The sequence below is a fragment of the Streptomyces sp. NPDC015032 genome (genome assembly GCF_043080425.1).
In the GTDB taxonomy this organism is placed as follows: domain Bacteria; phylum Actinomycetota; class Actinomycetes; order Streptomycetales; family Streptomycetaceae; genus Streptomyces.
In genome coordinates, this window is sequence record NZ_JBIBVN010000004.1 from 1 (window position 1) to 57,671 (window position 57,671).

Annotated in this window: 43 protein-coding genes and 1 riboswitch (1 of these 44 running past the window's edge); of the genes, 17 read left to right on the forward strand and 26 right to left on the reverse strand. The window is 71.6% G+C overall.

What is annotated here, in order from left to right; translation table 11 throughout:
• The first annotated feature begins 145 nt into the window (after window positions 1-145).
• Together ACF08M_RS08470 and ACF08M_RS08475 are read left to right on the forward strand one after the other, a co-directional pair.
• Window positions 146-511: a darcynin family protein gene (locus ACF08M_RS08470; protein ID WP_392184496.1), complete on the forward strand. Its 366-nt coding sequence runs from the start codon at window positions 146-148 to the stop codon at window positions 509-511.
• A gap of 38 nt (window positions 512-549) precedes the next feature.
• Window positions 550-831, forward strand: coding sequence for a hypothetical protein (locus ACF08M_RS08475; protein ID WP_392184497.1), 282 nt, complete (start codon window positions 550-552; stop codon window positions 829-831).
• A 10-nt stretch (window positions 832-841) separates the two neighbouring features.
• Here the strand turns inward: ACF08M_RS08475 and ACF08M_RS08480 are convergent, their stop codons facing one another.
• The 3 genes from ACF08M_RS08480 to ACF08M_RS08490 form a co-directional block, all read right to left on the reverse strand.
• The gene (locus tag ACF08M_RS08480; protein WP_392184498.1) at window positions 842-1,831 is read right to left on the reverse strand and encodes a malate dehydrogenase; all 990 of its coding nucleotides are present in this window, start codon (window positions 1,829-1,831) and stop codon (window positions 842-844) included.
• 670 nt (window positions 1,832-2,501) lie between these two features.
• Window positions 2,502-3,155 (reverse strand): DUF3017 domain-containing protein, encoded by a 654-nt coding sequence (locus ACF08M_RS08485; RefSeq protein ID WP_392184499.1) that lies wholly within the window; start codon window positions 3,153-3,155, stop codon window positions 2,502-2,504.
• A gap of 29 nt (window positions 3,156-3,184) precedes the next feature.
• A complete protein-coding gene (locus ACF08M_RS08490; protein WP_392184500.1) occupies window positions 3,185-4,048 on the reverse strand; it encodes a bifunctional methylenetetrahydrofolate dehydrogenase/methenyltetrahydrofolate cyclohydrolase in 864 nt (287 codons plus the stop codon).
• A 237-nt stretch (window positions 4,049-4,285) separates the two neighbouring features.
• Between ACF08M_RS08490 and ACF08M_RS08495 the strand changes: the two genes are divergently transcribed.
• Entirely contained in the window at window positions 4,286-4,873 is a 588-nt protein-coding gene (locus ACF08M_RS08495) for a hypothetical protein (protein ID WP_392184501.1), read from the forward strand.
• A gap of 92 nt (window positions 4,874-4,965) precedes the next feature.
• On the opposite strand, the gene purH is transcribed toward ACF08M_RS08495, so the two are convergent.
• On the reverse strand, window positions 4,966-6,519 hold the full coding sequence (gene purH, locus ACF08M_RS08500; RefSeq protein WP_392184502.1) for a bifunctional phosphoribosylaminoimidazolecarboxamide formyltransferase/IMP cyclohydrolase: 1,554 nt from the start codon (window positions 6,517-6,519) through the stop codon (window positions 4,966-4,968).
• Entirely contained in the window at window positions 6,506-7,162 is a 657-nt protein-coding gene (gene purN, locus ACF08M_RS08505; RefSeq protein ID WP_392184503.1) for a phosphoribosylglycinamide formyltransferase, read from the reverse strand. The genes purH and purN overlap by 14 nt, the downstream gene beginning before the upstream one ends.
• A 470-nt stretch (window positions 7,163-7,632) precedes the next feature.
• On the opposite strand from purN, the gene ACF08M_RS08510 reads away from it, so the two are divergent.
• Window positions 7,633-8,619: a hypothetical protein gene (locus tag ACF08M_RS08510; protein WP_392184504.1), complete on the forward strand. Its 987-nt coding sequence runs from the start codon at window positions 7,633-7,635 to the stop codon at window positions 8,617-8,619.
• Window positions 8,620-8,623: 4 nt separating this feature from the next.
• On the opposite strand, the gene ACF08M_RS08515 is transcribed toward ACF08M_RS08510, so the two are convergent.
• Window positions 8,624-10,249: a DUF6350 family protein gene (locus ACF08M_RS08515; protein WP_392184796.1), complete on the reverse strand. Its 1,626-nt coding sequence runs from the start codon at window positions 10,247-10,249 to the stop codon at window positions 8,624-8,626.
• 713 nt (window positions 10,250-10,962) lie between these two features.
• On the opposite strand from ACF08M_RS08515, the gene ACF08M_RS08520 reads away from it, so the two are divergent.
• On the forward strand, window positions 10,963-11,811 hold the full coding sequence (locus ACF08M_RS08520; protein ID WP_392184797.1) for an RNA polymerase sigma factor: 849 nt from the start codon (window positions 10,963-10,965) through the stop codon (window positions 11,809-11,811).
• A 270-nt stretch (window positions 11,812-12,081) separates the two neighbouring features.
• Here ACF08M_RS08520 and sucD read toward each other — a convergent pair whose 3' ends face one another.
• The 6 genes from sucD to ACF08M_RS08550 form a co-directional block, all read right to left on the reverse strand.
• Window positions 12,082-12,966: a succinate--CoA ligase subunit alpha gene (gene sucD, locus ACF08M_RS08525; RefSeq protein WP_392184505.1), complete on the reverse strand. Its 885-nt coding sequence runs from the start codon at window positions 12,964-12,966 to the stop codon at window positions 12,082-12,084.
• Window positions 12,967-12,987: 21 nt separating this feature from the next.
• On the reverse strand, window positions 12,988-14,169 hold the full coding sequence (gene sucC, locus ACF08M_RS08530; RefSeq protein ID WP_392184506.1) for an ADP-forming succinate--CoA ligase subunit beta: 1,182 nt from the start codon (window positions 14,167-14,169) through the stop codon (window positions 12,988-12,990).
• Window positions 14,170-14,482: 313 nt separating this feature from the next.
• The gene (locus ACF08M_RS08535; protein WP_392184507.1) at window positions 14,483-15,769 is read right to left on the reverse strand and encodes a vWA domain-containing protein; all 1,287 of its coding nucleotides are present in this window, start codon (window positions 15,767-15,769) and stop codon (window positions 14,483-14,485) included.
• Window positions 15,766-18,396, reverse strand: coding sequence for a DUF5682 family protein (locus ACF08M_RS08540; protein WP_392184508.1), 2,631 nt, complete (start codon window positions 18,394-18,396; stop codon window positions 15,766-15,768). The genes ACF08M_RS08535 and ACF08M_RS08540 overlap by 4 nt, the downstream gene beginning before the upstream one ends.
• Complete coding sequence (locus ACF08M_RS08545) at window positions 18,393-19,505, reverse strand: AAA family ATPase (protein ID WP_392184509.1); 1,113 nt, start codon at window positions 19,503-19,505, stop codon at window positions 18,393-18,395. Before ACF08M_RS08545 ends, ACF08M_RS08540 begins: the two co-directional genes overlap by 4 nt.
• A 111-nt stretch (window positions 19,506-19,616) precedes the next feature.
• Entirely contained in the window at window positions 19,617-19,973 is a 357-nt protein-coding gene (locus tag ACF08M_RS08550; protein ID WP_392184798.1) for an MmpS family transport accessory protein, read from the reverse strand.
• 277 nt (window positions 19,974-20,250) lie between these two features.
• Here ACF08M_RS08550 and ACF08M_RS08555 point away from each other — a divergent pair, with 277 nt between their 5' ends.
• Window positions 20,251-21,672, forward strand: coding sequence for an SWIM zinc finger family protein (locus ACF08M_RS08555; RefSeq protein WP_392184510.1), 1,422 nt, complete (start codon window positions 20,251-20,253; stop codon window positions 21,670-21,672).
• A gap of 92 nt (window positions 21,673-21,764) precedes the next feature.
• On the forward strand, window positions 21,765-23,378 hold the full coding sequence (locus ACF08M_RS08560) for a DUF5691 domain-containing protein (RefSeq protein WP_392184511.1): 1,614 nt from the start codon (window positions 21,765-21,767) through the stop codon (window positions 23,376-23,378).
• Window positions 23,379-23,814: 436 nt separating this feature from the next.
• Here the strand turns inward: ACF08M_RS08560 and ACF08M_RS08565 are convergent, their stop codons facing one another.
• Window positions 23,815-24,228 carry a cobalamin B12-binding domain-containing protein gene (locus tag ACF08M_RS08565; RefSeq protein ID WP_266415302.1) on the reverse strand — a complete coding sequence of 138 codons (414 nt, stop codon included), beginning with the start codon at window positions 24,226-24,228 and terminating at the stop codon, window positions 23,815-23,817.
• Between the two features lie 340 nt (window positions 24,229-24,568).
• Here ACF08M_RS08565 and ACF08M_RS08570 point away from each other — a divergent pair, with 340 nt between their 5' ends.
• Together ACF08M_RS08570 and ACF08M_RS08575 are read left to right on the forward strand one after the other, a co-directional pair.
• On the forward strand, window positions 24,569-25,465 hold the full coding sequence (locus ACF08M_RS08570) for an esterase/lipase family protein (RefSeq protein WP_392184512.1): 897 nt from the start codon (window positions 24,569-24,571) through the stop codon (window positions 25,463-25,465).
• Between the two features lie 233 nt (window positions 25,466-25,698).
• Window positions 25,699-27,198, forward strand: a complete 1,500-nt coding sequence (locus ACF08M_RS08575) for a M23 family metallopeptidase (protein WP_392184513.1) — start codon at window positions 25,699-25,701, stop codon at window positions 27,196-27,198.
• Window positions 27,199-27,355: 157 nt separating this feature from the next.
• On the opposite strand, the gene pcrA is transcribed toward ACF08M_RS08575, so the two are convergent.
• Window positions 27,356-29,800, reverse strand: coding sequence for a DNA helicase PcrA (gene pcrA, locus ACF08M_RS08580; protein ID WP_392184514.1), 2,445 nt, complete (start codon window positions 29,798-29,800; stop codon window positions 27,356-27,358).
• Between the two features lie 279 nt (window positions 29,801-30,079).
• Window positions 30,080-30,245, forward strand: a riboswitch (cyclic di-AMP (ydaO/yuaA leader).
• Here pcrA and ACF08M_RS08585 point away from each other — a divergent pair.
• Window positions 30,244-31,434 (forward strand): NlpC/P60 family protein, encoded by a 1,191-nt coding sequence (locus tag ACF08M_RS08585; protein ID WP_392184515.1) that lies wholly within the window; start codon window positions 30,244-30,246, stop codon window positions 31,432-31,434. It overlaps the preceding riboswitch by 2 nt.
• Window positions 31,435-31,657: 223 nt before the next feature.
• On the opposite strand, the gene ACF08M_RS08590 is transcribed toward ACF08M_RS08585, so the two are convergent.
• Window positions 31,658-32,011 carry a hypothetical protein gene (locus ACF08M_RS08590; RefSeq protein ID WP_392184516.1) on the reverse strand — a complete coding sequence of 118 codons (354 nt, stop codon included), beginning with the start codon at window positions 32,009-32,011 and terminating at the stop codon, window positions 31,658-31,660.
• Window positions 32,012-32,368: 357 nt separating this feature from the next.
• On the opposite strand from ACF08M_RS08590, the gene ACF08M_RS08595 reads away from it, so the two are divergent.
• Window positions 32,369-33,415: an NlpC/P60 family protein gene (locus ACF08M_RS08595; RefSeq protein WP_392184517.1), complete on the forward strand. Its 1,047-nt coding sequence runs from the start codon at window positions 32,369-32,371 to the stop codon at window positions 33,413-33,415.
• 68 nt (window positions 33,416-33,483) lie between these two features.
• On the forward strand, window positions 33,484-34,257 hold the full coding sequence (locus ACF08M_RS08600) for a GNAT family N-acetyltransferase (RefSeq protein WP_392184518.1): 774 nt from the start codon (window positions 33,484-33,486) through the stop codon (window positions 34,255-34,257).
• 84 nt (window positions 34,258-34,341) lie between these two features.
• Here the strand turns inward: ACF08M_RS08600 and ACF08M_RS08605 are convergent, their stop codons facing one another.
• Both ACF08M_RS08605 and ACF08M_RS08610 read right to left on the reverse strand, forming a co-directional pair.
• Window positions 34,342-35,037, reverse strand: coding sequence for a LuxR C-terminal-related transcriptional regulator (locus ACF08M_RS08605; protein WP_392184519.1), 696 nt, complete (start codon window positions 35,035-35,037; stop codon window positions 34,342-34,344).
• A complete protein-coding gene (locus ACF08M_RS08610; protein ID WP_392184520.1) occupies window positions 35,021-36,319 on the reverse strand; it encodes a PspC domain-containing protein in 1,299 nt (432 codons plus the stop codon). Before ACF08M_RS08610 ends, ACF08M_RS08605 begins: the two co-directional genes overlap by 17 nt.
• A 206-nt stretch (window positions 36,320-36,525) precedes the next feature.
• Here ACF08M_RS08610 and ACF08M_RS08615 point away from each other — a divergent pair, with 206 nt between their 5' ends.
• Window positions 36,526-37,863: a PspC domain-containing protein gene (locus ACF08M_RS08615; protein WP_392184521.1), complete on the forward strand. Its 1,338-nt coding sequence runs from the start codon at window positions 36,526-36,528 to the stop codon at window positions 37,861-37,863.
• Window positions 37,864-38,019: 156 nt separating this feature from the next.
• Here the strand turns inward: ACF08M_RS08615 and ACF08M_RS08620 are convergent, their stop codons facing one another.
• From ACF08M_RS08620 to guaA, 4 genes are all read right to left on the reverse strand, one after another.
• Entirely contained in the window at window positions 38,020-38,529 is a 510-nt protein-coding gene (locus tag ACF08M_RS08620; RefSeq protein WP_392184522.1) for a DoxX family protein, read from the reverse strand.
• A gap of 124 nt (window positions 38,530-38,653) precedes the next feature.
• Window positions 38,654-39,922: a hypothetical protein gene (locus tag ACF08M_RS08625; RefSeq protein ID WP_392184523.1), complete on the reverse strand. Its 1,269-nt coding sequence runs from the start codon at window positions 39,920-39,922 to the stop codon at window positions 38,654-38,656.
• Between the two features lie 113 nt (window positions 39,923-40,035).
• The gene (locus ACF08M_RS08630; RefSeq protein ID WP_392184524.1) at window positions 40,036-40,860 is read right to left on the reverse strand and encodes a class II aldolase/adducin family protein; all 825 of its coding nucleotides are present in this window, start codon (window positions 40,858-40,860) and stop codon (window positions 40,036-40,038) included.
• 193 nt (window positions 40,861-41,053) lie between these two features.
• Window positions 41,054-42,649, reverse strand: a complete 1,596-nt coding sequence (gene guaA, locus ACF08M_RS08635; protein WP_392184525.1) for a glutamine-hydrolyzing GMP synthase — start codon at window positions 42,647-42,649, stop codon at window positions 41,054-41,056.
• Window positions 42,650-43,011: 362 nt separating this feature from the next.
• Between guaA and ACF08M_RS08640 the strand changes: the two genes are divergently transcribed.
• Window positions 43,012-43,359, forward strand: a complete 348-nt coding sequence (locus ACF08M_RS08640; RefSeq protein WP_392184526.1) for a chorismate mutase — start codon at window positions 43,012-43,014, stop codon at window positions 43,357-43,359.
• 897 nt (window positions 43,360-44,256) lie between these two features.
• A complete protein-coding gene (locus tag ACF08M_RS08645; protein ID WP_392184799.1) occupies window positions 44,257-45,885 on the forward strand; it encodes an IS200/IS605 family accessory protein TnpB-related protein in 1,629 nt (542 codons plus the stop codon).
• 6 nt (window positions 45,886-45,891) lie between these two features.
• Here the strand turns inward: ACF08M_RS08645 and ACF08M_RS08650 are convergent, their stop codons facing one another.
• The 4 genes from ACF08M_RS08650 to ACF08M_RS08665 all read right to left on the reverse strand — a co-directional run bounded on the left by ACF08M_RS08650 (window position 45,892) and on the right by ACF08M_RS08665 (window position 54,646).
• The gene (locus ACF08M_RS08650; protein WP_392184527.1) at window positions 45,892-47,520 is read right to left on the reverse strand and encodes a succinic semialdehyde dehydrogenase; all 1,629 of its coding nucleotides are present in this window, start codon (window positions 47,518-47,520) and stop codon (window positions 45,892-45,894) included.
• Window positions 47,521-47,661: 141 nt separating this feature from the next.
• On the reverse strand, window positions 47,662-49,377 hold the full coding sequence (locus tag ACF08M_RS08655; protein ID WP_392184528.1) for a serine/threonine-protein kinase: 1,716 nt from the start codon (window positions 49,375-49,377) through the stop codon (window positions 47,662-47,664).
• A gap of 130 nt (window positions 49,378-49,507) precedes the next feature.
• Window positions 49,508-52,468: a serine/threonine protein kinase gene (locus ACF08M_RS08660; RefSeq protein ID WP_392184529.1), complete on the reverse strand. Its 2,961-nt coding sequence runs from the start codon at window positions 52,466-52,468 to the stop codon at window positions 49,508-49,510.
• A gap of 183 nt (window positions 52,469-52,651) precedes the next feature.
• Complete coding sequence (locus ACF08M_RS08665; RefSeq protein WP_392184530.1) at window positions 52,652-54,646, reverse strand: protein kinase; 1,995 nt, start codon at window positions 54,644-54,646, stop codon at window positions 52,652-52,654.
• Window positions 54,647-54,738: 92 nt separating this feature from the next.
• Here ACF08M_RS08665 and ACF08M_RS08670 point away from each other — a divergent pair, with 92 nt between their 5' ends.
• Window positions 54,739-55,422, forward strand: coding sequence for a serine hydrolase domain-containing protein (locus tag ACF08M_RS08670; protein ID WP_392184800.1), 684 nt, complete (start codon window positions 54,739-54,741; stop codon window positions 55,420-55,422).
• A gap of 124 nt (window positions 55,423-55,546) precedes the next feature.
• Here ACF08M_RS08670 and ACF08M_RS08675 read toward each other — a convergent pair whose 3' ends face one another.
• Complete coding sequence (locus tag ACF08M_RS08675; RefSeq protein ID WP_392184531.1) at window positions 55,547-57,253, reverse strand: glycerol-3-phosphate dehydrogenase/oxidase; 1,707 nt, start codon at window positions 57,251-57,253, stop codon at window positions 55,547-55,549.
• Window positions 57,254-57,554: 301 nt separating this feature from the next.
• On the opposite strand from ACF08M_RS08675, the gene ACF08M_RS08680 reads away from it, so the two are divergent.
• Window positions 57,555-57,671 carry the beginning of a nucleotide sugar dehydrogenase gene (locus ACF08M_RS08680; protein WP_392184532.1) on the forward strand. Its footprint extends 1,146 nt past the window's final position, so the window shows 117 of its 1,263 coding nt (coding positions 1-117); it begins with the start codon at window positions 57,555-57,557; the stop codon falls past the right edge of the window.

Below are 57,671 nucleotides of genomic sequence, written 5' to 3' on the forward strand. Positions count from 1 at the left end.
GTTGGCGTCAAGAGCCGAGTTCGGGCTGTTCACCAGCGTAATTCCATTTCAGGCAACTTCTCCTTGCTGAAGTTCCCATTGTGGCATCACCGTGGCGCTCCCCAGGATGGGGGCGTACCTACCCGACACTTGGGAGACACCCATCATGCCCGTTGAGAAAACCGAACCGCCGGTCACCGCGTTCATGCTCGTCAAGACCACGCCCGAGTGGCTCGCGCTGACCGTCCCGGAGCGGATGGACGCCTTCACCACCCAGATCGTCCCCACGATCGAGGCCAGGACCACCGGCGTCCGGTCACGCTTCTACGACACCGAGTTCTACTCCGCGCGCGTCACCGACGTCTGGGTCTGGGAAGCGGACGATCACCACGCCTATCAGCTCCTCATCGACGCACTGCGCGAAACCCCGTTCTGGGACCGCTACTTCGAGGTCGTCGACATCCTCGTCGGTGTCGAAAACGGCTATGCCCGCAACTACCACATCGACCCCGCTGCCACCATCAGCACCTGACACACCACCCCGTATCAGTGAACGCATGGCGGGCGAGCTTGAACATGGTCGGTCTGTCCGGGGAAGAAGCGTTCCACAAGCGGCGTGAAGTTGTTTCTGTGGTGCGCGGCCAGGGCTTCGAGCTGGTCGAGCTGGACGTCGAGCCCGCCCGCTTCCTCAACGATCCCGCGTACGCCAGGCGCCCGAGCCGCTCGCGCGGGCCCGGCCGGGCGGATGCGCCGCGCCGGAGCCGGTTCCCGGTCACGGCCGCGCACGCACACAGCCGCCCCCGGCAGCGACGGCTGCCGGGGGCGGTGAGGTACGCCTCGTACGTCTCGTAGGACGTACGGATCAGATCAGGCCGAGCTCGCGGACCGCGTCGCGCTCCTCGGTGAGCTCCTTCACCGACGCGTCGATGTGCTTGCGGGAGAACGCGTTGATGTCCAGGCCCTGGACGATCTCGTACGCGCCGTCCTTCGTGGTGACCGGGAAGGACGAGATGATGCCCTCGGGCACGCCGTAGGAGCCGTCCGACGGAATACCCATGGAGGTCCAGTCGCCGGCAGCGGTGCCGTTGACCCAGGTGTGGACGTGGTCGATGGCGGCGTTGGCGGCGGAGGCGGCCGAGGACGCGCCACGGGCCTCGATGATCGCGGCTCCGCGCTTGGCGACGGTCGGGATGAAGGTGTCGGCCAGCCACGCCTCGTCGTTGACGAGCTCGGCGGCGTTCTTGCCGGCGACCTCCGCGTGGAAGATGTCCGGGTACTGGGTCGCCGAGTGGTTGCCCCAGATCGTCAGCTTCTTGATGTCGGAGACGGCGGCACCGGTCTTGGCGGCCAGCTGCGAGACCGCGCGGTTGTGGTCGAGGCGGGTCATCGAGGTGAAGCGCTCGGCCGGTACGTCCGGGGCGGCGGCCTGCGCGATGAGCGCGTTGGTGTTGGCCGGGTTGCCGACGACCAGGACCTTGATGTCGTCCGCGGCGTGGTCGTTGATGGCCTTGCCCTGCGGCTTGAAGATGCCGCCGTTGGCGGAGAGCAGGTCGCCGCGCTCCATGCCCTTCGTACGCGGGCGGGCGCCGACCAGCAGGGCGACGTTGGCGCCGTCGAACGCCTTGTTGGCGTCGTCGGTGATCTCGATGCCGCGCAGCAGCGGGAAGGCGCAGTCGTCGAGCTCCATCGCGGTGCCCTCGGCGGCCTTCAGGCCCTGCGGGATCTCCAGGAGGCGCAGGTTGACCGGCACGTCCGGGCCGAGCAGGTGGCCGGAGGCGATGCGGAAGAGCAGCGCGTAGCCGATCTGGCCGGCTGCGCCGGTCACGGTGACATTCACGGGAGTGCGGGTCATGGCGATCTCCGTTAGACAGCTGGCGGTGGGGGTTCCTGGCCCCTGGAGCTGGACATCCCTGAATCTTGACGTGAAGAGATATCCGGCGTTCAGGCTATCCGACCCGGAACGTCCCGGCGGCCCGGCCCCCTGTGGCACCGCGCACAACCCGTCACACGGCGCTCACACGGCCCTGTCGGCTCACGCGGGAGTGCGGTCGCCCGGCGGCAGGGTGTTCTCTCGTAGCGGCCGGTGGTGAGGCGTTCCCATCGGGGCGCACAAGGGCGGGTGTTCGGGGCCTTGTACACGCCCGCGCACGCGTCTACGCACGTGTCCATGCCCCCGGCATCACCATGCGGGGACGCCCGCGCACGCGTCCTCGCACGCGTCTACGACACGTGTCCATGCCCCGGCGTCACCGTGCGGGCCCGAAGCACCATCACTGCGCGGTGATCACACCGTAGCGGGACGATCACACCGTGGCGGAATGGTCACTTCCGTGCCACAGGCCCCAGGGTTTCCTTGTACCAGTTCTCGCCGTCCACAAGGCTGCATCCAGGACGGGGCAAGGCCGCCCATGTCACCACGTTCCGGAGCGGTCGCGTTCCGGTGACCCCGCCCTCGGGTGTCCGTCCCTCCTCGGGGGAGGGGACGGACACCGTCCGCGCACGGCGCATCCGTACGCGCGGCTTCAGCGGATCGTGAAGTGGACCGCGTCCTCCAGGAACGGAATGTCCAGCCACGGCTTGGGCTGCGCCACCAGGGCGAGCATCACGATGAGGAAGCCGAGCAGTCCGTACGTCACCAGGTCGGTGAAGCGGGAGCGGACCGCCAGCATGCCCACCGACGGGACGACGAGCCGCAGCACCGCGCCCCCGATGAGGGCCACGCCGATCAGCATCGTGCCGATCCTGAACGCCTCGGCGAACGGGTCGGTGGCCACGATCAGCAGCCCGATCCCGGCCGTGCAGAGCACGGCGAGCAGCGGCCACTGCCGGGCCGGGGCGGGCGCGTCCCCGGAGGCGGCCCGGCCGCCTCCCTCGGGCCGCGCGGTGTCCCGGGTGAACGACGGGAACCTCCGCGACGGGCGGGCGGCCGGGGCGCCTTCCGGGGCGCTGCCGGGACCGGCGTCCACGGCGCCGTCGTCGGCCCTTCCTTCCGCCTCGGTACGGGCAGCCGCGGCCTCATCCGTCACATCGGCACCGGCACCGGCACCCGCGTCGGCACCCGCACCGGACACGTCCGCCCCCGTCTCCGTGTCCGTGTCCGTCTCCGTGTCCGACGGCACCGGAGACGTCCGGTCCGCCTCGGCGGCCGGGTCGGCCGGACTCGTACCAGCTCCCATGGGGTTCCTTCCGGATCGGGGCAGCCGGCTCAGACGGCGTCGGCAGCGTTGCGCTCGGCCGCCTCGACCACGTTGACGAGCAGCTGGGCGCGGGTCATCGGGCCGACACCGCCCGGGTTCGGGGAGATCCAGGCGGCGACCTCGGCCACGCCTGGGTGGACGTCCCCGACGATCTTGCCGTTCTCGTCCCGGCTGACGCCGACGTCGAGCACGGCCGCGCCCGGCTTCACGTCCTCGGGCTTGATGATGTGCGGGACTCCGGCGGCGGCGACGATGATGTCGGCCTGCTTGAGCTGGGCGGAGAGGTCACGCGTACCGGTGTGGCACTGGGTGACCGTGGCGTTCTCCGACTTACGGGTCAGCAGCAGCGGGATCGAGCGGCCGATCGTGACACCGCGGCCGACGACCACGACATGCGCGCCGTTGATCTCCACGTCGTGGTGGCGCAGCAGCTGGACGACACCCTGCGGGGTGCAGGGCAGCGGGCCCGTCTCGTTGAGCACGAGCCGGCCGAGGTTCATCGGGTGGAGGCCGTCGGCGTCCTTGGCCGGATCCATCAGTTCCAGGACGCGGTTGGTGTCGATCCCCTTGGGGAGGGGCAGCTGCACGATGTAACCCGTGCACTCGGGGTTGTTGTTGAGCTCCCGTACGACGGCCTCGATCTCCTCCTGGGTGGCGGTGTCGGGGAGCTCGCGCTGGATGGAGCCGATGCCGACCTGCGCGCAGTCGCGGTGCTTGCCGTTGACGTACCACCGGCTGCCCGGGTCGTCCCCGACGAGCAGGGTTCCCAGGCCAGGGGTGATGCCCTGCGCCTTGAGGGCCGCCACGCGGACGGTCAGATCGGACTTGATCGCGGCTGCGGTGGCCTTGCCATCGAGAATCTGGGCAGTCATGTCCCCATACTCGCGGATGACCCCGCCCGCATACCAATTCCAGGTGCCGGGTGAGGGCCGACAGATTGCGCTTGTACAACACATTCGGCCATCGGCTGGACAAAATGCCGACGTCAAGACCACGATGAGCCGCGCAGTACCGCGGACAGTTTCGGGGGGACAGACCGTACTCATTGCGCACGTTTCCTCCGCTCGGACCGCGTCGTCCCCGCACTTTTTCAACGGAGGAATTTCGCCATGAGCTTCGGCGACCCGAACAACCCCTACGGCCAGCAGCAGGGGGGGCAGCCGGGGTACGGCTACCCGCAGCAGTCCCCGCAGGGTGTGCCGCAGCCGGGCGGCTACCCCGCGGCTCCGCCCGTTCCGGGCGGCTACGGCTTCCCCGGCGCACCCACCGAGATGCCGGGTGGCGTGAAGGCGGCCCGCGTCATGCTCTACGTGATCACCGGCCTGCAGATCATCGGCGCGATCATCTTCGCGATCGGCGCCGCGGCCGTGAACGCCGCCAAGAACGACGCGACGCTCAAGGACGACATCCAGTTCCAGCAGATTGCCGACTACTCCGGCAACGCCCTGTGGAGCATCGTGGCCTTCGCGGTGCTGTGGGGCGCCTTCGCCGTGTTCCTCGCCGTGAAGTTCGGCAAGGGGACCAACGGCATCCGCATCACGACGATCGTCTTCGGCGCGATCACCGCGATTCTCGGCATCTACCCGTTCGTCGTCTTCGGTCTCGTCCACACGGTTCTCGCCGTGCTGATCATCGTCTTCGTCGCGAGGGCCGATGGCAGCGCCTGGTTCAACCGGCAGCAGCAGCCGCAGTACTGAGACGTCCTGCCGGCTGTTCCCACGGGAACGCAGAAGGCCGTAAACCCGCATGTTCGCGGGTTTACGGCCTTCGGCCTCTTCCGGGCCGGATGTCAGTGGAAGAAGTGCCGCGTACCCGTGAAGTACATCGTCACGCCCGCCTTCTTCGCGGCTTCCACGACCAGCTCGTCGCGGACCGAACCGCCCGGCTGGGCCACGGCCTTGATACCGGCGGCGGTGAGGATCTCCAGCCCGTCCGGGAACGGGAAGAACGCGTCCGAGGCGGCATATGCGCCCCGCGCCCGCTCCTCGCCCGCGCGCTCGACGGCCAGCTTCGCGGAGTCGACCCGGTTGACCTGGCCCATGCCGACGCCGACCGAGGCACCGCCCTTGGCGAGCAGGATCGCGTTGGACTTGACTGCACGGCAGGCCTTCCACGCGAAGGCGAGCTCCTTCAGCTCGTCCTCGGAGAGGGCCTCACCGGTGGCGAGGGTCCAGTTGGCCGGGTCGTCGCCGTCGGCCTGGAGGCGGTCGGTGACCTGGAGCAGCGCGCCGCCGTCGATCGGCTTGACCTCGACCGGGGCGCTCGGGGCGTCGGGGCAGCGCAGCACGCGGATGTTCTTCTTGCGGGCCAGGACCTCGACCGCGCCGTCCTCGTACGCCGGGGCGACGATGACCTCGGTGAAGATCTCCGCGACCTGCTCGGCCATGGCGACGGTCACCGGCCGGTTGACGGCGATGACACCGCCGAAGGCCGACAGCGGGTCGCAGGCGTGCGCGTTGCGGTGCGCCTCGGCGACGTCGTCGGCGATCGCGATACCGCACGGGTTGGCGTGCTTGATGATGGCGACGCACGGCTCGGCGTGGTCGTAGGCGGCCCGGCGCGCGGCGTCGGTGTCCGTGTAGTTGTTGTACGACATCTCCTTGCCGTGCAGCTGCTCCGCCTCGGCCAGGCCACCGGCGCCGGAGGTGTAGAGCGCGGCGGGCTGGTGCGGGTTCTCGCCGTACCGCAGGACGTTCTTGCGCTCGTACGTCGCACCGAAGAAGTCGGGGAAGCCGGAGTCGTCGGCGGCGGCGTAGCTGTCCGCGAACCAGGAGGCCACGGCCACGTCGTACGCGGCGGTGTGCTGGAACGCCTCGGCGGCCAGGCGCTTGCGGGCGGTCAGGTCGAAGCCGCCCGCCTTGACCGCGGCAAGGACGTCGGCGTACCGCGCGGGGCTGGTGACGACGGCCACGGACGGGTGGTTCTTCGCGGCGGCGCGGACCATGGAGGGGCCGCCGATGTCGATCTGCTCCACGCACTCGTCGGCGGATGCGCCGGAGGCGACGGTCTCCTTGAACGGGTAGAGGTTCACGACCACCAGGTCGAACGGCTCCACGCCCAGCTCGGCGAGCTGCTCGCGGTGGGCGTCCAGGCGCAGGTCCGCGAGGATGCCGGCGTGGACGCGCGGGTGCAGCGTCTTGACGCGGCCGTCGAGGCACTCGGGGAAGCCGGTGAGCTCCTCGACCTTGGTGACCGGTACCCCGGCGGCGGCGATCCGCCCTGCGGTGGAGCCGGTGGAGACGAGCTCGACCCCCGCCTCGTGCAGACCGCGGGCGAGGTCTTCGAGCCCCGTCTTGTCGTAGACACTGACCAGGGCGCGGCGGATGGGCTTATTCACCGACATGACCGAGATGAACCTTTCGTCCCTCAATGCGATAGCCGTCACGGGCGAGTCGCCCCACGGCCTCGACGAGCAGCTTGCGCTCGACTTCCTTGATGCGTTCGTGGAGAGCGGCTTCGCCCTCCGCCGTATCCTCTTCAGCCACCTCGACCACGCCCTGCGCGATGATCGGACCGGTGTCGACGCCGTCGTCGACGAAGTGGACGGTGCACCCGGTGACCTTCACGCCGTACGCGAGTGCGTCACGCACCCCGTGGGCACCGGGAAAGCTGGGGAGCAGGGCGGGGTGGGTGTTGATGAACCGGCCGCCGAACCGGGCGAGGAACTCCTTGCCCACGATCTTCATGAAGCCCGCGGACACCACGAGGTCCGGGCGGTGCTCGGCCGTCGCGGCCGCGAGTGCCGCGTCCCACTCGTCGCGGTCGGCGTAGTCCTTGACCCTGCACACGAAGGTCGGCAGCCCGGCGCGCTCCGCCCGGTCCAGGCCGACGATGCCGGAGCGGTCGGCACCGACCGCGACAACCTCGGCGCCGAAGCCCTCGGGGTCGTCACCGATGGCGTCGAGCAGAGCTTGAAGGTTCGTACCGGAGCCGGAGACCAGGACGACCAGTCGGATCGGCGTGGCGGCGGGGGGCGGGGAGGCCACGGCTGGGCCCTTTCTCGCGTGATGAAGCAGAGCGACGCTGATTTGTATGGTCGTACGAAAGAATTGAGCCCCTCGATACGGGGAACTCTACGAACGAGCCGACCGTCAGCAACGATACCGGCACCTCGGAAAACCCCCACGGGACGGGGGTGAGAGGCCCGGACCGGCTCCGGCCCGGCGGCTCGGACCGGCGGCTCCGGGCCCGCTTCGGGCCCGCGGCTTCGGGCCCGCTTCGGGCCTGCTGCGGGCTGGCCTGCCGACCAGCTGCCGATCGGCTGCCCATCGGCCAGGAACCGGTCAGGGATCGGTCAGGGATCGGCCGAGGGAAGGTGCGGGAGCGTCCCGGGAGCGGGCATCGGCCCCATCGCAGCCGCTCCCAGCTTTCGGCCTCTCCTGGCCGGGAGGTAGCGTCAGGGGACAGGCAACCGTCCCTAGGGCGGAAATGACGAGATGGGGAAGACGTTCACCAAATGCCGGACCGACGCCGCCGCACCGCCTTCCGTCACCCGCTGCCCGAGCGGACCTCACTGCTGCTGCGAGAGCGCCAGTCCCCCACGGGCCCTTCGTCTGCTTCCGGTGATTCCTCCGGTTCTTCCTCCGGGCCTTCCCCTTCGACTCCTCCGGGTTCCCCATCCGACGACAACCCGTTCGCCCCGCCGCCCGAGGACCGGCCCGACCAGCCCTGGCAGCCCCGCCACCCCTCGAACACCGGAAACGGCAACGTCGGGAACGGCCAGGGGCACGGGGGCCGGGGCAACGGCGACGGGTCGCCCGAAGGCGGTTCCTCCGATGACCGGCCGGTCTGGGGCAGCCAGTGGAGCAGCCGGCAGCCCGGCCGCCAGAGCGGCGACTTCGGCGGCCGCCCCGGAGGCCAGGGCGGGCCGAACGGCCGGGGCGGCCCCGAGGGCAACCCCGGCGGACTGCGCTGGGACCCGACCGACCCCGCCCAGCGCCGCGCCCGCTACGCACTGCTCTGCGGCATGTGGGCCTTCTTCTTCGCGCTCTTCGACTTGCCGGAGATCGCCCTGCTGCTCGGCGCACTCGCCGTGTACTGGTCGATCAGCTCGCTCCGGGCGAAGCCGCGGGACGCGTCCGCACCGGGCGGCGCCGCCCGAGCCCCCGGGCCGGGCGCGGTGTCCGGTACGCCAGCCCCCGGTCCCCTTCAGGGTTCCGGTTCCGGTCATGTCCCCGGATCCGCGACCGGGCCCGCAGGCGCGCCCGGGTCCGCGCCCGGCGCACCGGCCCCGGGATACGGCAGGCAGCAGACCACCGCCGCGGTCAGCGGGCTGGTGACGGCGCTGCTCGCGCTCTCGATCGTCGCCGCGACGTTCACGGTGCAGCTCGTCTACCGCGACTACTACACCTGCGTGAACGACGCCCTGACCAAGTCCGGTCAGCTGGCCTGCAACGACCTGCTGCCGAAGCCGCTGGAACCCCTCTTCGGCGTCAAGAGCTGACACCTCACGAACCGCCGGGTGGCCCGGCCTCCCCGGGAAGCCGGGCCACCGTCCGTTCGTGCCAGGGATCGGTCGGCAGGAAGTCGTACAGCTCGTCGTCCCCGCCCTCACCGCCCGTCGCGGACGCCGCCCCGGTACCACTCACCGCCGGGGGCACGCGGGGTTCGGAGGCGCGTACGGGGGCGGGCACCGTTCCCGGCCCGGGCACCGGCCCGGTCCGCTCGCCCGCGTCCCGGCGCCCGGACCACATCGACCATCCCCGGTCGGCACCCCGTTCCTGAAGCACCTGCTCGGGCGTCTTCACGGACCCTCGGGCCGCGGACTCCCCCTCCACCTCCGCCTCCACCGTCTCCCGCGCCGGGCCCGGGCCGCTGCCCCGCAGCCGCCAGGCCCGCACCAGGAGCGCCCCGGGAACACCGAGCAACACCGTCCACGCGAAGGCCGCCGCACCGGTCAGCCACCACGACGGACCGAACTCCGCCAACGCGCGGGTGCCGAGCGGTCCCCCCGCGACTGCGGCCAGCACCGCCGTAGCCACCCCGCACCCGAGCGCCCCCAGCCCGGCCGTCAGCGCGGTCTCCCCCAGGCTCCACGCCTCGTCCCGTCCGGCGTGGACGGGCGCGGCCCGCCGTACCGTGAACCAGGCGACCGCCACCCCGGCCGCGACCGGCACCGCCGCGGCCGCCCAGTTCAGGACGGTCCCCGGACCCTGGTCCGGCACCGCGGCGAGCAACGGGAAGACGGGCAGCGCCGGGCGCCCCGAGAACGCGAGCGGGGTGGCCGTGGACGCCGTACCGAGCGCGAAACCCGGCCCCATTCCGTACGCGGCACCCCACACCGCCGCGTTCGGCACCAGTACCAGCGCGAGCAGCAGCACCGGGACCCGGCCCGCCCAGCCGCCCGAGAGGTGGACGAACGACTGCTGCACCGCCGACGCGTGCCACACCAGCCCCACCGCGACAAGGAGCGCCCCGCCGCCGAGCAGCGTCGCCACACCGGCCGCGGCCGACCGGCAGGCCGTGCCGACGCGCTCCCTGAACCGGGAACGCGCCAGCTCCTCGTGCAGGCGCACCGGCGCCCAGGACGGCAGCGGCCCGATCGGGCGCCCGAATGCCGTCCAGACCCCGGCCGCCGCCGCGCCCGCCACCACCATGGCCGCGGGGCAGAGCAGCGACAGAATGCGCACGGACAGCCAACCGTCCCGCGTATAGAGCGCGACGGCCGCCCCGACCAGTAGGTATCCACCGGTGACCAGGGTGAACGCCCACGCCGCCGAGGGCGCCGAACGCTCCTCGTCCGCCTCCAGGGCATCCCGGGCCGCACGGTGCACCAGCCACACCGGCACGACGATGAGCAGCAGCGGAACGATGCCGACCGGGGCGGGCGTGCCACCGAGCGTGTCGGTCCTGGTCAGCTCGGCACCATGGGCGAGCAGCCAGAGCCCGGCCGCCGTGTGGAAGGCCCCGCCGGGGCCGTTGTCGGGGGCCGGCGAGCTGATCCACAGCACCATGACAAGCATGGTGAGCGCGCCCAGCCCCAGCCCGGCCGCGAGCGCCCCGCGCAGGAACGTGAACGCCGGCGCGGCGGACCGGCCCTGCTCTGCCGACAACGAAGGGCTGTCTTCGGTCACTTGGGTCACACCGCCATGCTCCCAACGACACGCGCTAATTTCGCGTAACAAGCGAACAACCGTTGTGTCGCTCAAAATGCGTTTATGTACTTTTTTGCTCGGTGCAGGTCCACGGGGGTCCATTCATGACGCGGAGCCCGACCGATGCGGCCGCCGCCCTTCCGCTCCCTTCCCCCACGGAGCGACGCAGACTGCGTGAGGCACAGTCGCTGAGCGAAGAGCAGGTCGCGATGGCGGTGGGCGTCACCCCGGCCACCGTCCGGTCCTGGGAGACCGGCCGCGCCACGCCACGGGGGCGGACAGGTGAGGTGTACGCCCGGCTGATCAGCGGCGGTCGGACGGGCCCGCGGGACACGCCTTCGAGTACCCGGACCAGGTCCACCGCCCCGAGCACGCGGCCCAAGGCCACCGCCAAGCGGGCGTCCCACCCGGCGACGCCGACGACGGTCACGAGGCGGTCCAAGCCGGTGACGTCCACGGAACCGCCGACCCGTACGCCGGCCCGTACGCCGACCCCCGTCGAAGCCACCGGGAGCACCGCCATGGCCCCGACCGAGCCCGGCACCACCCCAGAGCCGCCCGGCGCATCATCCGGCACACGTGCAGCACCTGACGCACGTGAAGCGACTCCGACATCCGAGGGGCCGGAGTCACCGGTGTCACCCGGGTCGCCGGAGGCAACAGAGGCAGGGGCGACGGAAGAGGCCGAGAGGGTGGCCGAGCCAGCGGCCGAAGAGGTGGCCGAGAAGGCGGCCGAGGCCTTCGATGCCTTGTACAAGCACTGCGCCGCCACCCTTTTCCGCCAGACGTTCCTGCTGACCGGGCGCCGGGGCCTCGCCCAGGAGTCCGTCGCGCGGGCCTTCGCGCGGGCCTGGGAGCGCTGGCCCGAGGTCGCGGTGGACGGGGACCCGGTGGGCTGGGTGCGGGCCGCCGCGTACGAGTACGCGATGTCGCCGTGGCACCGGCTGCGCCGTACGCACCGCAAGCTCGACCCGCCGCCCACCGAGCCCGGTGCCCGCGCACTGCTCGACGCGCTGCTCGACCTGCCGCCCTCGTACCGTCGCACCCTGCTGCTCTACGACGGTGTCGGCCTGGACCTGCCGGAGACCGCGGCGGAGACGGAGGCCAGCACTCCAGCGGCGGCGAGCCGACTGATGAACGCCCGTGCCGCAGTCGCCGAGCGGCTGCCCAGGCCGGCGGAACCGGCGTCCCCCGCGGAGCAGTCGGCGCTCCTGTGTCAACAGCTCGACGCGCTCGCCGGGGCTCAGCCCCCCGCCTCGCTCCCCTCCCCCGACGTGGTCCGTACGGGCAGTGAGCGCCGGGCCCAGCGGTGGACGAGGGCGGCCATCTCCTTCACGCTGCTGCTCATCGGGCTGGCCCTGCTCACCCTGCTGACGGCTCCGACGCGCTACGAGACCCCGGAGTCACCCGCTCGGCGGGTCGAGGGGGTGCCGCCACGGGGCGGCCCGCAGAGACTGACGCCGCAGGACCTGGAGCTGCACAAGCAGCTGCGGGGCGAACTCGTGCAGGGCCCGGCCCGGCTGCTCCCCGAGCCCGGCTGAACAGGAGCGGGGACCGGCCGGCGGGCGGAACTCCGGGCGAAGACACAGCCGGAGAGTCAGCCGGAGACGCGGACCGAGCCACGGCCACGCGGAAAGAACGGCCACACGGAAAGAAACGGAAGGACCGCGCGGAGAGGCCGCGCGGAGAAGCCGAGGCAGGAAACGGCGGGGCAGGAAACGGCGTGGGCCCGTACCCCTGACCGGGGTACGGGCCCACGCCGTCTGTGCGGTGACGCGAAACTGCGGTGCTGCTCCGACGCGGCGAAGCGATCAGGCGCCGAGGATCTCGCGCGCCAGCTTGGCGGTCTCGGTCGGCGTCTTGCCGACCTTGACGCCGGCGGCCTCCAGGGCCTCCTTCTTCGCCTGCGCGGTACCGGAGGAGCCGGAGACGATGGCACCGGCGTGGCCCATGGTCTTGCCCTCGGGGGCGGTGAAGCCCGCGACGTAACCGACGACCGGCTTGGTGACGTTGGCCTTGATGAAGTCGGCCGCACGCTCCTCGGCGTCGCCGCCGATCTCACCGATCATGACGATCAGGTCGGTCTCGGGGTCGGCCTCGAACGCCGCGAGGGCGTCGATGTGCGTCGTACCGATGACCGGGTCGCCACCGATGCCGACGGCGGAGGAGAAGCCGATGTCACGGAGCTCGTACATCATCTGGTAGGTCAGCGTGCCGGACTTGGACACGAGACCGATGCGGCCGGGCTTGGTGATGTCGCCCGGGATGATGCCCGCGTTCGACTGGCCGGGGGTGATCAGGCCGGGGCAGTTCGGGCCGATGATCCGGGTCTTGTTGCCCTTCGAGCCCGCGTACGCCCAGAAGGCGGCGGAGTCGTGGACGGCGATGCCCTCGGTGATCACGACGGCGAGGGGGATCTCGGCGTCGATCGCCTCGACGACGGCGGCCTTGGAGAAGGCCGGCGGCACGAAGAGGACGGACACGTTCGCGCCGGTCTTCTCCATCGCCTCGGCGACGGTCCCGAACACGGGAACCTCGGTGCCGTCGAAGTCGACGGACGTGCCGGCCTTGCGCGGGTTCACGCCACCGACGATGTTGGTGCCGTCGGCGAGCATGAGCTTGGTGTGCTTCATGCCGGTGGCACCGGTCATCCCCTGGACGATGACCTTGCTGTCCTTGGTGAGGAAGATTGCCATGGTGTTGGAGTCCCTCGTCCCTTACTTCGCAGCCGCGGCGAGCTCGGCGGCCTTGTCGGCCGCGCCGTCCATGGTGTCCACGCGCTGAACGAGCGGGTGGTTGGCGTCGGAAAGGATCTTGCGACCCAGCTCCGCGTTGTTGCCGTCGAGGCGCACGACCAGCGGCTTGGTGACCTCTTCGCCCTTGCTCTTGAGCAGCGCAAGAGCCTGGACGATGCCGTTGGCGACCTCGTCGCAGGCGGTGATGCCGCCGAAGACGTTGACGAAGACGGACTTGACGTCCGGGTCGCCGAGGATGATCTCCAGGCCGTTCGCCATGACCTCGGCGGAGGCGCCGCCACCGATGTCGAGGAAGTTGGCGGGCTTCACGTTGCCGTGGTTCTCACCGGCGTACGCGACGACGTCCAGGGTCGACATGACCAGACCGGCACCGTTACCGATGATGCCGACCTCGCCGTCGAGCTTGACGTAGTTGAGGTTCTTGGCCTTGGCGGCGGCCTCGAGCGGGTTGGCCGCGGCCTTGTCCTCGAGCGCCTCGTGGTCGGGCTGACGGAAGTCGGCGTTCTCGTCGAGAGACACCTTGCCGTCCAGCGCCAGGACGTCGCCGGAGGCGACCTTGGCGAGCGGGTTGACCTCGACGAGGAGCGCGTCCTCGGCGACGAAGGTGTCCCACAGCGTCACCATGACCTCGGCGACCTTCTCGGCCACCTCGGCCGGGAACTTCGCCTGGGCGACGATCTCGCGGGCCTTCTCGATCGTGACTCCGGTGTTGGAGTCGACCGGAACCTTCGCGAGGGCCTCGGGGGTCTTCGCCGCGACCTCCTCGATGTCCATGCCGCCCTGCACCGAGGCCATGGCCAGGAAGGTGCGGTTGGTGCGGTCGAGGAGGTACGAGACGTAGTACTCCTCAAGAATCTCCGGCGCGGTCTCGGCGATCATCACCTTGTGGACCGTGTGGCCCTTGATGTCCATGCCGAGGATGTCGGTCGCGCGGGCGACCGCCTCATCGGGGGTGGCGGCCAGCTTGACGCCACCGGCCTTGCCGCGGCCGCCGACCTTCACCTGCGCCTTGACGACGGACTTGCCGCCCAGCCGCTCGGTCGCCTCGCGGGCTGCCTCAGGCGTGTCAATGACTTCACCGGCCAGCACCGGTACACCGTGCTTGGCGAAGAGGTCCCTCGCCTGGTACTCGAACAGGTCCACGCGCGTCCGTCCCTTTTCAGTGGTCTCGCGGTTCGTTTTCAGCGTGGGCGTGCCGCAAGGGGCAATGTGACTGCTCTGTCACTAGGAAGGCGCACAGGGTGACCCGGAGTACGCGGCATGTCCATCTCGCAGGTTATCCCCGCGCTCCACGGGACCCTAAATCGCAGATCACACCTGAGCGGTGATTACGGTCACAGACCGGGCCGGCTACCGGGTCGCGGCGGACAGCACCGCACGGCGCGGTGTGCGGGGACGGGCGAGGAGCGCGCCCCCTTTCACCGCAGGCGCGAGCCCCTTTCCCCGACGGGTCTCATCAAGGTGCCTCCTTGTCCGGTACGGGAAGCGGCCTCTTCTCGATCGCCGCCGCCATCACTTCCGGGAAGAGATCCGGTGTGCATGCGAACGCCGGGACGCCCAGGGCCCCGAGGGCCGCCGCGTGGTCGCGGTCGTAGGCGGGAGCGCCCTCGTCGGACAGTGCGAGCAGCGTCACGAACTGCACGCCGGAGGCCTTCATCGCGGCGACCCGTTTCAGCATCTCGTTGCGTATGCCGCCCTCGTACAGATCGCTGATGAGTACGACGACGGTGTCGGCGGGGCGGGTGATCCTCGACTGGCAGTAGGCGAGCGCGCGGTTGATGTCGGTGCCGCCGCCGAGCTGGGTGCCGAAGAGTACGTCGACGGGGTCGTCGAGCTGGTCGGTGAGGTCGACCACGGCCGTGTCGAAGACGACGAGTCTGGTCCGCAGGGTGCGCATGGAGGCGAGGACCGCGCCGAAGACGGAGGCGTGGACGACGGAGGCGGCCATCGATCCCGACTGGTCGATGCAGAGGACGACATCCTTCTTCACGGACTGCGCGGCCCGCCCGTAGCCGATGAGCCGCTCGGGAACGACGGTGCCGTACTCCGGGAGGTAGTTCTTGAGATTGGCCCGGATGGTGCGGTCCCAGTCGATGTCGTGGTGGCGGGGCCGGTTGATCTTCGCCGAGCGGTCCAGCGCACCGGTGAGGGTGGCCCGGGTGCGGCCGGCGAGCCTTTTCTCCAGTTCGTCGACGACCTTGCGCACAACCGCTCTGGCAGTCTCCTTCGTCGTCTCGGGCATGGCCTTGTTGAGCGAGAGGAGCGTTCCGACGAGATGGACGTCCGCCTCGACGGCCTCCAGCATCTCCGGTTCGAGGAGCAGTGCGGCGAGGCCGAGCCGGTCGATCGCGTCACGCTGCATGACCTGGACGACGGAGCTGGGGAAGTACGTGCGGATGTCGCCGAGCCAGCGGGCCACGGAGGGGGCGGAGGCCCCGAGTCCGGCCGAGCGGTTGTTCCCGCCCCGGCCTCCGGGACTGCCTCCGCCGCCGTAGAGCGCGGTCAGTGCGCCGTCCATCGCGGCATCGCGCCCGGTGAGGGTGCAGCCGGTGCTCTCGGCGCTGTCGCCGCCCAGGACCAGACGCCACCGGCGCAGCCGTTCGTCGTCGGCGGGGCCGGGGCGCGGGCCGGGGTGCGGGCCGGGGCGCACCGGGTGGTCCGCCGGGCCCGGCGGCGAGCCGTGGGCCTGGTGCGGTGCGGTGCCGGCCGTGTTGGCCGTCATCCTGTCGCCGTTCGTGGTCATCCCGTCGCCCCCAGCGGTTCCTCGACACTCCCGGCTCTCTCATACGTACCGACACCACCCCGGTCCGGATCCGTGCCGGCGCCTGCGGCGGGGCCGGGGTCGGTGCTGGTGCCTGCCCTGGTGCCGGTGCTTGCCCTGGTGCCGGTGCCGATGCCGGTGCCTGCGTCCGCGTCGGCGTTCGCGTCGGTGTCCGGGCCGAGCAGGAGGCGCAGGACCGGGACCACCGCATCGGCCCGGGCGCCGTCGAGTCCGGGGCCGAAGCCGGGGACCGCCGCCACGGTGCCGTCGGCTCCGGCAGCCGGTCCCCCGGTGGCCGGACCGCGCCGTACGAGCTCGCCCAGCGTGCGGCGCACACCCGCTTCGTACGTCGAGAAAGTGCGTCGCAGCAGGGGCAGCACATCGGCGAAGGTGTCGGCGGGAACCCCGCTGAGCCAGGCATCCACCAGGCCGAGCAGTCGCTCGTCGTGGACGAGAAGCATGCCGCCCCCGGCGGCTCCGCCCACGAACCCCTCGATCCAGGCCGCGGCGTCGGCCGGGGGTGTGCCGGGCGAGAGGGCCAGGCCCATCAGCCGTGCCGCGTCGTCCTCCGCGAGCCGCCCTTCGTCGAGCAGCAGACGGGCCGCACGACCCCGGATGACGCCCGCGACCGTGTCCCGGGTGGCGAGCCTGTGCAGCACGGCGGTCCAGCGCTCGCGCAATCCGTCCCCGCCGGTGTCCGTCCCGACGGCCCCGGTGAGCAGGCCGATCGCGGTGTGGACTGCGTCCATCCGGCGGCGCAGTCCGGCGGCGCCGTCGGCGTCGAGTCCGGTGCAGGCGGGCGGCAGTCCGACGCAGATCCGCTCGGCGAGCCCGGCCGCGACCTCGCCGAGCGCCGCGGTGTCCGTGGACCGGACGTCGCCGTAGCGCAGGGTGCGGGCCAGCGCGGGCAGGGCATCGGCGAGTTGTCCGACGTCGGCGTCGAGTGCGGCACGGTCGGCGAGGGCCCGCATCACCACGGGCAGGGCGTCGGGAAGTTCCGCGAGAAGGCAGTGCTCGGCCAGTGCGGTGACCTCGGCGAGGCCCGTCGCCGAGACCGCCTGGAACTCGGCCTTGGCGGTCGCCGCGGAGAGCACGGTGGTGCCCCAGGTCCCGGCCTCCGCGACCTGTACGTACAGCTCGGGTTCCCAGCGCAGCCGCCAGCTCTCCCGGAAGGTGCCGGTGCCGGCCCGGCCGGTCGCGGGCTCGCCCCAGCCGACGGCGAGGAGGCGCAGCCGGTGGAGCAGCCGGCTGCGGGCCACGTCGGTGTCCTTGCGCAGATCGAGCTCCAACTCCCGCTCCAGCGCCTCCGGTTTGAGCCGGAGCGTGCGCTGCTGCCGGGTGAGGTCGCGCTGCAGAGGTACGGCGGGGGCGGCCTCCGGTACTGCGCCGAGCGTCTCGCCGACGATCAGCCGGTCCTGTACGAGCGCGAGCGGCACATCGGACCCCTCGCACATCACGGCCCTGATCGCATCGGTGGTCTCGCCCAGCCCGGCAAGCGGGCGGCCGCGCACGGCGGCGAGGGTCTCGGCGAGCCGGACGGCCTCGATGACATGGGCGGACGAGACGAACCGGTCCTCGTCGCGCAGGAGTCCGGCGACCTTGGTCATCCACCGCTCGATCGGGCGGTCGGGGGCGTCGAAGAGGTGTCCGTACCAGCCGGGCGAGTCGATGCCCGCCCCGTAACCGCTGTGCCGGGCGAGCCGGCGGTGCGACCAGGGCACCCAGGTCAGCTCGGCCTTGACCTTGGGCAGCCTCTTGAGCAGGGCCCGGTCGGCGGCGAGTGTGGTCCTCGTGGCGAGCGCGGGCACGTGCCAGGCGCCGCAGACCACGGCGATGTCGTCGCCGTACTCCTTCACCGCCTTGCGCAGTTGGATGCGCATGTACGCCTCACGGACGGTGTCACGGGGATGACCGCCGTCGCCGTATACGTCGCGCAGGGCCGTCATCGCCTCGGCGAGCACGGCGAACGGTGCCTGCGGGTCGACAGCTCCACCGCCCTGGGTGCGGTGTTCGACGACGTCCTCCCACCAGCGCTCAGGATCGTCGTAACCCGCCGTTTCGGCCAGTACGCCGATGGGGTCGACCGGGACGCGCACAGGCGAGCCGTCGTCAGGCGTCTCCCCGTCCGCACCCCCAGTCCCAGTCCCGTCCCTGTCCCTGTCCCTGTTCCGGCTTCTGTCCCCGTTCTCGTCCTGTCCCCCGTTCTCGTTCTCGCCCCCGTTCCCGTCGACGCCCCCGTCCTGGCCGTCCCGGTGTTCCGCCGCCTGTGTCATGGCCAGGGAATTCACCGCGGGGAGGTCGATGAAGCGGACCGGCACGTCATGCGCAAGCGCCCAGCGGATCGCGACCCACTCGGGCGAGAACGCCGCCAGCGGCCAGAACGCCGCCTGCCCCGGGTCGTCCACGGCGTGGGCGAGCAGCGCCACCGGCGGTCGCATCTGCTCGTCGGCAGCCAGCGGAAGAAGCGCGTCACCCTCCGGGGGCCCCTCGATGAGCACGGCCTGCGGGCGGGCGGCGTCCAGGGCCGCACGGACGGCCCGGGCCGAGCCCGGTCCGTGGTGCCGCACCCCCAGCAGCAGCGGTCCGCCGGGCCGCGTGGCCCGGATCATGCGGATACCTCGCGGCAGGCGCGGTAGAAGTCCTTCCACCCGTCCCGCTCCCGGACGACGGTCTCCAGGTACTCCTGCCAGACCACCCGGTCGGCCGCGGGGTCGCGGACGACCGCACCGAGGATGCCCGCCGCCACATCACCGGGGCGCAGCACTCCGTCACCGAAGTGCGCCGCCAGCGCCAGGCCGTTGGTGACGACGGAGATCGCCTCGGCCGTCGACAGCGTCCCCGAGGGGGACTTGAGTTTGGTGCGGCCGTCGGCGGTGACGCCGTCGCGCAGCTCGCGGAAGACGGTGACGACGCGTCGGATCTCGGCCAGGCCGTCGGGCGCGGCCGGGAGGTCGAGCGAGCGTCCGATCTGGTCGACGCGCCGGGAGACGATGTCGACCTCGGCGTCGGGGGTCTCCGGCAGCGGCAGCACGACGGTGTTGAACCGGCGGCGCAGCGCGCTGGACAGCTCGTTGACCCCGCGGTCGCGGTCGTTGGCCGTGGCGATGACATTGAACCCGCGGACCGCCTGGACCTCCTGGCCCAGTTCGGGGACGGGGAGCGTCTTCTCCGACAGGATCGTGATGAGCGAGTCCTGTACATCGGCGGGGATACGGGTGAGTTCCTCGATCCGCGCCGTCATGCCGTCGGACATCGCGCGCATGAGCGGGCTGGGCACCAGGGCGTCACGGCTGGGTCCGTGCGCGAGCAGTTGTGCGTAGTTCCAGCCGTAGCGGACGGCTTCCTCCGGGGTGCCCGCCGTGCCCTGGACGAGCAGCGTCGAGTCACCGCTGACGGCTGCCGCGAGATGCTCGGACACCCAGGTCTTGGCGGTGCCGGGAACGCCGAGGAGCAGCAGGGCCCGGTCGGTGGCGAGTGTGGTCACGGCGACTTCGACGAGGCGGCGCGGGCCGACGTACTTGGGCGTGATCACCGTGCCGTCCGGCAGTGCGCCGCCGAGCAGGTAGGTGGCGACGGCCCACGGGGAAAGCCGCCAACGGGCGGGCCGCGGGCGGTCGTCGGCCGCGGCGAGGGCCTTCAGCTCATGGGCGAAGGCGACCTCGGCATGCGGCCGCAGGGCCTGCGCGCCGTCGGTGGCGGTGGTTTCGGACACGGTCATGGTTCCCCCTCCAGATCGGTCGACCTGATGTGGTTCCCACCGTGCACCATGGCACTGACAATCGGCCTCGACCGCGGGTCGGGGCCGATTCAGCCGCTACGGGCGGGGAGTTCAGCCCGCCACCGGCGAGACCGCGACGCAGCCGCCCGCGGTGATGAGTTCCTCGCCCTCGGCCTCCTTGATGACCTTGCCCTGGTACGTGATCGAGCAGGCGACGTCGGCCCCGTCCTCGTCCAGGGCGATCGGCGTGACGGCGGGCGGCATGATCCCGCGCAGCGTGACGGTCTTCCGCCACGGCAGGGTGGGTGACTTGACGGTCTCGACCTCCGGTTCCATGGCCTTGCCCCCGCCCCCGTGGAACTGGATCTCGTCGACGCCCGTGCCGGTGACCTCGTATGTGACCTCGTACGTCTCGTCCACGGCCTTGTCCACCTGGTCGACGGCCTCGGAGCAGGCGCCGAGGCCCATGACGAGGCCGACGACGACCGCTGCGCAGAGAGCGGTACGCGCGGTGCGGACGTGACGGAAGCGGTGAATGCTGCGGATGTTGTGGGTGCTGTCGGTGCTGTGGATGTTGTGGGTGCTGTGGGTGTTTTGGATTCTGTGGCTCATCGGTCGATCCCCCCGGATCCAGACGTCGGAAGCTCGCAGCGAATCGCAAAGCAAAGGTAAAGTCAAACGCTGCACGGGACGACGAATCAGCAGGTCAGGCTGATTGTCAGTGGTGGGCTCTACCGTCGTTCCCATGCTGCTATCTCACGGGGGAGAACCCTTGCGCACCGCCGAACCGGCGGCTCGCTGGACGGTGGAGCAGGTCCTGGCGCTGGCTCCTGACGACGCCTCACGCAAGGCGGGGAGCAAGCTCGGCTCGGCCGGTCCGTGGTCGGGCAGCGGGTGCGACGGTTCGGGTGCGGTGTGGGGGCTGTGCAAGGGAAGCGGAAGCAAGCCGTACCAGACGGTGGTCGACACCACCGGCCCCGCGTACAAGTGCAGTTGCCCCAGCCGGAAGTTCCCCTGCAAGCACGCGCTGGGGCTGCTGCTGGTCTGGGCGTCCGGCGCATCGGCCCTGCCCACGGGCGAGGTCCCGGACTGGGCCGGTGAATGGCTGACGGGCCGTCGCGGGCGTGCGGCGGAGAAGGGGGAGACGGGCGGGCCGACGACGGATGGCGCCCCGGCCACAGGCCCGGCCGACCCGGTGGCGGCCCGGCGGCGGGCCGAGCGCCGGGCCGCGCGGATCACCGGCGGAGCACAGGAGCTCCAGCAGCGGCTGGCGGATCTGCTGCGCGGCGGTCTGGCGGCGGCCGATCAGCCGGAGTACGGACTCTGGGAGGAGACGGCGGCCCGCATGGTCGATGCCCAGGCACCCGGACTGGCCTCCCGGGTGCGGGAGTTGGGCGCCGTACCGGCATCCGGGGCGGGCTGGCCGGTACGGCTGCTGGAGGAGTGCGCGCTGCTGCATCTGCTGGACCGGGCATGGCTGGGAATCAGCCGGTTGCCGGAACCGCTGGCGGCCACGGTGCGTACCCGCGTGGGGTTGCCCGCCCCCGCCGAGGGGCCACCGATCCGCGACCACTGGCTGGTCCTCGCGCAGTACGACACCCCGGACGGCAGAATCGTCGCGCGCCGGATCTGGCTCCACGGAAGGGAGTCGGGCCGCACGGTGCTGCTGCTCTCCTTCGGGGCGGCCGGGCGCTCCCCCGGGCCGGCACTGCCGACGGGCGTGACGATCGACGCGGAGATCACGCTCCATCCGGGCACGAACCGGCTGCGGGCTGAGCTGGGGCGGCAGTTCGGCGCCCCGTCCCCGGTCGGCACGCCACCTCCGGGCGGCACGGCGGCGACCGCGATCGGCGCGTACGGAGACGCCCTGCGGGACGACCCCTGGCTGGACGCCTGGCCGGTGACGCTGCGCGAGGTCATACCCGTGCCGTCCGGGCACGGCTGGCAACTGGTCGACGCGGCGGGCGAGACCGCCCTGCCCCTCGCTCCGTCGGCGCTGTCCCGGCCCGGACTGTGGAAGCTCGTCGCGCTCTCCGGCGGCTCCCCGGTCACGGTCTTCGGCGAATGCGGCCACCGCGGCTTCGACCCGTTCGCGGCCTGGACCTCGGACGCGGGCGATACCGCGGGAGGGGCCGACATGACGTTCGAAACGGTGCCGCTCGTCTGACACCGAATGCGAAGGATGCAAAGGACGCACAGGACGCGAAGGGTCCGAAGGGTTCGAAGGGTCTGAAAGGTTCGAAGTCCGAAGGGGGACCAATGCCTCGCACCACCACACCCACGCCATGGGAAGACCTCGTCACCTCGGCGCTTCTCGGCACCGACCGCCGACCGGCCGGGAGAGACGGCGGACCGGCCGGACTGCTGGATGCGGCGGCGCTCCAGACCGTGCGGCGCAGAGCAGGGCTGCTGCCCGCCCCCGCCGCCCCTCGGCCCGAGCCCGCGCCCGCCGACCCGAGGCCGCCGTTGCCCCCCGCCGCACGACACAGGCTGGCCCAACTGCTCGCGGACCGGTCGGCAACAGGGGGCTCGGGCGGTCGGCGCGGTACGGCTCCCGATCTCACGGAGCTGATTCCGCAATGGCTGGCCATCGCCAACCAGCACGGCTTCCGGGCTCCTGCCGCACTGCTGCCGCCCCTGCTCGACGCGGCCAGGTCCCGTACCGATCTGCGGCCCCAGGCCCTGGCCTTCGCCGGGCCGCGCGGACGGTGGCTGGCCGGGCTGAACCCCGAGTGGAAGTTCGCGCTGCGCGGCTCGTCCGGCGGTTCGTCGCTGCCCGACGTCACGGAGCCGGAAGCGGTCACCCGGCTGTGGGAGGAGGGCCTGTTCGCCGAGCGGGTCGCCCTGCTCGGCGCCGTACGGGCGCATGACCCCGGCGCGGCGCTCGTGCTGCTCGCCACCACGTGGTCCACCGAGCGCGCCGAGGACCGGCTGATGTTCCTCGATTCGCTGCGCACGGGTCTGTCCGCCGTGGACGAGGCGTTCCTGGAGCAAGCCCTCTCCGACCGGAGCCGCAATGTCCGCTCGACGGCTGCCGAACTGCTCTCCGCGCTGCCGGAGTCGGCGTTCGCCGGACGGATGGCCGCCCGTGCGACGTCCTGCGTGAGCCCGGACCTCTCGGGCGGCGATGCCTCCGTCGCGGTGGAGGCCCCGCACGAATGCGACGCCGCGATGGAGCGCGACGGCGTGGTGGCGGTGCCGCCGTCCGGGCGGGGCGAACGGTCCTGGTGGTTCGGCCAGTTGGTGGAGGCGGCCCCACTCGCCACCTGGCCGGTGCGGCTCGGTGGTCGCACCGCGCAGGAGATCGTCGCCCTGCCGGTGGCCGACGGCTGGGCCGAGGAGCTGCACGCGGCCTGGTGTCGGGCGGCGGTGCGGCAGCGGAATCCGGAGTGGGCCCGCGCGCTGCTCGGCGCCCCGTCCGTCCCACCGTCGAACGGCCCCGGCACGGCGTCGCTCGCCGAGCGGTCGAAACTCCTTGCCCTGCTCCCCGCGGCCGAACGGGGCGAGTGGGTGGCCGACTTCATCGCGGCACACGGGCTGTCGGAGGCGTTCCAGCTGCTCGGGGTCTGCCCGACACCCTGGTCCGAGCCACTCGGCCGCTCAGTCGTCGACGCCCTGGACATCGCCCGGGACGCGGGCAGCTATCCCTGGAGCTTCAGCGGCGTGATGGGCCTGGCCGAACGCTGCCTGAACCCGGCCGAGGCGGACCGCCTAGAGGTTCTCACCACCACCCCGGACGAACCGGAGGACGCCTCACCGGGAGCGAACGGCTACTGGTCGGAAGCCTTCCAACGACTGGTCTCCACGCTGCGGCTGCGCGCGACGATGGAGCGGGAGCTGATACCGGCCCGAGGGGAACCGGTACCGGCCTGAGGGAAACCAGTGCTTCCTGAAACGAACCGCCGGACTTCCACCGGGAGAACCGACGCCCCCGGCCGGGACGGATCCGCAGACACCGAAAGCCTGGGCGCGGGGGCGGTCGCCGGGGCAGCGAGGCGCCGGGGCAGCGAAAGCGGAAGCGGGGACCGAGGCGCGGAGTCAGGCTTCGGGGCGGGGAAGACGGGAATCGGGGCGCCCGGGGCAGGGAAGAGACCGGGGCGCGGTGGACAGGCGGCACAGCCCCGGAACCCGGGCCCTGATGCCCCGGAGGCCGAAAAGGCGGCGGGGGCGGGTCCGGGAAGGCGGGGGGCGACAGCCCGGCCCGGAGCAACCGGCCCGGTCCACCTGCCCGGGCAGGCCGACCCGGGCAGGTGGACCGGGCGGCCCGTCGCCCGGGGGCGCGCCTTGCCTGGGGGCGTGTCGCGGCGGGTCAGGCCTCCGCAGGGTGACGGACGTTCGCGTTGACCCAGTCGACGATCGACGCCGTCGTCGCGCCCGGGGTGAAGATCTCCGCGACACCCTGGTCCTTCAACGGCGCGATGTCCGCCTCCGGAATGATGCCTCCGCCGAAGACCTTGATGTCCTCCGCCTCCCGCTCCTTCAACAGCTCGATCACCTTGGCGAAGAGCGTGTTGTGCGCACCGGAGAGGATCGAGAGGCCGATCGCGTCGGCGTCCTCCTGGATCGCGGTGTCCACGATCTGCTCGGGCGTCTGGTGGAGCCCGGTGTAGATGACCTCCATACCGGCGTCGCGCAGCGCCCGCGCGATCACCTTGGCCCCGCGATCATGGCCGTCCAGGCCCGGCTTCGCCACCACCACACGGATCGGACCGGTCACACCCATCACTGCCTCCACATGCCTCTCCCGTGCCTGTAGGGCCGGGGATGTGAACGAACGTTATCTACAGCATCCCGCAACCCGCCGTTTCACGGTGGACGGGGAGGGGGAAATCACACGTGGGACATGTTCACCGGGCGCCGTTCCCGTTTGATGCGGCTCGCCTGCCGTGCGGGACCGGCCGCCCGGGGGAGCCGCTACGAGGTCGCCGTACCACCGCGCCGCCAGCCGCGCGGCACGGTGGTACGGCCCGTCGGCCAGGCGCTCGCACTTCCGCAACGGCACCCCATGAGGGCATACGGGGACCGGAGCCGTCTCCCCCGCTTGCCGGAGCAGGAGGTCGGCCATGCAGGTCCTGCCTTTCCTACCGCTACTACCGCGCCGGGTGCGTCCGTGCCGCCCCCGGCTGTCATCCGCCCCGCTCAAGGCCGGCGCACTCGAACTGGTGGTCCTCGCCGGACACGTACTCCTCGACTCCACCGGCATCGCCGGGGAGCGACAGCCCGCGCCACACCTGGCCGGGGCATCCACCGACACCGCACCCGTCGCCGCCGCATCCACCGACACCGCACCCGCCGAGGCGACCGCACCCCGCGCCGAGGGCGGCGAGCAGCCGCCCGTCGTGCTCCTGCACGGCTTCATCGACAACCGTTCGGTCTTCGCCCTGCTCCGCCGCTCCCTCGTCCGGCAGGGCCGACGCCATCTGGAGTCGCTCAACTACTCGCCGCTGACCTGCGACATCCGCACGGCGGCCGAGCTGCTCGGCCGACATGTCGAGGAGATCTGCGCCCGCACCGGGCACCATGAGGTCGACATCGTGGGGCACAGTCTCGGCGGCCTGATCGCCCGCTACTACGTGCAGCGACTGGGCGGTGACCAGCGGGTCCGCACCCTGGTCACCCTCGGCACACCACACGGGGGCACGGCCATCGCCCCGCCGGCCAGCGCTCACCCCATCGTGCGCCAGATGCGTACGGACTCCGCGCCGATCAAGGAACTACGCAGGCCGGCACCCGGCTGCCGCACCCGGTTCGTGAGTTTCTGGAGCGAGCTGGACCGGGTGATCGTCCCCGCCGAGGCGGCCCGCATCGACCATCCGGATCTCGACGCGCTGAACGTACGCGTCAGCGGGATCGGCCATCTCGCACTCCCCGTGCACCCGACCGTCGCCGCCGCGGTCCGGCAGGCGCTGGAATCCCGTGAAGCGATGACCGAAGCCATCGGAACCGCAGGAGCCTCCTGAGCCTTCCGAGCCGGTACAGACCCCACAAATAGAACGCGCTTCGAACATAGGGCCAAGGCTGTGTAGACAGGTCGTCGAAAGGCGGCCGATTGCCCGTTTCCTGAGCCGCCCGAAGCCGCCGAAGATTGTCCACGTCGCATACCGCCGGGTACAGTCGCGGCCACTGCTCCCCTGGGATTCCCCCCGCCGGAACCCAGAACACAGGTCCTGCTGCCGAGGCGAGAGAGAAGTTGGTGAACGACCAGCACCCCCACGCCGGGTACGCCGGATACGACAGTGAGGCGACCGGCGGCTTCGACAGCGATCCGCTCTTCGGTTCGCTCCCCGGCGGTCACGACGGCGCATACGGCAGCGGCTACGGCGCCGGGCAGTCCGGATACAGCGGCCAGTACGACTCCACGCAGTGGGACACGGGCGCGCACCCGACCACCTCGTACGGCGCCTACACCCCGTACACCGCTCAGCCCGAGCAGCAGTACGAGGCGGGTCCGACGTACGAGACCACGGCTACGTGGACGCCGGTTGCCGACTACGGCACGGAAGCAACCACGACCACCACCGCCACCACCGAGTTCGCCGGCATTCCGGCACAGGGTGGCACACCGGACGCCACGGGCCAGTGGGACACCAGCGGCTGGCACACGAGCGCCCAGTGGACCATGAGCGACACGGCCGCATACGACACCGGCGCGTACGACGCCACCGCTTGGAACACCGGCGCCACACCCGAGCACGAGCAGCAAATCGAGCAAACTGCACCAATCGCACAGGTTTCGTACGAAGCGCCGCCGACACACGAGGCGCACGGCACCCACGAGTCCTACGCCGGCCTGGACTCCTACGACCCCTGCGAGCCCTACCGCACCGACGGCACGGGGGACGGTGACACAGACGACGCAGACGACGCAGGTGTCGCAGGCATCGCGGACGCCGTAACCGAGACGCACCACACCGTCAGCCGCCCCGCCACCCGTAACGGCGGCGGCAACCGCAGTCGGCGGCGTTCCCCCACGAAGCGTTCCGCGCTCCTCACCGTCGCCATTCCTTCCGCCTGCGTGATGAGCGTGGCCGGAATCGCCGCAGCCTCCGTCGGCGGGCTGGCCGGCGAGGACAAGAAGGACGACAACACCACCACGATGGCGGCCGCCGACCCCGGTTCCGTCAAGTCGGCCGCGGCCAACAACAAGTTGGACACCCAGCTCGCCAATCTCAGGGCCGATGCCCAGAACTTCGCCGACCGCGCCAGCCGTACCCAGGAACGCATCGACCTGCGGGAGCGGCAGGCCGCCGAGAAGAAGAAGCGCGAGGATGAGGCCGCCCGCAAGGAAGCCCTGCGCCCCAAGTTCGTCATGCCGGTCAAGGATCACCGCCTCAGCGCGTACTTCGGCCAGGCGGGCGTCAACTGGATGTCCGTGCACACGGGCATCGACTTCCCCGTCTTCGAGGGTACGCCCGTGATGGCCGCGACGGACGGCACCGTGCGCACCCAACTGAACAGCGCCTACGGGAACATGGCCATCGTCACCATGGCCGACGGGACCGAGACCTGGTACTGCCACCTCAGCAGCACCAGGATCCGCTCGGGACCGGTCAAGGCCGGTGACGTCATCGCGTACTCGGGCGACTCCGGGAACTCGACCGGTCCGCACCTGCACTTCGAGGTGCGGCCCGGCGGCGGATCAGCGATCAACCCGCTGCCCTGGCTCCGCAGCCACGGCGTCGACCCGACCTGAGCCGGACCACCCCGGCTTGAGCGGGACCACCCCGGCTTGAGCCGGACCACCCCGGCCTGAGCGGGACGCCCCGAGCCCGGACGCCCCGAGCCGAGCCGAGCCGGCCGACGGATGGCCGGGGCCGGGACGACAGCCCCGGCCGCCGGCGCCCCGCCGCCTACAGCTTCTCGACCGGCGCGTACCGCAGCAGCAGCTTCTTCGGCCGCTCGTCCCCGAAGTCGACCGTCGCCTTCGCCTGGTCGCCGAAGCCCTCGACCGCCGTCACCGTCCCGAGGCCGAACTGGTCGTGCGTGACCCGGTCCCCGACGGACAGTGTGACCGTCGGCTTGTCCGAGGTCCGCCGGGTCGCGAAGCCCGAGGGGCCGGAGCGCGAACGCGACGAGGACAGCGACGAGGTGATCCCCGACGTGGGTCCGGCCGGGGCCGCCATCGGCCCGGTCCGCCGCCACTCCAGGTGCTGGTCCGGGATCTCCTCCAGGAACCGTGACGGCGGGTTGTACGAGGGCTGCCCCCACGCGCTGCGCATCGCCGCCCGGGTCAGATAGAGCCGCTCGCGGGCCCGGGTGATGCCGACGTACGCGAGCCGCCGCTCCTCCTCCAGCTCCTTGACCTGGCCGAGCGCCCGCATGTGCGGGAAGACGCCGTCCTCCATGCCGGTCAGGAAGACCACCGGGAACTCGAGGCCCTTCGCGGTGTGCAGCGTCATCAGCGTGATGACGCCGGAGCCGTCCTCGTCCTCGTCGGGGATCTGGTCGGAGTCGGCGACGAGCGCGACCCGCTCCAGGAACTCGGCGAGGGTGCCCGTGCCTTCCTCGCCGGACTCCCCGCGCTCCTGCTCGAATTCGAGGGCGACGGCGGCGAGTTCCTGGAGGTTCTCGATGCGGGTCTCGTCCTGCGGGTCGGTGGACGCCTGGAGCTCCGCGAGATAGCCGGTCCGCTCCAGGACGGCCTCCAGGACCACGGCCGGGCCCGCGCCGGACTCGACGATGGTGCGCAGCTCCTCCATCAGCGTGTTGAACCGCTTGACGGCGTTGGCCGACCGGGCCGCCATGCCGTACGCCTCGTCGACCCGGCGCAGTGCCTGCGGGAAGGTGATCTTCTCGCGCAGGGACAATGCGTCGATCATCGCCTCGGCGCGGTCGCCGATGCCGCGCTTGGGCACATTGAGGATGCGGCGCAGCGGGACGGTGTCCTCGGGGTTGGCGAGGACCCGGAGGTAGGCCAGGACGTCCCGGACCTCCTTGCGTTCGTAGAAGCGCACGCCGCCGACGACCTTGTACGGCAGGCCGACGCGGATGAAGATCTCCTCGAAGACCCGGGACTGCGCGTTCGTACGGTAGAAGACCGCGACGTCGCCCGCCCTGGCATCGCCCGCGTCGGTCAGCCGGTCGATCTCGTCGGCGACGAACTGCGCCTCGTCGTGCTCGGTGTCGGCGACGTAGCCGGTGATCCGGGCGCCGGTGCCGGCGTTCGTCCAGAGGTTCTTGGGACGGCGGCTCTCGTTGCGCTCGATGACCGCGTTGGCGGCGGACAGGATCGTCTGCGTGGAGCGGTAGTTCTGCTCCAGCAGGATCGTGGTCGCGTCCGGGTAGTCCTCCTCGAACTGGAGGATGTTGCGGATGGTCGCGCCGCGGAAGGCATAGATCGACTGGTCCGCGTCACCGACGACGCACAGCTCGCCGGGGGCGTCGCCCTCACCGGCCGGGCCGACCAGTTCGCGTACGAGGGTGTACTGGGCGTGGTTGGTGTCCTGGTACTCGTCGACCAGGACGTGGCGGAAGCGGCGGCGGTAGTGCTCGGCGACGTCGGGGAACGCCTGGAGGAGGTGGACCGTCGTCATGATGATGTCGTCGAAGTCCAGCGCGTTGGCCTCGCGCAGCCGGGACTGGTACATCGTGTAGGCCTGGGCGAGGGTCTTCTCGAACCCGTCCGCCGCCTGGCCGGCGAAGGTCTCCTCGTCGATCAGTTCGTTCTTCAGGTTCGAGACCTTCGCCGTGAACGACTTCGGCGGGAAGCGCTTCGGGTCCAGATCGAGATCGCGGCAGACCAGGGCCATCAGCCGCTTGGAGTCGGCGGCGTCGTAGATCGAGAACGACGAGGTGAAGCCGAGCTTCTTCGATTCGCGGCGCAGGATGCGTACGCACGCACTGTGGAAGGTCATGACCCACATGGCGTTGGCGCGCGGTCCGACGAGCTGTTCGACGCGCTCCTTCATCTCGCCCGCGGCCTTGTTGGTGAAGGTGATCGCCAGGATCTGGCCGGGGTGCACCCCGCGCTCGGCGAGGAGGTGGGCGATCCGGTGGGTCAGCACCCGGGTCTTGCCCGAGCCCGCCCCGGCGACGATGAGCAGCGGGGAGCCCGCGTGGACGACGGCGGCCCGCTGCTCGGTGTTCAGCCCGTCGAGGAGCGCCGCGGGGTCGATGACCGGGCGGGGCGCGCCGTCGCGGTAGTACGCGTCCCTGGGCGGCGGGGGCCCATCGAACACGCCCGCGAAGAGGTCCTCCGGCACCGCTTCGGGTACGGAGTCCTCGGGGGGCGGCGGGGGCTCTTCCTCCGAGTGCTGGAGGCCGGCCAGGAAGCTGTCGTCAAAGAGGCTGCTCATCGCTTGCCGAGTCTAGGACGCCGGACCGACACACGGCGGCCGCATACCGAACTGCACCCCGGCCGCATGACGAACCCCACTCCACGACCGGGCACGCAGAGAGAACGAGCCGCCACTACGGGTGAGAAATTCCGGACCCTCGTCCACCCTGGCACCCCAATCCACGAAGGTCACGAACGCGTATCGGGCATATCGAACATCAACCTTCACAGCAGCATCATGAGTTGGCTAGCGTGCTCGACCGGGCGGCCCGTACCCCCTGAGGCGAACCACGCCGAGCGGGCGCCCGCGCCGAATCCGGGCCGCCCTCGCGGGCGTTCGGAGCCGGGGAACCATACGCAGCACTGGGGTGAATCGGTCCTTATCCCCCACTCGGACCGTAGGGCAGCCTTCCGTTCCGCCCGAACCCGACAGCTAACCCGGCAGGCGGTCCACGGAAGGAGATGCCTGCCTTGGCATCGCATCGCAAACCGCGCCCCCGGGTGCGCACCACCACTCCGGCCGTCGGGCTCACGACGGCGGCCCTGGCGTCCGTGACCCTGCTCTCCACGCAGAGCGCCACGGCGGCCCCCGCTCCGAAGCCCAGTGTCGAGGACGTCCAGAAGCAGGTCGACGACCTCTACCGGCAGGCGGGTACCGCGACCCAGCGGTACAACCAGGCGAAGGAGGCCTCCGCCGCCCAGCGCGCCGAGGTGGACACGCTCCTGGACGACGTGGCGAAGCGCGCCGACAAACTCAACGACGCCCGCAGGACGCTCGGCTCCTACGCGGCCGCGCAGTACCGCACCGGGTCGCTCACGCCGAGCGCCACCTTCTTCCTGGCCGACGACCCGCAATCGTACTTCGACCAGAACCAACTGATGGACCGGATGTCCGGTCAGCAGCAGAAGGCACTCACGGACTTCCGCGCGCAGCAGGCCAAAGCCTCGAAGAAGCGCGCCGAAGCGGTGCGCAGCCTGGAGACGCTGACCACGACGCAGGCCACGCTGCGCACCAGCAAGCAGAACGTTCAGCAGAAGCTGGGCGAGGCGCGGACGATGCTGTCGAAGCTGACCGCCGAGGAGAAGGCGCGGCTCGCGGCGCTGGAGCGGAAGAAGGAGGCGGAGGCCAAGCGCAAGGCGGAGGAACTGGCGCGACAGCAGGCCGCCGCCAAGGCGGAGGCGGACCGCAAGGCCGCGGAGGCCGCGGAGGCCGCGAAGAAGACGGGGTCCGGCAGCGGTACGGGAACGGGCACCGGGACCGGCACCGGGACCGGCACCGGCACCGGCTCGGGCAGCAGCGCCTCCACCAAGGCGGAACAGGTCCTGGCCTTCGCCCGCGCCCAGATCGGAAAGCCGTACGTCTGGGGCGCGACCGGTCCGTCCTCGTACGACTGCTCCGGGCTCACCCAGGCGGCATGGAAGGCCGCGGGCGTCACCATCCCGCGCACCACCTGGGACCAGGTGAAGGTCGGCACCCGGGTCGCCACGGCGGACCTGCGCCCCGGCGACCTCGTCTTCTTCTACGACGACATCAGTCACGTCGGCATCTACAAGGGCGACGGAATGATGATCCACGCGCCGAAACCGGGGGCGAACGTGCGCGAGGAGTCGATCTACTACATGCCGATCTACGGCAGCGTGCGGCCGGGTTAGCGGTCCGCCGCACCGCCGCCCTGGGCGCGAGCCGGCCGGCCCGACCAGTGGTCGGCCGGGTCGTACCCCGGGCCGGCCGATGCCTCCGGGCGGCTCACGCCCCGGGACCGGGGCCCCCGAAACCGGCTCACGCCCCGGAGCCGGGCCGGCTCTCCGGAATCGGGCCGGCTCTCCGGCGGGCCCTGGCCCCGGCCCTGCGGACAGTGGCCGCCGGCCTCGGTTCTCAGGTCCAGAGCGTCGCGATGAAGATATTGGCGAGCGTCAGCCCGCCCACGGCCGCGAAGGCGCCCTTGTCGACCTTCTCCTCGTCCCGCTTGATGTAGACCAGCGCGAGGACGACGACCAGGAACAGCAGCTTGACCCCGATCTTGATGTTGTTCACATGACCGCCGTCGGCCTGGTTGAGCCCGACCAGTGCGACCCCGGTGACCAGCATCGTGAGCGCACCGTGCAGCATCGCCGGGACGAACCGGGCCGTGCCCGCGCCCATCGCCTTCATCTGGGTCAGGAAACCGCCCAGCAACGAGGCGATACCGATGATGTGCAGGGCGACGAAGACATGAATGAGTACGTCCATGAGGCCGCAGCCTAGCCCCGCCCATATCACCACTCCGCAGCCAGGTGCGGCTTCTTGGCGCTTCGCTCGTGTCTGCACCAATTGCCTGACTCTGTTGTCATTTTTCCGATCAGATAGCGACAGGCTCGCGCCAAATTCGGGCAATAGATGCCATTACGACTCTTCCCCGTGCCCCGGGTTTAGCGTCCCTGACCAGGTGACCGGCTTCACCGCCGCTCCGCACCCGGACGGCACGCCGGTCACCCCGCCGAGAGGTCCGGCGGCGGACCGCTCCCCCGTTGGCGGCCCGCCGCCGGGCCTCGGGCGGGCCCGCCGGTAGTCCCCGACGGGCAGTCGTCAGGAAGGACGCACGCCCCCGTGGCAGCGCACCGGAAACCCAAGCAGCGCCCGTACACCGGCTCTGCTGCCCGCACCGCGGCGACCCTCGCCTTCGCCGGGGCCGCCACCGCTGCCGTCATGCCGGGCCCGGCGCACGCCGATCCCCAGCGAACCCCCGCCCGGATCAGGGCCGAGGTGGACCGGCTCCACCACGACGCGGAGATCGCCACCGAGCAGTACAACGGCGCGAAGGAGCAGGCGACCGCCGCCGCGGATGCCCTCGACACCCTGCGCGACGAGGCCGCCCGCAGGACCGAGCGCCTCAACGCCTCGCGCGACGCACTGGGTTCGTTCGCCGCCGCGCAGTACCGTACGGGCGGCCTGGACCCGTCCGTACAGCTGGCGCTCTCCTCCGACCCCGACCAGTACCTGGAGCGCGCGTCGTACGTGGACCGGATCGGCGACCGGCGGGCCGCCGAGATCGACGAGGTGGAACGGCAGGTCGCCGGGATCGCCCAGCTGCGCTCACGGGCCAAGGACAAGCTGGCGGCGCTGACGGCGCGCCAGGCCGAGCTGAAGAAGCACAAGGCGACGATCAGGACCAAACTGGCCGACGCGCAGCGGCTCCTCGCCACCCTCTCCCCGGCCGAACGCGCCGCCTACGAGGGTTCGGACGGCGCGCATTCCGCCGGCCGCGCCGACCGCGGCACCGGGCGCGGCCCCGCCCCTGCCCCCGGCTCCCGCGCCGCCGAGGCCGTCGCGTTCGCGTACGGGGCACTCGGCAAGCCGTACGTCTGGGGTGCGACCGGCCCGTCCTCGTTCGACTGCTCCGGGCTCACCCAGGCCGCCTGGCGCTCCGCCGGTGTCGCGCTGCCCCGGACCACGTACACCCAGATCAACGCCGGCCAGCACATCTCGCGCTCCGAACTGGCCCCCGGCGACCTGGTGTTCTTCTACTCGGGCATCAGCCATGTCGGGCTCTACATCGGCAACGGCCAGATGATCCACGCCCCGCGCCCGGGTGCGCCGGTCCGGATCGCGCCCATCGATCAGATGCCCTTCGCCGGGGCGACCCGGGTGGCATAGGCTGCCGGCTTCCGGTCGGCCGGTCGGTCGGTCGGTCGGTCGGTCGGTCGGCAATAGGAGACCCGCACATGCCCATGGACGTCGAGGTCCAGATCCACGCCCGTACGCTCGCGCTGCGCTCCCCCGGCCATCTGCGGGTCGGCCCCTTCACCGTGCGGTACAACCCGGACTGGTCGATCAAGTACGCCAACTACGCGATACCCGACCAGGACGCCGAACCGACGGCCGCGGAGCTCGACGCCCTGATCGCGGCGTTCCGCGAGCGCGAGCGGCTGCCGCGGCTGGAGTTCCTGCCCGGCTGGGCGCCCGCGGTCGAACCGGCCCTGCTCGCCGCCGGGTTCACCGTCGAGAACCGGGCCCCGGTCCTGACCTGTGCCCCGGGCGACCTGCTGCCCCCGAAGCCGGTGGACGCCCTCACGACCGCCGAGCCGGTGACCGACGCGGAGTTCGACGCCGCCGCGCTTGTCCAGCACCTCGCCTACGGCGGGACGGGCGCGCCGGAGGAAGGACAGGCGGCCTGGCTGCGCGCAGCGGCCGGCGGCGGCGGGGTCGCGGCCCTCGCCACGGTCGACGGCGTCCCGGCGGGCGCGGGCGGCTGCTCGGTCCCGGTCGACGGCCTCAGCGAACTGACCGGCCTCGCCGTCGCCGCCGCCTTCCGCCGCCGTGGCATCGGTGCCGCGCTCTCCGCCCACCTGACGGCGGCCGCCTTCGAGCGGGGCTGCCGGATGGTGTGGCTGGAGCCGGGCGACGCCGATGTGGAGCGGGTCTACGCCGGGATCGGCTACCGCAGGGTCGGCGAGAAGCTGAACATCTCGCTCGGCCCCGACGGTACGGCCGACTGAGACGGCGGGCCCGGTGCGGCAGTGCTGTGCTGCGGGAACGGGCCGGCGGGGCTGGACCAAGGGCTGGACCAGCCGTACCAAGGGCTAGACCAGCCGTCGCGCCGTCGCCCACCGGGTCAGCTCGTGCCGGTTCGACAGCTGGAGCTTGCGCAGCACCGCCGAGACGTGCGACTCGACCGTCTTCACCGAGATGAACAGCTGCTTGGCGATCTCCTTGTAGGCGTAACCGCGGGCGATCAGCCGCAGCACCTCGCGCTCGCGCTGCGTCAGCCGGTCCAGGTCCTCGTCGACCGGCGGCGCGTCCGTCGAGGCGAAGGCGTCGAGGACGAAGCCGGCCAGCCGGGGCGAGAACACCGCGTCGCCGTCCTGGACCCGGAAGACCGAGTCGACCAGGTCGGTGCCGGTGATCGTCTTGGTGACGTAGCCCCGGGCACCGCCGCGGATGACGCCGATGACGTCCTCGGCGGCGTCCGAGACGGACAGTGCCAGGAACCGCACCGGACTGTCGACGGCCCCCATCAGCGGGGCGCAGCGGCGCAGCACCTCGACGCCGCCGCCGCCCGGCAGGTGGACGTCGAGGAGGACGACCTCGGGGCGGGTCGCCGTGATGACGGTGACCGCCTGGTCGACGTCCGCGGCCTCGCCGACCACCTCGACGCCGGTCTCCTCGGTGCGGCCGATCTCGGCCTGGACACCGGTGCGGAACATCCGGTGGTCGTCGACGAGCACGACCCGTACCCGGCGTTCCGCGCCCCCGGCCGCCTCAGTGGTCTTTGTCATCGCTCGCCCTCTCCATCTCCAGCTCGACTTCCGTGCCCCCGCCGGGCACCGAACGCAGCCGTGCCGTGCCGCCGTTGCGCTGCATCCGGCCGATGATTGATTCTCGTACGCCCATTCTGTCCCCCGGTACGGACTCCAGATCGAATCCCGGGCCCCGGTCGCGTACCGAGACGAAGACCGTACGGCCCTCGACCTCGGCGTAGACCTGCACGGCGCCGCCCTCGCCACCGTACTTGGCGGCGTTGACCATCGCCTCGCGCGCGGCCTGCATCTGCGCGGCCAGCTTCTCGTCCAGCGGGCAGTCGCCGACGACGACGACCTCCAGCGGGACGCCGTGCTTGTCCTCGACCTCGGCGGCGGCGCGCTTGACCGCCTCGGCGAGGGTCTCGGGTTCGTCGTCCTCGTCCTTGCCGGTGCCCTCGGGGTTGTACAGCCAGTTGCGCAGTTCGCGTTCCTGGGCGCGGGCCAGTCTGCGGACCTCGCCCGCGTCCTCCGCGTTGCGCTGGATCAGGGTGAGGGTGTGCAGCACCGAGTCGTGGACGTGGGCGGCGACCTCGGCGCGCTCCTGGGCCCTGATGCGCATCGTGCGTTCCTCGGAGAGATCCTGGGTCATGCGTACGAGGTAGGGGCCGGCCAGCAGCGCGATGCCGGTGAGGACGGCGATCGCGGCGGTCAGGACATTGCCGAGCTGGGCCGCGGAGCCGCGTACCACCATGAAGACGGCCAGGCCCAGGCCGACCAGGGCGACCCCGGCCAGTCCCCGGGCCAGGTGGAGGACCCGGCGGCGGTTGCCGACCTCCATCCAGCGGGCCCGCCGGGCGTTGTCGGCCTGCCGCCACACCAGTACGGAACCGGCGCCGATCAGCAGCGCGGGCCAGATATAGCGGTCGGCCTCGCTGCCCATGTCGACGTTGCGGACGAAGATCAGGGCACCGATGAACAGCGCGATGAGGGCGAAGACCTGGCCCCTGTCGGGTTTGCGGAGCCGGCGGCTGCCGTCCGGGGCGGTCTCGAAGAAGGAGCGCGGCGCCTCCACGCCACCGACGCCGAGCGGGACGACGATCCAGAACACGGCGTAGAGCAGGGCGCCGAGGCCGTCCGCGAAGAACAGGCCGAGGAAGACGAACCGCACCCAGGCGACGGGCAGCCCGAGATGCCCGGCGAGACCGCGCGCGACGCCGCCGAGCAGCCGTCCGTCGGCGCTGCGGTACAGCTTGCGCAGCGGCGGCTCCTCCGGGTCGGCGTTGAGGGAGCTGGCGGCTCGGGGGGTGGCGACTGGCATGCACCGATCGTCACATGTCCGTACGGGTGACGGCATCAGGGTCCGCCCCGGACCCGACCCTGAGAGCCCGTCGTTCCCGAGGTGCGTGGACGCCCGTCCCGGCGGTGCGTGGACGCATCACCCCGGGGACCCGTGGGGGCAATATCAGGGATCGGCCAGGGTCGGCGCGGGTCCCGGACAGGCGCGCGGCCCGTCACCATGGAGCCATGACCGTTCCCCAGGACGCCTCCCCCGGTGTCGCACCGCCCTCCGGACCAGGACCGCAGCTGCGGCGCAGCCCGCGCCACAAGGTCGTGGCCGGGGTGTGCGGCGGACTCGGCCGGTACTGCGACGTCGATCCGGTGATCTTCCGGATCGTGCTCGGTGTGCTGTCCGTGACCGGCGGCATCGGCCTGATCTTCTACGGCTTCGCCTGGCTGCTGATCCCCCTGGACGGGGAGGACGAGAACGAGGCACGCAGGCTGCTGTCCGGCCGCGTCGAGGGTGCGTCGCTGATCGCGGTGCTGCTCGCGCTGATCGGCTGCGGGCTGTTCCTCTCCATGCTGGGCAACGGCGGCACGCTGGCGTTCTCCGCGATGCTGTCGCTCGCGGTCGTCGGCTTCGCCGTCTGGACGCAGAACCGCAGGACGGCGGCGCCCGAGGACCCGCTGCACCCGGCGACCGCGCAGGCCGTGGCGGACGCGCCGCCCGAGGTGAAGGCCCCGCCGTCGCCGGGCAGCCCGTCGTGGTGGCGGGATCCGATCATCAAGGACGGCACGTCGGGGCCGGTGGGCCCCGGCTATCTGTGGGGTCCGGCCGACGCGGCGCCGGACGACCGGGCGGTACGTCCCCGCGGGGCGACGCCGAAGGACCCGTTCCGCGCGCCCCGGCGGGAGCCCGGTACCACGGGCCCGGTCTCCATCGGCGGCCTCGTGTTCCTGTTCGCGCTGATCGCGGGCGGGCTGGGCACGGGGCTGAGCTGGGACTCCCATCCGCTCGGCACGAGTCTGCAGATCGGCCTGGCCGGTGCGCTCGCGGTGTTCGGGCTGGGGATGCTGGTCAGCGCGTTCCTCGGAAGGACCGGGTTCGGCACGGTCATGCTGTCGATGATCACGGCTGCCCTGCTGGCGGGCGCCTCCGCACTGCCCAAGGACATCACCACCCAGTGGGTGCGCGAGGGCTGGCGGCCGGCCTCGGTGGCGGCGGTCCGGCCGCACTACGAACTGGGCTCCGGGGTGGCACGGCTGGATCTCACGGAGATCACGGTTCCGCCGGGTGGAACCGTCCGGACGGAGGTCAAGGTCGGGGCGGGCCGCGCGGTCGTCGTCGTACCGAAGGCGGTGACGGTGAAGGTGGACGCCGGGGCGGCCCTCGGCGACATCACGCTGCCGCTCAGCCGGCCGAGCGACGCACCGGCCGAGCAGGCGAACTATGTGGACATCAGCCCGTCGCAGAACGAGCGCAGGACGCTTCCGCCGGCCCCGGGCAGCAAACCGGCCGGCACCATCGAGCTCACTCTCGAAGTCGGCATCGGACAGGTGGAGGTCACCCGTGCTGCGTCATGAGATCCGCCCGGGACGGGCGGTTGCGGGCGTGGCCATGCTCGCTCTGGCAGCGGGATACGCGGCGGACGCGGCAGGGTTCTGGGACGCCCCGTGGGTCTTCTTCTTCTCGCTGTTCTTCGGCGGCCTCTGGCTGGCCGCCACCGCGACCTGGGTGAACTACCGGATTCGTCGCCGTCGTGGCGTGCGGAGGGCGTCGATGGAGAACGCCGCGGCCCCGCAGAGCACCAGCGGCAGCCAGGCCATGAGGTAGACCAGGTCGTTGCCGTAGTAGTACGGCTTCACCTGCCAGCTGACCGTCAGCCACAGGCTCAGCGAGATCAGCGCCCCGCCGAGCGCGGCGAGCCGTGCCCGGAACCCGATCAGGGTGGCGATGCCGACGAGGAGTTCGCCGATGGCGATGGCGTACCCGAAGGCGCCCGGGCTCTTCAGCGCGAGGTCGACGAGGGCCGGGATCGCCGCCGAGTCGCGTACCCCGTGCATCTGCTCGCCGATGGAGCCGGCGCCGCTCGCGCGGAAGAAGGAACTGTCCGTCAGTTTGTCGAGTCCCGCGTAGATGAAGGTGATGCCGAGGAAGAGCCGCAGGGGCAGCAGGGCATGTTCCCGTGCCAGCTCCCCGAGCCCTCTCGACTCACCCAGACCGCGTACGTTCGTACCGTAGCCAAGCATGTGGCTGTCTGCCTTCTGTAGATCCGTCACCAGACCATACGTTTGCCGTGAACGCCCAGTTCACTCGGTGGGTCGTCCGAACGGACGGTCGGTATCCGCCGCCCGGCGGGCCCCCGACGGCCAGTCAGTCCATCACATCGATCTCGACCCGGTTCGACTCCACCCCGGCGGCGGTCACGACCTGCACCTCCACCAGCCCCGGTTCCACCTCGACCGGCACCGGCACGGTGAGCATGCTGTCGGTCGGGTTGGCGAAGCCGCCGGTGACCGGGATCAGCGGCACGTGCACATGGACCCGGCCGATCCGGACGACCATGCGGGCCAGCCCGTCGGGCGACCCGGCGCCGGGCGGCACGAAGCCCGCACCGCGGATCTCGATGTCGTCGCCGGTACGGATCGGCGCGTCCAGGTCCCCGGCCTCCCGGGCCCGGACCACCGAGAGCACCACCGGGCGCCCGCCCTCCGCATACTTGCCGGCGAAGTACGCGACCGCCGAGACGGTGACGAGCAGCGCGAGGCCCCAGGGCAGGTCGGGCAGCTGCTCGGGCCTGCGGGCCAGCCGGACCGCGGCGAACAGCACGGCGACGGTGCTCACCAGCACGTACTGGACATCCGTGAAGCTGCCCCGTCCGGAGTCGTCGGTGAGGAGATCGGCGGCGCGCGGCCGGTCGGCCCGCAGCTTCTGCAGCCGCCCGGACAGAGCACGCACGGTCACCACCCGGCGTACGACCACGGCGACGGCGCACACCAGCGCCAGCACGGTCACCACCCCGGCGCCCCGGGACAGCTCCAGCCCCTCGATCAGTTCGTCGCGCTCGGCATGTTCGGAGGCACCGGCCAGCTGGAGCGCCAGCACCAGGACGGAGAAGACGGCGAGCAGCACCCAGGACGCGGCGACCGCCCGGGAGGTGGAGAGCCGGTTGTCCTCGCCGATGACCGGGGCGAGGAGGCCGCCGCGGGCCCGGTGGAGGTGGGCGGCGGCGGTCAGCAGGGCCGCGGTGACGAGTCCGGCGAGGAGCCCCGCCGTACGGGCGTTGGTCCAGCCCGCGCCGACGGCGGTGGCGGTCTCGGCGACGACCAGCACGGCGACGCTCCCCCACACCGCGATCAGGGTGCGCCGCCACACCCGGTACAGCCAGGCGTCGCCCGCCTCCCTGCCCCGCTCGGCCACGGTCCTGGCCGACTGGGTCAGCTCGTCCGAGACCCACTGGCGGGTCGCGGAGGCGGACCGGGCGACCCCGGGCGGCAGCCCCTGGCCGGTGGCGAGTTCGTCCCGCTTGGCCAGGAAGGCGGCCACCGCGCGCCGGTGGCCCTCGCGCGCCCCGTGCGGGCAGTCGCCGCACGTACAGCCGCCGCCGTGCGTGCCGCTCACCCTCGCCTCGTCCAACGCCACGGAGAACGCCGCCCTTTCAAGCCCCGGTACAGCCAACTCTGCTGTGATTGCTGCGAATTGTGCCGTACCGAAGGGCTCCGGGCCGCATCGGGGCGGTCCGTCGGCGCGTATCGTCAGAATGTGCGACTGATCCGGCGCCACAGTGACTGGTAGTTGATCCAGGCCACCAGGTCGCTGCCGAGCTGCTCACGGGTGGCAACGGCATTCCGGTGCTCGATCAGCACGGGCTTTCCGGCCGCCCGCGCGGCCAGTTGCACCTGGCAGGAGCGCTCCAGCGTGATGAACCACCAGGCTGCCGCGTCCACCGAGTCGCCGACGGTCAGCAGCCCGTGGTTGCGCAGCACGATCGCCTTGTGCCCGCCGAGCGCGGCGGCGATCCGGCGCCCTTCCTCCTCGTCGACCACGACTCCGGTGTACGCGTCGTACAGCACATGGTCCTCGTAGAAGGCGCAGGACTCCTGGGTGATCGGTTCGACGAGCTCGCCGAGCGCGGACAGGGCCCGCCCGTGCACGGAGTGGGTGTGCGCGACGGCGACGACGTCCGGGCGCGCCCGGTGCACCTGCGCGTGGACGGCGAACGCCGCCTGATTGACGTGGTACCGCCCCTCGACGACCTGCCCCTCCCCGTTGACCAGGATCAGCTCGTCGGGCGCGAGCCCGTCGAAGGGGGCCCCGAAGGGGTTGACCCAGAAGCAGTCGGTGAACTCCGGGTCCCGCGCGGTGATGTGACCGGAGACGCCGTCCTCGTACCCGTACTCCCCGAACAGCCTGAGCGCCCCGGCCAGCCGCGCCTTGCGGTACGCGCGCTCCTCCCTTGCCGACGCGTGGACGGGCGGCATCGCGAAGTGGAGCCGGTCCACGGGCAGGGGAACGGGGGCGGGTACGGGCGCGGACGCGGGTACGGGTGTGGACGCGGGTACGGGTGTGGGCTCGGGCATGACGGCTCCTCCGGACTCCCAGGGCGTACGGGATCGGAAGCTACCGCCGGTTGCCGCAGGTGACCAGAGGCATCGGGGACCGATTCGGGCACGGACCCCGTCCCGCGTCCAAGGACGCGCCGATGCCGCCGCCCGGATGAACGAGCGGCGGCATCGGCGCCGACCGGATGTCAGACAGAGCCTGTCGGGAAGGTCACTCCCACTCGATGGTGCCCGGCGGCTTGCTCGTCACGTCGAGTACGACGCGGTTGACGTCGGCGACCTCGTTGGTGATGCGGGTCGAGATCTTGGCGAGCGTCTCGTACGGCAGCCGCGACCAGTCGGCCGTCATGGCGTCCTCGGAGGAGACCGGGCGCAGGACGATCGGGTGGCCGTAGGTGCGGCCGTCGCCCTGGACGCCGACCGAACGGACATCGGCGAGCAGGACCACGGGGCACTGCCAGATGTCGCGGTCCAGACCGGCCGCGGTCAGCTCCTCGCGGGCGATGGCGTCGGCGTCGCGGAGCAGGTCGAGCCGCTCCTTGGTGACCTCGCCGACGATACGGATGCCGAGCCCCGGGCCGGGGAACGGCTGGCGCTGGACTATCTCGCCGGGCAGACCGAGCTCCTGGCCGACCATCCGGACCTCGTCCTTGAACAGCTGGCGCAGCGGCTCGACGAGCTGGAACTCGATGTCGTCGGGGAGACCGCCGACATTGTGGTGGGACTTGATGTTGGCGGTGCCGGTGCCGCCGCCGGACTCGACGACGTCCGGGTAGAGCGTGCCCTGGACGAGGAAGGCGACCTCCTCGCCGTCGGCGGCGCCCTCGGCGACGAGCTCGACCTGGGCCTGCTCGAAGACGCGGATGAACTCCCGGCCGATGATCTTCCGCTTCTGTTCGGGGTCGCTGACCCCGGCCAGCGCGTTCAGGAAGCGCTCCTCGGCGTCGACCACCTTCAGCTGGACGCCGGTGGAGGCCACGAAGTCCTTCTCGACCTGCTCGCTCTCGCCCTTGCGCATCAGGCCATGGTCGACGTACACGCAGGTCAGCTGCGAGCCGATGGCCTTCTGCACGAGGGCGGCGGCGACCGCGGAGTCGACTCCGCCGGACAGAGCGCAGATGGCGCGCTTGGTGCCGACCTGCTCGCGGATCAGCGCGATCTGCTCCTCGACCACATTGGTCGTGGTCCAGGTCGGCTCGATGCCGGCGCCGCGGTAGAGGAAGTGCTCCAGAACCTGCTGGCCGTGCGTGGAGTGCAGGACCTCGGGGTGGTACTGGACGCCGTAGAGCTTCTTCTCGTCGTTCTCGAAGGCGGCGACGGGCACGACGTCGGTGGACGCGGTGACGGTGAAGCCCTCGGGGGCGGCGGAGCAGGCGTCGCCGTGCGACATCCAGACCGACTGCTCGGCGGGTGTGCCCTCGAAGAGCGTGGAGCCGGTCTTGGAGACGGTGAGCGGCGTGCGGCCGTACTCACGGGCGCCGTTGTCGTCGACGGTGCCGCCGAGCGCGGTGGCCATGAGCTGGAAGCCGTAGCACATGCCGAAGACCGGGACCCCGGCCTCGAAGATCGCACGGTCGAGGGAGGGCGCGCCCTCCGCGTACACCGAGGAGGGGCCACCGGACAGGATGATCGCCCGGGGGTTCTTGGCCAGCATCTCGGCCACCGGCATCGTGGACGGGACGATCTCGCTGTAGACCCGGGCCTCACGGACGCGGCGGGCGATGAGCTGGGCGTACTGCGCCCCGAAGTCGACAACGAGGACCACGTCGGTGGCGGTGTCGGGGGCGGCGAGGGGTGCTGCTGGCACGGGCGGCCTTCCGGCGGTGAAAGGGGGGTCGGTTCTCTCGATTCTACCGGGGTCGCGGAGTCGGCCGTCGTCCCGGCCACGACGGGGGCGCGGGAAGGCGGCCCCCGGACCGGCCCCGGGCGGTGTCTCAGCATCCGGGCCCCGTGTTGGCCCACCCGTGCGGGCGGGGCCATACTGGGTTACATGCGACAGCACTCGACCTTCGTCTTTACCTATGGCATCCGGCCCGCCGGCTGCCATGGTCGTGCTGCTTGATCCGCTGACAAGCAACGTTCCAGGCGCCCCGGGCCGAAAGGCCCGGGGCGTTCTGGCGTTCCGGACCGGTCGGCTCCGGGGGCCGCACCCCACGAGGAGACACCACCATGACCAGCACCGCCCCCGCGAAGAACGTGACCGGGAAGACCGTGACCGCGAAGAGCGCCGCTGAGCGGACCGCCGCCGAGAAGACCGGCGCGCACACCGATGAGGCCGCCGCGCTGATCGCCGGCGCCAGGTCCCGCATCGACGCCCTCGACGACCGGATCATCGGACTCGTCCAGGAACGGATGGCCGTCTCGGCGGTCATCCAGGAGGCCCGGATCACCTCCGGCGGGCGACGGATCAACCTCTCCCGCGAGATGGAGATCCTCGGCCAGTACCGGGACGCGCTCGGCAAGCCCGGCACCTCCCTCGCCATGACGCTGCTGGAGCTCTGCCGCGGCCGCGCCTGACGCCCCGCGGCCGGTGCCGGGAGGTATGGAGGTATGGAGGTATGGGCGTATCCCAGTTCGGGCCGACTCTCACCCGTACGGCGCGTGACCGGGTCCGCCGCGGCTTCGTTGGTCCCGGTGTCCGTGCCAGCCAGGGGCGGCTTTGGAAAGAACCACGCGTGGCTCCGCTGGGACGTGTGGCGTGCTGCAGGCACGCCGTGGGACCGCGCCCCAGCGTGCGTGACCGGTCGGCAGGGGACAGCAGCCCGGTCACCCCAAGGACGGTCGGCTCCGGGGACGCCCGGAGCCGACCGTATCCGGGCGGAACGATTTCCGGCCCGGTCGAAACGGTTTGCGCGGGTCGCAACCGTCCCGTTCGGCGCCGAGGCCGCCTCCCGGTGCTGAATCACGCAGGGCCCGGCGGACCGGTTTCCGGTCCACCGGGCCCTTGCTCGTCCCCTCCCAGTCGGCCGATTCCCGGTCCGCCGACGCCGTCGGGCATGGCGCCGGGTCGGCGGCGGCCGGGGCCGCCGCGCCGGAGCGCGTCGCGGACTGAGCACGGGAAGAAACGTGAGTGGTGTCACACATGTGTTCTGAGAGCATCCGGACAACCATTGCGGCGGACCACTGGTCAACCATGCGGAACCACGAACACGTCGAGTGTCTCGTGGCCACAGGCCTGGAGGGGCTGCACTCGGAGGGGGGTGCAGCCCCTTCTGCTGTCCTGACCCGATCCACCAGGGGTGTGAGCTGTTGTTGGTTTGCTGCGTTGAAGTGAGTTGTGGTGAACAGGGGTGGGTTCTGGCGGTGGGTTTGTGGGGTGGGAACGGGGGTTCTGGGGTCGAATGGGTGACCTTGGCGGCTGGTGCTCGTTGGACTGGGTAGCGGGTGTCCGGTCTTGTGGGAGGGGGTGTTGTGGTGGGTGGTGTGCGGGAGTTGGCGGCGCCGTTCGTGGTGCCCGGGCCGTGCGGGGTGGCGGTCCGGGACCGTCTCAAGCACCTCACGCCCCACGACGAGAAGGTTCTGCGTGCGGTCGGTGAACACCAGGGCCGTCTGGCTTCCCGTGACCTCAGGGCCCGTTGTGCGGATGGCCTGGAGCACAGCAAGGAGACCTGGGCGTCACGCAAGCGGGACCTGACCGCCCGGTCGTCGTCGCGGATCGCCGGTGCGATCACCAAGGCCACCCATGACCAGTGGGCACTGGCGCGCCGTTGCCAGGCGGCGCACATCCAGACGCTGGAGGCCGGGATCAGGACGCTGCGGCACCGCCTGTCCCTCCCCCTCGGCGCGCCGGGAACGAAGCGGGCCCCGGGTGGTTACCGGTCCAGGGGTGAGTGGTTCCACAAGTCCCGCCGCCTCGCGGCGCTGGAAGCCCGGCATGATGCTGCGGTCCGTGACCGGCAGACCGGACGCGTCCGGGTCGTGCGGGGCGGCAAACGCCTCCTCAACACCCGCCACCACCTCACCGACGCCCACCTCACCGAGGAGCAGTGGCGAGAACGCTGGGAGGCGGAACGCTGGTTCATCGCCGCGGACGGCGAGTCCGGGAAGCGGTTCGGGAACGAGACGATCCGCGTCACCCCGGACGGCGAGATCAGCATCAAACTGCCCGCCCCGCTCTCCCACCTCGCCAACGCCAAGCACGGCCGGTACACCCTCGCCTCGACCGTAAGGTTTGCGCACCGGGGCGTGGAGTGGGCCGACCGCATCACCGCGAACCGGGCCGTCGCCTACCGCATCCACCTCGACACCGACCGCAGCCGCTGGTACCTCACCGCATCCTGGCAACGCCCCGCCGTCCAGACGATCCCACTGGCCACCGCCCGCGCCCGGGGCATGATCGGCGTCGACACCAACGCCGACCACTTCGCCGCCTACCACCTCGACCCACACGGCAACCCCACCGGCGAGCCCCGGCACTTCTTCTACGACCTGTCCGGCACCGCTACTCACCGCGACGCCCAGATCCGCCACGCGCTGGCCCGCCTGATCAACTGGGCCAAGAGTGCCGGTGTTGCCGCGATCGGCATCGAGGACCTCGACTTCACCACCGAGAAGACCCGCGAGAAGCACGGCCGCAGGAAACGGTTCAGGCAGCTGATCTCCGGCATCCCGACCGGGAAGCTCAAGGCCCGGCTCGTCTCCATGGCCGCCGAACAGGGCCTGAGCATCGTCGCGGTCGACCCCGCCTACACCAGCATGTGGGGGGCCCAGCACTGGCAGAAACCACTGACCACCCCCAAGCGAAAGATGTCCCGTCATGATGCCGCCGGCATCGCGATCGGACGACGCGCCCTCGGACACCCGATCCGGCGTCGGACGGCACCACCCCCACACGACCGGAGAGATCGTGCGGGGCATCGGACCGCCCAGGCCGAACCAGGCACCCGAGGACGTGAGGGAACCCGCCCACCCGCAACGGACCACGCCCCCAAAGACGTGCCGCCGAACGGGACGAGAAAGCGGCAACCCAGCGCATCCAACACCGTTCGGGACGCGCCCAGCACACATGACTGGGTCCAGGACCCACTCATGCACACTGGCTAGGAACGGTCAGCGCAGCCGGAACGCCTTCATCGCCTTCAGGCTGCGGGTCATGAACGCCGCGTACTTCTCGTCGTCCATGCCGAACGCCGGGGCGAGCGGGATCAGCCGCTGCTGCGCGACGGTCTGCGCCTCGGTGAACTTGAGGATGCCCTCGGAGCCGTGCCGCCGGCCGAGACCGGAGTCCTTCATGCCGCCCATCGGGGACTGCACGCTGCCGTACGCGGGGGCGTACCCCTCGTTGATGTTGACCGTGCCGGTCCGCAGCCGGGCGGCGACCCGGTGGCCGCGCTTGGCATCCTTGGTCCAGACGCTCGAATTCAGGCCGTACGGGGTGGCGTTGGCGAGGGCCACGACCTCGTCCTCGTCGGTGAAGCGGTAGAGGGAGACGACCGGTCCGAAGGTCTCCTCGTTGCAGACGGCCATCGGCGCCTCGACCTCGTCGAGGATGGTCGGCTCGTAGAAGAGCGGGCCGATGTCGGGCCGGGCGACGCCGCCCGCGACAAGCCTGGCGCCCTTCTCGACGGCCTCCGCGACGTGCCGGGAGACGGTCTCCAGCTGGCGTTCGCCGACCAACGAGCCCATATCTGCGCCGTACGCGAGGGAGTTGCCGAGCCGCATGGCCTTCGTACGGGCGGCGAAGCGGGCCACGAAGTCGTCGGCGACCGACTCGTGGACGTAGATCCGCTCGATGGAGATGCAGAGCTGACCGGCCGAGGAGAAGCAGGCGCGGACGGCGCCCGCGGCGGCCTTCTCCACGTCGGCGTCCTTGAGGACCAGCATGGCGTTCTTGCCGCCGAGCTCCAGCGAGACCCCGACGAGCCGGGCCGCCGCACCCTGCGCGACCTCGCGGCCGGTGCGGGTGGAACCGGTGAACGAGACGTAGTCGGCGTGCTTGACGACCTCGGGGCCGACGACCGGTCCGTCACCGAGGACCACCTGGAACACCTCGGCGGGCAGCCCGGCCTCGATCAGCAGGTCCCGGGCCCACAGCGCGGTCAGCGCGGTCTCCGTGTCGGGCTTCATCACGACGGCGTTGCCGGAGACGAACGCGGGCAGCGCGTCACCGACGGACAGCTCCAAGGGGTAGTTCCACGGCGCGATCTGACCGACCACTCCGCGCGGCTGACGCAGCTCGGTCACCTTCGTGAGGGCCGGCACGACTCCGGTGTGCCGCCTGGGCTTCAGATACGAGGCGGCCGCGCGCCCGTAGTGGCGGGCCACGACGGCGACGGCCTGCACCTCCTCGTGCGCATGCAGCCGGGCCTTGCCGGTCTCCAGCTGGATGAGGTCGAGCACCTCGGCCTGGCGGTCGAGCACGAGATCGTGGAAGCGGAGGAGGACGGCCGCCCTGGCCCGGACGGGGGTCGCGGCCCAGGCCTGCTGGGCGGCACGGGCCCGCTCGAAGGCCGTCGCCACGTCCTCGGGGGTGGACTCGGGCAGATCGGCCAGCTTCTCCCCGGTGAAGGGGGTGTGGTTGGCCGTACGGCCGGAACCGGCCACACCACAGGTCAGCCGGGCGACCACCTCGGGTGTCACCACATCGGCGGCGGTACGCGCGCCTGCGGGTGCGGCGGCCACGGGGTTGGTGCCGACCGGGGCTGCGGGGGTGGACGTGGAGGCCTGCGAGTCCGTCATGAGGGCGAGAGTACGTCCAGCCGCACGCTTTGGGTACCCGTGAGTAACGGGTTTTCACACTCCCCACAAATCAGCCAGTGATCACTGGCAACAAAGCCCCTGATCAGGACCCCGGTGGCCGTCGCCCCGGTCCGGCGGGACTCAGTCGGCGCTGTCGGGCGGCTGCCATCCGCGCAACATCGTGTCGAACTGCGTCCGGGTCGTCTCCCAGTCCGAGGCCGGCCCCGTCATGTACATCGCGTACTCCGGGCCGCCGTCCTCCCCGTAGTACATCTGGTCGATCGCATGGCGCGGGCCCGGGTGGTTCTTGGACTCGGTCCAGGTGAACTCCCAGAGCGAGCCCGCCCGGTCGCGGTAGGTGTTGGAGTGCAGGGTCTCGCGCTGGTAGCCGGGAAGCCGCTTGGCGAGCTGCTTCTCCAGGTTCAGCATGTGCATGTACGGATTCTCGAAGTCGGGCGCCGGGTCGATGCTGATCCGGATGTAGTGCACGCCGTTGTCCGGGGTGTAGTCGATCTGATTGCCGTCCGCCCGGCGCACCCAGCCGTCGGGCACGGTCAGGCTGAAGCCCTCGGGGTCGTCCACCCGATGCCAGCCGTCGGGTACGCCCTTCTCCGCGGTGTCGGGCTTCGGCGTGCGCGAGGTCTCGGGCTTCGAAGGAGTGCGGGCCGTGTGGGTTCCCGTGCCGGGGGGCTTGGCGGCGCTGTCCGCGTGATCCCCATACTTCATCACGGCGAGCCCGGCGCCGCCGCCGACCAGCGCGGCCGCGGCGATGACCAGGACCGCCGTACGCCACCGGCCCCGGCTGCGCCGGGTCACCGGGGACGGCACGGGGTCGGCGGCCGGTTGGGGAAGGTGGGCCGTACCGGCGACGCCCGCCGGACCGGGAACACCCGCCGCGGCCGCACCGGCCTCGCCCGCTCCCGGCGTGCTGTCCGGACCCGGCGTGCCGTCCGGGCCCAGTGTGCGCAGGACCTCGTCGGGGACGCGCTGCGTCGGTACGTACGCCTGCGCGGCCCGTGGCTCGCGGCCCTCCATGGCCTCCAGCAGCATCCGTTCCGCCTCGGCGGCCGACGGCCGGTCCTCGGGGTCCTTGCGGAGCAGTGCGGTGATCACGGAGGTCAGCGGACCCGCCCGCTCCGGCGGCGGCGGCTCCTCGGTGACGACGGCCTGCATGGTAGAGATCGGGGACGTGCGGCGGAACGGCGAGCGTCCCTCGACGGCGGTGTAGAGCGTGGCGCCCAGGGACCACAGGTCGGACGCGGGGCCGGGATCGCCGCCGCGTACCCGTTCCGGCGCCAGATAGTCGATGGAGCCGACCAGTTCACCGGTCCTGGTGATGGTCGAATCGCCCTCTATCGCCGCGATCCCGAAGTCGGTGAGCAGCACCTGGCCGTCCCTGGCCAGGAGTACGTTGCCGGGCTTCACATCCCGGTGCAGGACCCCCGCACCGTGTGCGGCGCGCAGGGCACCCAGCACATGGAGACCGATCCTGGCGGCCTCGCGGGGTGCGATCTCACCGGATTCCTTGGCCGCGTCGGCGAGTGACGGACCGTCGACGTACTGCATGACGATCCAGGGCCGGTTGTCGTACTCGATCACGTCGTGGACGGTGACCACGCCCGGGTGCGTGATCCGGGCGGCCGCACGGGCCTCCTTCTGCGTCCGCGCATGCAGCACGATCCGGTCGGCCTCGGCCACGTACAGCCCGGCGGTCAGCTCCTTGACCGCGACCGTGCGGTGCAGCACCTCGTCGTGGGCGCGCCAGACCTTGCCCATGCCGCCGCGCCCGAGAACTTCACCAAGCCGGTACCTTCCGGCCAGCACCAGTCCCGCGTCCGTGCCCTGTGATCGATCCACGTATCCCGCCCCGTTCCCTCGGAGGCCAGATTACGGAGGGGGCACACGCCCGCGGAACCTCGCCTCCCCCAAGAGACCGCACTGTGATGCTTGTCGCTCCGCCGCTGCGCGGGTGACGTCCGGGAATGCTTCAGGGCGTCATGCGGTAGGAACGGATGGCTTGTTCGTAGATGTCCGATACCTTGTCGCGCCGATTCTCCGGGCCGATGACCTGGAGAATGTGGTAGCGGCCGTCGACGATCATTGCGAGATTGCGGGCGTACACCTCGCGTCCGGCGGCGTCCTGCCAGGTGAACTGGCCCTCGGCCATGGCCTGTCGGCCGACGTCGATCCGGCGCAGCCCGCTCGACCCCGACCAGCTGGAGTCGCGGAACGGCTGCAACTCCAGCTCCTTGTCCGCCTGGTACGCCAGCGGGTCGGCACCGTTGGCCTTGACGGTGTCGCGCCCGGGGACGATCAGCAGACTGAACCCGTCGCTGCCGTACCGGATCTGCCGGTCCGCGTTGGCCGGGCTGCGCTGCCAGCCCTTGAGTACACCGATCTCGAAGCCCTCCGGGTCCTTGCGCAGGGTGTAGCCGGGGGCGAGCGCGACGGCGGAGCGGCTGGTCTGCGGCTGCTGCGCGCCGGGAGGCTGCGAGGACGACTGCCCGCCGGACCCGCCGTCGCCGGGCTCCGGTGAACCGGACATCGACGACGCGGGACCCGAGGAGCGGGTGCCGGAGTCGCTGCCCGCCTTGGGCATGAACATCACGGCGTAGGCGATCGCCGCGACCAGGGCCAGCAGGATCAGCACCAGAAGCAGCCGTCCCAGCCGTCGCGGCGCCCGCCCCTCGCCCTGCTGGGGCCGGGGCGGCGGCGGGGTGCGCAGCGCCTTGGGGCCCTTGGGCTCGCGCGGTGCCTTGGGCGCCTTCTCCGCCCGGGGCCTGTCGTGCCGGTCGGCCTTCTCCTTCGTGTGGCGGTGGCGGCCGTGGCCCGCGCCCTGGCCGGGGCGGCCACGGCGCCTGCGGACCAGCTCACCCCGGCGGCGTACGACGGGCAGCCGGGCGCTGTCGGCGGACGGCAGCGGCACGACGTCCAGACCGGCCTCGGGCTCGGGCGCCGAGCGTACGAGGGAGCGCAGCCAGCCGCTCAGCTCCTCGAAGTCCGGCCGCTCGGTGGGGTCCTGGCGCAGCAGCGACTCGACGACGGGACGCAGCGGACCGCATTCCTCCGCGAAGGCGGGCGGCTCGGCGCACACCATCTGGACGAGCTCGGCCGCGTCCTCCTCGGGGTACGGGGCGTGGCCCTGGACGGCGCGGTAGAGCAGCGCGCCGAGCGCCCAGAGGTCGGTGCGGGGTCCGATCGGCGGCGCCAGCTGCCAGTTCTCGTGGACGGGCCCGGCCTGCTCGGGCGCCCAGCGCTCGGTGACGGCGCCGACGACGGCGATCCGGGCCTGCCGGGCGCGCTCGGCCGCGAGGGTCGTGGCAGGGCCGCGGTAGACGGGGCCGGTACGGCCGCTCGCCGCGAGGTCGTCCCAGCGGGCCGGCTGTTGCCGCTGCTCGGGCCGGTGCGCGGGCAACGCCGGGGAGGTGCCGTACCGCTGGGCATCGGCACGCAGGGCGTCCTCGCCCGAGCCTCCGGCGGGGACCGGACGCCCGGATCCGGGCCCGTCGCTCCAGGTGCCGGTGAGATGCAGCCGTCGACCGGACGGCGCCCTGCCGTCACCTCCGTCCCCGTGTCCGTCGTCTCGGTGTCCGTCGTCTCGGTGTCCGTCGTCCCCGTACCCGTCGTCCCCGTGCCCGCCGTCTCGGTGCCCGTCGCCCTCCTCGTCGTCGTACGGGGCGTCGTCGTGCAGGGCGTCGTCGTACGAGGTGCCCTCGGACGGGACGCGGCCCGACGGGCCCTCGGCGTGCGGGCCTTCGGCGGCTCGGCTCCAGGGGGAGACCGGCTGCGGTCGGTCGTGGTCCGGGGCGGCTGGTCGCATGTCTTCCGGCGGTACGGAGCGCTGGACGGGGACGCTGCCGGTGTCCTCCGCCTCGCCCGTTCCGCCCCGGCGCCGGTCCTCGCCGGCCCGGGCTGCCGCGCGGGCGCCCGCTCGGTAGGCGACGATGGCTGCGGCATGCCCGGCCCGCGACTGCGCCGGGCCACCCGTTCCGGGGGCGGGTGCCGGGAGGGCGGGGCTCATCGGCGGCACGGCCTCCAACTCGACCGTCGCGTCACCCTGGGCGTCCCCGCGCGGGGCTGCGCCGTACGGAAGCTCCTCGCCGGACGGGCCGTCGGCGGCGTCGTCGTACGGACCGTCGGCCGCGTCCTCGTACGCAGCGTCGTCGTACGGATCGCCGCCGGTCGCGCGGCCCGTCTCAATCGCCGCCGGGCCGCGCGAGGCCGGCACCTCGGCCGGCGGGACGGACGGCACGGGCGGGACGGACGGCACGGGCGGCACCCGCGGGACGGGAGGTGCGGGAGGTGCGGGAGGTGCGGACGGGCCCGTCCGGGCCACCGGGCGGCCGAAGGCGATCTCGTCCTCGGTCTGCGGCGTCGGTACGTATCCGCAGAGCGCCTCCTCCGCGGCCCCGGCCGCCAGGCCGGTGAGTACGACGCGGCCGTCGTCACAGACCAACACGGTACGGACGGTGATGTTCCGGTGGGTCCAGCCATGGGCGTGCAGCACCCGCAACGCGGTCAGCACGTCGGAACCGATCTCGGCGGCCCGGAAGGGATCGAGCGGGCGGTCCGCCAGCAGGGCCGCGAGCGGACGGGCCATGACGCGTTCGCTCACGATCCAGAGCGAGCCCGCCTCGGCGAACACGTCGAAGACCTGGTCGAGCCTGGGATGGTCGGGGACCTGGGCCGCCGCCTGCGCCGCCTCGATGGCGCGCCGCACCACCGGGTCCGTGGGCCGCCGTATGTCATGCCCGGTGACCTGCCGGAACGGACCGTCGGCGTCGAGCACCTCGGCGTCCACCACCTCGGGCAACGGCACCTGCCGGACCAGGACTTCCTGCCCGCTGTAGGTGTCGAACGCCCGGGTCTCGACCGTTTCGTACTCATCGGACGGGGGCAGCGGAAGGCGGTAGCGGTCGGCAAGCACCCGACCCGCGTAGTCGTCCACGACGCCTCCCCAGAGCGCGCTGTCCCCCGGTCACGATGACCTCACGACCCCATCAATTGCGGTCACTCACCGTGCAATTGACCCGGCGTTTTCGGCTGCGTACGGCCTTCAGGGTCTCACGATACGTGGCAAGTGAGGGCCACGCGCCGGGGTCGGCGCATCCCGGCCCCTTTCACCCGCGGATCAGTCGGCGGGTCCGAACGTGTCGAACGCGGTCTCGCGCAGTGTCCGGCACTCCTTGCTGTCCCATTCGCTCGCCTTGCAGCTGATCATGATCGCGTAGCCGTGGGTGGCGTCGACCTTGAAGCCGCGGTTCAGCACCCGGACCGGCTGGCCCTGTTGGGTGCGCTCGAACTGCCAGTCGGCGACGGTCGGGTACCCGTTGTACTGGACCTTGTCGACGCCGAGGTGGCGGTAGTCCTTGCTGCTGGCCGCGACGCCATCCTTCGCGGCGTTCCAGGCCGCAGCGGCGTCACCGCCGGGCGAATCGGTGTAGTCGACCTGGACGCGCGGGAAACCCCCGTCGACGTTGTAGATGGCACCCGAGTTGATGCCCGCCGTCTTATCGAACCGGAAGTTCTCGGGCATGGCCATCTTGAAGTGGAACTTCTTGTTCGGGACCGTCCGGTATCCGGCGGGCAGGGCGTCCTCCGGCTTGTCGCCCCCGGAGCCGTTCGAGCCCTTGTCCGAACTGTCGCCCTTGCCCTGGTCCTTGCCTTTGTCCTTGCCCTTGCCCTGGTCCTGACCGCCGTCCTGGCCCGGGGCCTTGTCGCTGCCGCTGCCGCTGTCGGTGTCGGGGGAGCTCCCGGCCGTCGTCGAGGCCCCGGCGGAACTGGACTTGTCGCCCTTGCCGCCGCCGCTCGCGTCGGCCTTGCCGTCGCTGCCGAGCGTGAGCGCCAGGACCGTGCCGATGACGGCGAGCACGACCACGGCCGCGATGATCGCCAGGGTGCGACGCGGCACCACGTCCGTGAGGGACGCACGGGGCGGGGTGACCGGCGACGTGGCCGAGCGCGGGGACGGTACGGCGGCGGAGGCCGTGGCCGGCTTCGCCGGGACCGCGGGCCGGGCGGGCTTCGACGTGTTCGCCGGACCACCGGCCGACGGGGTGGCCGCCGGAGGTGTCGGGGGCGAGGCCGGTACGGCGGCCGGTGCCGCCTTCGCGCTCCGGACGGAGCGCAGCGCGCCCCGCAGCCGGTCCCGCGTGCCCTCGCCCGGTTCCCCGGGCTTCGACTCGGCCTTGGCACTGGAACCGGCGGTCTTCCCCGGCAGCGCCATGATCTGGGTGGCGTCGGCGGGCGCAGGCACCACCGGGTCCGGCTTCTCGGGGGCGTGGATCACGTCATTGAGCAGGGCGCGCGCGGCCGCTTCGTCGAGCCGCTGATCGGGGTCCTTGGCGAGCAGGCCGTAGATGACCTCCTCCAGCGGACCGGCGTTCTTCGGCGGGTCGAGCGGCTCGGTCATCACCGCGGTCAGGGTGGCGATGGCCGATCCCTTGTCGTACGGCGGGGAGCCTTCGACGCTGGCGTAGAGCAGCCCGCCGAGCGACCACAGGTCGGCGGGCGGTCCCGGCTTGTGTCCGCGGGCGCGCTCCGGGGAGATGTACGAGGGTGCGCCGACGAGCATGCCGGTCGAGGTGACCGACGGGTCGCCCTCGACCTGGGCGATGCCGAAGTCGGTCAGCACGACCCGGCCGTCCTCGGCGATCAGCACGTTGGACGGCTTCACATCGCGGTGCAGAATGCCCTCGCGGTGCGCCGAACGCAGCACGTCGATGATGGCGAGGCCGACCTCGGCGGCGCGTTTCGGCGTCAGCACCCCGTCCTCACGGATGGCCTCGGCGAGGGACTTGCCCTCGATCAGCTCCATCACGATCCACGGCCGGTCGTCCTCGTCGACCACGTCATAAACCGTCACCGCGCCGTTGTTGCGGATCCTGGCGATCGCTTTCGCCTCGCGCAGCGTGCGCGTGATGAGGCGTCGCTTCTCGTCCTCGTCGATGGCCGAGGGGAACCGCAGCTCCTTGACCGCGACCGTGCGGCCCAGCGTCTCGTCGACGGCACGCCAGACCGTGCCCATACCGCCCCGGCCGAGCACCTCCCCGAGCCGGTACCGCCCCGCGAGAAGACGTCCGTCCTTGTCCCGTTGGGGCTCCCGTGCCTGCTCAGCCTCCGACATGCGTCCCCTCTGCGATCAACCCGCCCTGGCAGAGCGTTCATTGTCCCTCACCCCGGGACCGGTCATGGTGCCGGGTCCGCGGGCCCGCCATGATGCGGCCGGAGAAAGGGAATCCCTGCCATGCCGATACTCAGGGCGCTGTTCGCCACCCCGCTGCTGCCGGCGCTGTTCGGCCTGGGAACAGCGACCCTGCCCAGCGAACCACACCTCACGCCCGCAGCCTCCTACCTTCCGCGGCTCGTCGCCGAGGGCGGTGCTCCCACGGCGGTGCTGCCGGCCCATCACGCCTCCCCGCACCGTACGACACCTATCGCTCGACGGGCCCCGGCATCCACCAGGCGGACCGGTTCCGGGCCGGGAGCATCACCAAGACCTTCGTCGCCACCGTCGTGCTCCAACTCTCCCAGGAGAAACGGCTGCAGTTGCCGGACACCGTCGACCGGCTGCTGCCCGGCCTGATCCACGGCAACGGCAACGACGGCCGCCGCATCACCCTGCGTGCCCTGCTCGACCACACCAGCGACCTCTACGACTACACCGCCGACACCTCCGTCCACCCCGTCTCCGCCACCGCGGCGGTCCGCGTCGCCCTGACTCATCGTCCGACGAACGCTCCGGGCAGCTACGCCTGCTCCAACACCAATTACGTCGTCCTGGGGCTCGTCGTCCGACGCGTCACCGGACACGACTACGCGGGCACGCCGACCGATAGCGCGACGCTCGAACCTGCACTGCTCGATGCCGAGTTCTGCGGCCGCACGTCCGGCACCCGATGAGGCCGGGCCCTGCCGAACGGCCCCGGCCCCGCGCCCGACGAGGCGGGGCCGGGACCAAGGGCCCGCGCCCGGCGAGGCGCAGTGCCGGACCCCGCGAGCCCGGCGTGATCCGAACGAGAGGCCTCTAGATCGGCACGATGTCCGGCGCGCCGAGCCGTGCCGCGTCCGCCGTGAGGTCGTCCGGCTGCCGCTGCGACTCCCGCTCCGCCTGCACCCGCTTCTCGTAGTGCTCGACCTCCCGGTCGATCTGCCCCTCGTCCCAGCCCAGTACCGGCGCCATCAACTCCGCGCAGGTCCTGGCGCTGCGCGTGCCCCGGTCGAAGGTCTCTATGGAGATCCGGGTGCGACGGGTCAGTACGTCGTCGAGATGCCGGGCCCCCTCGTGCGAGGCGGCGTAGACGATCTCGGCCTTCAGATAGTCGTCCGCCGACGGGAGCGGCTCGCCCAGCGCCGGATCGCCGGCGATCAGTTCGAGGAGTTCCTCGGTCATGGAGCCGTAGCGGTTGAGCAGGTGCTCCACCCGGGCGACATGGAGCCCCGTCCGGGCCGCGATCCTCGCCCGGGCGTTCCACAGCGCCCGGTAGCCCTCCGCCCCCAGCAGCGGAATGTCCTCGGTGACACAGTCCGCCACGCGCTGGTCGAGACCGTGCACCGCCTCGTCCACGGCGTCCTTCGCCATCACCCGGTACGTCGTGTACTTGCCGCCCGCGACGACCACGAGGCCGGGCAGCGGATGCGCGACCGTGTGCTCGCGCGAGAGCTTGCTCGTCGCGTCCGACTCGCCGGCCAGCAGCGGCCGGAGCCCGGCGTAGACGCCCTGGACGTCGTCCCTGGTCAGAGGGGTGGCAAGGACCGAGTTGACGTGTTCGAGGAGATAGTCGATGTCGGCGCTGGACGCCGCCGGATGCGCCTTGTCGAGGTCCCAGTCGGTGTCCGTCGTCCCGACGATCCAGTGCCGTCCCCATGGGATGACGAAGAGGACGGACTTCTCGGTGCGCAGGATCAGGCCGGTCGAGGAGTGGATGCGGTCCTTCGGGACGACCAGGTGGATGCCCTTGGAGGCGCGGACGTGGAACAGGCCGCGCTCGCCGATCAGTGCCTGGGTGTCATCCGTCCAGACCCCGGTCGCATTGACCACCTGCTTGGCTCTGACCTCGTAGTCACCGCCCGCCTCGACGTCCTCCACACGGGCGCCGACGACCCGCTCGCCCTCGCGGAGGAAGCCGATCACCCGTGCCCGGTTCGCCACATGGGCTCCGTATCCGGCGGCGGTACGCACCAGGGTCGCCACGTAACGGGCGTCATCCATCTGTGCGTCGTAGTACTGCAACGCCCCGACCAGGGCGTCCTTCCGCAGCGCCGGGGCGACCCGCAGGGCGAGGCGGCGGGAGAGGTGCCGGTGGACGGGCAGACCGCGGCTGTGCCCCGACGACACCGACATCGCGTCGTAGAGCGCCACTCCGGAACCGGCGTAGAGCCGCTCCCAGCCCTTGTGCTGCAACGGGTAGAGGAACGGCACCGGCTTCACCAGATGCGGGGCCAGCCGCTCCAGGAGCAGGCCGCGCTCCTTCAGCGCCTCGCGGACGAGCGCGAAGTCGAGCATCTCCAGATATCTCAGTCCGCCGTGGATCAGCTTGCTCGACCTGCTCGAGGTGCCCGAGGCCCAGTCGCGCGCCTCGACCAGTCCCGTCGAGAGCCCTCTCGTCGCCGCGTCCAGCGCCGTACCGGCGCCGACCACGCCCGCTCCCACGACCAGCACGTCCAGTTCGCGCTCGGCCATCGCGGCGAGCGCCTCGGCGCGCTCCGCGGGTCCCAGTGTCGCTGTCCTCACCGCTGCCTCCCGGGTAGATCGGGGTGGTCCGGCCCAGGACGCGACCCGACCGAGCGGTCGGGCGCCCCGTGCCCACCTCTCGATTCTGTCCGCCGTCCACCACTTCGGCCACCGCCTGTGGACAACACCAGGACGACGACAGCCCCGCAATGCGGCATATAGGTCATATTTACGCCTAGTCTGACATTGCGCTGTCCCCAGCGGTTGCGCTTTCTGCTCTCACGGTCTCGGGACCGACCGGCAAACAGAGGGTGGCGCCCTCCATCTGCCGGTCGGTCCAAGGGAAGGACGGCCCATCCACATGCCCGCAGACCTCGCAGTCATCGGACTCGGCCACCTCGGCCTGCCCCTCGCCCAAGCCGCCGTCGCCGCCGGTGTCCAGACCGTCGGCTACGACACCGACCCACGCGCCTACGCG

Bases quoted from the DNA above. Each gene is read 5' to 3' on its own strand.
- ACF08M_RS08470 (WP_392184496.1), top strand. From the start codon at position 146: ATGCCCGTTGAGAAAACCGAACCGCCGGTCACCGCGTTCATGCTCGTC.
- ACF08M_RS08480 (WP_392184498.1), bottom strand. From the start codon at position 1,831: ATGACCCGCACTCCCGTGAATGTCACCGTGACCGGCGCAGCCGGCCAG.
- ACF08M_RS08485 (WP_392184499.1), bottom strand. From the start codon at position 3,155: ATGGGAGCTGGTACGAGTCCGGCCGACCCGGCCGCCGAGGCGGACCGG.
- ACF08M_RS08490 (WP_392184500.1), bottom strand. From the start codon at position 4,048: ATGACTGCCCAGATTCTCGATGGCAAGGCCACCGCAGCCGCGATCAAG.
- ACF08M_RS08495 (WP_392184501.1), top strand. From the start codon at position 4,286: ATGAGCTTCGGCGACCCGAACAACCCCTACGGCCAGCAGCAGGGGGGG.
- purH (WP_392184502.1), bottom strand. From the start codon at position 6,519: ATGTCGGTGAATAAGCCCATCCGCCGCGCCCTGGTCAGTGTCTACGAC.
- ACF08M_RS08510 (WP_392184504.1), top strand. From the start codon at position 7,633: ATGCCGGACCGACGCCGCCGCACCGCCTTCCGTCACCCGCTGCCCGAG.
- sucD (WP_392184505.1), bottom strand. From the start codon at position 12,966: ATGGCAATCTTCCTCACCAAGGACAGCAAGGTCATCGTCCAGGGGATG.
- ACF08M_RS08535 (WP_392184507.1), bottom strand. From the start codon at position 15,769: ATGACCACGAACGGCGACAGGATGACGGCCAACACGGCCGGCACCGCA.
- ACF08M_RS08540 (WP_392184508.1), bottom strand. From the start codon at position 18,396: ATGATCCGGGCCACGCGGCCCGGCGGACCGCTGCTGCTGGGGGTGCGG.
- ACF08M_RS08545 (WP_392184509.1), bottom strand. From the start codon at position 19,505: ATGACCGTGTCCGAAACCACCGCCACCGACGGCGCGCAGGCCCTGCGG.
- ACF08M_RS08550 (WP_392184798.1), bottom strand. From the start codon at position 19,973: ATGGGCCTCGGCGCCTGCTCCGAGGCCGTCGACCAGGTGGACAAGGCC.
- ACF08M_RS08555 (WP_392184510.1), top strand. From the start codon at position 20,251: ATGCTGCTATCTCACGGGGGAGAACCCTTGCGCACCGCCGAACCGGCG.
- ACF08M_RS08560 (WP_392184511.1), top strand. From the start codon at position 21,765: ATGCCTCGCACCACCACACCCACGCCATGGGAAGACCTCGTCACCTCG.
- ACF08M_RS08565 (WP_266415302.1), bottom strand. From the start codon at position 24,228: ATGGGTGTGACCGGTCCGATCCGTGTGGTGGTGGCGAAGCCGGGCCTG.
- ACF08M_RS08570 (WP_392184512.1), top strand. From the start codon at position 24,569: ATGCAGGTCCTGCCTTTCCTACCGCTACTACCGCGCCGGGTGCGTCCG.
- pcrA (WP_392184514.1), bottom strand. From the start codon at position 29,800: ATGAGCAGCCTCTTTGACGACAGCTTCCTGGCCGGCCTCCAGCACTCG.
- ACF08M_RS08585 (WP_392184515.1), top strand. From the start codon at position 30,244: ATGCCTGCCTTGGCATCGCATCGCAAACCGCGCCCCCGGGTGCGCACC.
- ACF08M_RS08590 (WP_392184516.1), bottom strand. From the start codon at position 32,011: ATGGACGTACTCATTCATGTCTTCGTCGCCCTGCACATCATCGGTATC.
- ACF08M_RS08600 (WP_392184518.1), top strand. From the start codon at position 33,484: ATGCCCATGGACGTCGAGGTCCAGATCCACGCCCGTACGCTCGCGCTG.
- ACF08M_RS08605 (WP_392184519.1), bottom strand. From the start codon at position 35,037: ATGACAAAGACCACTGAGGCGGCCGGGGGCGCGGAACGCCGGGTACGG.
- ACF08M_RS08610 (WP_392184520.1), bottom strand. From the start codon at position 36,319: ATGCCAGTCGCCACCCCCCGAGCCGCCAGCTCCCTCAACGCCGACCCG.
- ACF08M_RS08615 (WP_392184521.1), top strand. From the start codon at position 36,526: ATGACCGTTCCCCAGGACGCCTCCCCCGGTGTCGCACCGCCCTCCGGA.
- ACF08M_RS08620 (WP_392184522.1), bottom strand. From the start codon at position 38,529: ATGCTTGGCTACGGTACGAACGTACGCGGTCTGGGTGAGTCGAGAGGG.
- ACF08M_RS08630 (WP_392184524.1), bottom strand. From the start codon at position 40,860: ATGCCCGAGCCCACACCCGTACCCGCGTCCACACCCGTACCCGCGTCC.
- ACF08M_RS08640 (WP_392184526.1), top strand. From the start codon at position 43,012: ATGACCAGCACCGCCCCCGCGAAGAACGTGACCGGGAAGACCGTGACC.
- ACF08M_RS08650 (WP_392184527.1), bottom strand. From the start codon at position 47,520: ATGACGGACTCGCAGGCCTCCACGTCCACCCCCGCAGCCCCGGTCGGC.
- ACF08M_RS08665 (WP_392184530.1), bottom strand. From the start codon at position 54,646: ATGTCGGAGGCTGAGCAGGCACGGGAGCCCCAACGGGACAAGGACGGA.
- ACF08M_RS08670 (WP_392184800.1), top strand. From the start codon at position 54,739: ATGCGGCCGGAGAAAGGGAATCCCTGCCATGCCGATACTCAGGGCGCT.